Source organism: Planctomycetota bacterium (assembly GCA_018242585.1).
In the GTDB taxonomy this organism is placed as follows: Bacteria; Planctomycetota; Planctomycetia; order Pirellulales; family PNKZ01; genus JAFEBQ01.
In genome coordinates this window covers 57,672-115,342 of the sequence record JAFEBQ010000008.1, presented here as the reverse complement: position 1 = coordinate 115,342, position 57,671 = coordinate 57,672, and the positions used below count along the sequence as shown (strand labels likewise).

The following is a 57,671-nucleotide window of genomic DNA, read 5'->3' as shown; positions in this document are numbered from 1 at the left end:
CCCCGCCCCTCCCTGAAAGGGAGGAGTGTTTATCGCTCGCCGCACCTAACTGCGCGCCGATGGTGTGGCGAGATTGGTTTTTTGACCATCACCAGCCGTAGTAGAAGCGCGGTCCCAGGACCGGAGCGCGATAGACCATCACGCCAGGATAGTAGTACGGGGCGACGACGACCGGCCTGTACGTGACCACCGGCGCGTAAGCGACCACGGGGGCACAGTTGTAGCACGGGGCCACCACCACCGCGCGGTGACGCCAGCCAGCCATGGCCGTCGTACCGATGCTCAAAACCACCAACATTGCGGCCAACATCAACAGACGCTTCATCAAAGTTCCTCCTTCAGCGGGTTGGACGATCGCGCGGCCAACCCCATAATGGACCGGCGGCTGGATCGTCTGGCGACGGCCAGTAGCGGCCCTGCGCGGTTCGCAAAAGCCGGGGGTGAAAAGCCCTGGTGACCGTCAATGTCCAGCTAGCTTACCCGTGTTGACAGGTTTGGCAACCCTTTCCGCGAGAAACTAACCGATGCCCGATACGGTGATTCTGCTTTCGGTCCCCGGCTTGCGTGCCGGCGACTTGGCCGCGATGCCCAACTTGCGCGCGTTGACCGAGCGCGGCGACATGGCCTCGCTGGTCCCCAGCTTTCCGGCCGTCACCTGCCCGGTGCAAGCCAACATGACCACGGGAGTTACGCCCCGCGAGCATGGCGTGGTGGCCAACGGCTTCTACTATCGCGACAAGCGCGAAGTCGAAATGTGGACCGCCTGGAACCAGTGCATCGAGCGGCCGCAGATTTGGGATCAGCTTCACCAGCACAACCCGGCGATCCGATCGGCGGTCTGGTTTCCCCTGCACAGCAAGGGTGCCGGCACCGATTACATTTGCACGCCCGCGCCGATTCACAATCCGGACGGTAGCGAGTCGTTGTGGTGCTACACCAAGCCGACCGAGATGTACGGCACGCTGCGCGACCGGCTGGGACATTTTCCGCTGATGCACTTTTGGGGGCCGCTGGCCAATATCAAGTCGACGGCCTGGATCGTCGACTCGGCCGTCGTGGCGGCCGCCGAGTATCGGCCACAGTTCTTCTACATCTATTTGCCCCACCTGGACTACGCGGCGCAAAAGCTCGGCCCCGATAGCGAAGCCGCGCGACGCGCACTCGGCGAGCTTGACGAGACGATCGGCCGGCTGGTGGTGGGTGTGCGCGCGGCCTATGGCTCGCCCGAGCCATTGTGGCTGGTGGCAAGCGAGTACACGATCACGCCGGTCAATCATGTGACGTATCCGAATCGCGTGTTGCGTCAGGCGGGCTTGCTGGCCGTGCGCGAAGCCGAGGGGGGCAGCTCTGACAGCGGAGAGGTGATCGACTTCGCCGGCAGCCGGGCCTGGGCGCTGGTGGATCATCAGTTCTCGCACGTCTTTGTGCCGAACGCGGCCGACGTGGGGCGCGTGGTCGATCTGTTTCGCGGCCACGAGGGAGTTGCCGAGACACTGACCGGCGAAGATCTGGCGCGCTATGAACTAGACCATCCCCGCTCGGGCGAAGTGGTGCTGGTGTCGCAGCCCAATTCGTGGCAGGCGTATTACTACTGGCTCGACGACGCGCGAGCGCCGAAGTTTGCCCGCACGGTCGACATTCACCGCAAGCCGGGCTACGACCCGGTGGAGTTGCATTTCGACCCGGCTACGAAGAGCATTCCGCTCGACGCGAACTTGATCAAAGGTTCACACGGCGCGCCGGCGCTGGACGATGCGCAGCGCGGCATGCTGCTCACTTCAGAACGGGGCGTAGTCGCCGGCCGCAGCCTGGCCGACACCGACGTGTGCTACCTGGTGCTACGGCAATTCGGCATCTGACCGTTTTATCCCAGCAAGAGGGAATTGAACCGCAAAGACGCAAAGATCGCTAAGAAATGCGGGGAGTTAAACGCAGAGGACGCAGAGCGGCGCGGAGAAATAATGATTGAGTGATTACTCTCTGCGAAACTCTGCGTCCTCTGCGATTCAAACTGCCTTTTGTCTTCCCTTCGCGCCCTTTGCGTCTTGGCGGTGAACTCGTTCTTCTTGAGGAAGAACTCACTTGCCCGACGCGGCTACGGCGGCGAGCGCTTCGATGTTGCGGATGAATGTTGCCGTCGAGATCAACGGCTCGGTTTCCGAAACCTTCAGCGTCTTAGTTTTGGCTGGTTCCAGCCAGCGCCCCTGGCTGTCAATCGCGGTGACCGCGGCGCGAGCGATGCCCGCCAGGGACGGATTCACCTTGCTCGGCCTGCGGCGCAGTTGCGACATGACCGATGACTTGGGGGGGCCGTTCTTCAGCAGCTTCTCGTACAGCGGCCGGAGCCGTTCGACACGCGACGGAACGATGAACGCGTAGTGGGTCGGCATGTCGCTGTTGTCGTACGTCAGTTCGTATTCCTTGGTAAAGTACATCGGCCGGTTCGTGCCGAATTCATAGAACCGGGCCAGCCGCCCGTCGGGCAATCGCGACTTGTCCAGGTAGTCGAGCGCCCGGCCGATCGGCTTCAGGAACTTCTCCTCGCCCGACGCCTCGTACAACAGCATCAGGCTTTCGATCACCGATTGCGACTCACCGCCGGTGACTGACGGCGGCTCGAACTTGCGGGCCCAAGCTGGGTGCATTTCGGCGTCGTATTGCTGGGCCCAGGCGGGTTGCGGCTCGGGCAATTGGGCCAGAATCATAAAGTCGCCACAATGTTTGGCCGCGTCGGTGTACTTGCTCGACTGGTAGACGAGGCCCGCTTCGAGCATCACCTCGATCATGTCCCCCATCGCGTTGTCGTTGAACGTGTAGAAGCTGTTGTACTTCACATTCGGGAAGGTGCGCGACCATTCCTGGGGGAACGACGCGGCGACGACCGGAAACTTCTCTCGCTCGGGGGGCGCGCTAAATCGTTGCGGCCAGGCGCCGTTCGGATATTGGACTTCGACCAGCTTGTCCAGCGCGTACAGCGACGCCTCGTGAATCGCTTCGTCCTTGGATTCGAGCGCCTGGTCCACGCGCATCAGCAGCCTAACGGCCGATTGGGTGTTGTCATCGTCCAGCGTGGTGACGTTGGCGGCCTTGGCCGCGTCGCGCGGAGCGTGCGGTGGCTTGCGGTACGCGATCTTTTCACGGCTCGGTATGTCGAAGCTGATCGAGTAATCCCAACCGCCGCTCGTGAGCTGTCCTTTGACGAGCGCCGTGGCCGTTTGCCGGGCGCACTCCAGATAGTGCTTGTCGCGCGTCTGTTGATAGACGTTCAGGTAGGCCAGCCCGACGCTCGGCGTGCCGGGGGGCTGGATCCAGATCATGTCATTGGTCGCGGCCCGTTCCCCTTCGCGCTGTTTCAGGTCGGCGGTGTAGCGCCAGGCGTAACCTCCTTCGGTGGCAACCTTGGTCGTGAAGTAATCGACCGCGCGGCGCAGGGTCTCGCGCGCCTGCTCGGGGGTGACCACGTCTTCGGCGTGTGCGCTCCCCGCGAACAACATCAAGAACGTCACGCCACACAGTAAGAAGTATCGCATCGAATTTTCCGCCGAAAGGAACGCTGGGCCAGAACCAGTGTCCAAGTTAGCCCACCAACAAGCGGATTGCATCTGGGGATGCCCGTTGGGTGCCCTGTGGGCACCGTGATTTCCGCGTTGCCGGACGGGAACAATGGCACGCAGCGGTCGATTCGGCGTCGGGAAAATGTGGTGCTCGCAGAGCACCCTACCAGAGAATGCAAGTCGTTGGCCGTTCGCGATTAACGCCTTGCCGGGGATGCCATCACCAAGCCGCGTGCTAAACTTACCAATCTCACACACTCTCGCTCCGTCATGAGTTTGCCATGCAAGTTGTGATTACCGCCGTGGGGCCCGACAACCGGGGCCTGGCCGACCCGATCATTCACTACGTGACGGGTCAGGGGGCCAATATCGCCGAAATCCAGATGTACGATCACGACGACGATTGCTTGTTCGCCATGTTGTCGCGCATCGAGCTGGCCCCCGAGCGGTTCGACGATCTGCAAGGAGCCATGGCCGAGGTGGCTAAGACGACCGGCTTGTCGGTTCGGGTCTGGTCCCCCGAGCGGCGTGCCGCGCGGCCTCGGTTGGCCATCTGCACGACCTATCGCCCCGAGCCGGCCTTGGCGCTGCTGCGGGGGATTCGCGACGGGCAGATTCGGGCCGACGCAGCGGTCATGCTCGGCAACCGTCCGAACTGTCGCAACCTGGCCGAGCAGTTCGGTGTCGACTGGCATCAGGTTGGCGACGACACCGGCAAGGTTGACGACGAACGGCTGATGGCGATCTGTGACGAGTATGACGTCGACTACATCATTCTGGCTCGCTACATGCGGGTGCTCGCGCCGAGCGCGTGTTGGAAATACGCCGGCGGCCGGATCATCAACTTGCACCACGGCCTGTTGCCCAGCTTCCCGGGCATGCGCCCTTATCACGAGGCCTACGCCAGCCGGATGCTGACCTACGGCGCGACGTGCCACTTTATCGTTCCCGACCTCGACGCTGGGAATCAGATCATCTACCAGTCGACCTTCACCGTGCCGCACGGCATGGCGCTAGACGACATCATTCGGCTCGGCCAGGAAGACAACGAGCCGCGCTGCCTGGTCGAAGGGGTGCGTCGGGTGGTCGATCGCGAGGTGCAGTTGCACTTCCACCGGGTGGTCGCGCTGAAGAAGGGCTGAACCGCCCCTCGCTTGCGTGCGTAGCAACGGCGCGTCACCGCGCGGCCGAAATGCCTTGCGCCGTTAAGAACCCGCAACGATTCACGCCGGTTTGCGCCAGGGGCGAGTTTGCGCCCGTTCCGCTACAATGGAGTTCTGGACACCGCCAGCTATCGCTCGGCGGCGTCCCCGACGTGTCGGCGTGGCGTGCGATCGATTGATCGACGCGCCACCCGATGGCTACCCGCGTGAGTTTCAACGACCGGTCATGCCTGAACTGTTGAACCCTTGGTTGATGAGCGGCGCCGCACTGGCCGCAGTGCCGGTGATCTTCCACCTGCTCATGCGCCCGCGCCCCAAGGTGCTCGAGTTTCCGGCTCTGAGATTCGTCCGCGCCCGGCACAACGCCAACCGGCGGCAAATGCGCCTGCGCAACTTGCTGCTGTTGCTGCTGCGAATGGCGGTGATCGTGTTGATCGCCCTGGCCCTGGCGCGCCCCACGTCGCAGAATGTGCCGGGACTGTCGGGCAAGGGGGACGGCCCGGTGGCGGTGGCGCTCTTGATCGACACGCTGCCGCACATGGACTACCGCTACGAGAACAAGTCCCGGCTTGACGTGGCGCGCGAGACGGCTGACTGGCTGTTGGGACAGTTGCCCGAGGACAGCCAGGTGGCGGTCATCGACAGCGCCAGCACCGCTTCGGCGTTTCAGGTCGACCGCTCGTCGGCGGCACACTATGTCGAACGATTAAAGATCGACGAAGTCGGCCAGCCTCTCTGGAAGCAAATCGCGCCGGCCTGTCGGCTGCTCAAGACCAGCGAACTGCCCAAAGAGATTTACGTCCTCACCGATCTGGCGCGGTCGGCGTGGAAATCCTCGGCCGAAAGCGAGTTGGGCAAAGCCCTGAAGGATGCCGACGTCACGGGGTTGTACCTGATCGACGTCGGTGTCGAGAAGCCGCACAACTTTGGCCTGGGTCCGCTCAAGTTGTCGGCCGAGACGGTCTCGCGCGGCAGTAGCCTGTCGATCGGCACCGAGCTGTTGGCGGTCGGCCCCGGCGGACAGCGGACGGTCGAATCGTACCTGGTCGATCGCGCTGGCCAGTTGCAAAAGCGCGACGAGGCGTTGGTCGACGCCCAGGCCGACGGCTCGGTGGCGGTCTCGTTCTCGCTGTCAGGTTTGGACGAGGGAGTGAATCAGGGAATGGTTAAGGTATTGGGCGGTGACGGGCTGACGGCCGACGACTCGCGTTACTTCACCGTCGTGGTGCGCCCGGCGTGGCGGGTGTTGATCGTCGCGCCCGAGCCGCGCCATCGCCAGGCGAGCTACCTGGCCAAGGCAATCGCTCCCGAGGAGTATCGCCGCGCCGGCCGCGCGAAGTTCACTTGCGACATTCAAGGCTACGGCCAACTGAGCGGCGTGCCGTTGGATCAATACGCGGCTGTCTACTTGCTCGACCCGTCGCCGCTGCCCGACGCGGTCTGGCAGCAGCTTGGTTCGTTTGTGCAAGGTGGCGGCGGGCTGGCGGTGTGCGCCGGCCCGGGCGCGCAACCGCTGGCGTCGTTCAACAGCGCGGCCGCGCGCGAGGTGCTGCCGGCGGCGCTCGGCTTCCTGGCCCGGCATCCCAACGGCGACTTGTATCTGCCGGCCGACGAGAGCGATCACCCGGCGCTGGCCCGGTTCGTGCCGCTGCGCGGGAATATCGCCTGGGACAACTTTCCAATTTACCGGCATTGGACCCTGGGCGAGGCGGCCAGCGCGATGGCGGTCGTGGCCCGCTATTCCGATGGCTTGCCGGCGCTGGTCGAACGGCCGATCGGCCGCGGCCGCGTTTTGCTGTTGGACACGCCGATCAGCGAAGCCCCCGGCACGGCCGACGCCGAGCGCTGGAACATGTTGCCGACCGGCTTCGAACCCTGGCCGTTCGTGATGTTGGTCGACCAAATGACGCTGTATCTGGTGGGGAACTCGGAGCGTTCGTTCAATTACCAGGCGGGGCAGCCGGCCGTGATTCAGCTCGAACCCGATGAGCGCCGGCCGACGTACCTGTTGAGCCGGCCCGATCGCTCGGGCGAGGGAGAGCGCGTGGCGCCCGACGAGTCAACGCTGGTGATCCCGCGAACCGAGGATCCCGGCAACTATCGGATCGACGCCGGCGGCGAGAAAGATCGCGTCCATCTCGGGTTCAGCGCCAACTTGCCGGCCGACGCCACGCAACTGGCGCGAGTCGACAAAGATGAGTTGGCCCAGGTGTTTGGCGACTTCAAGTTCCAGTTGGCCCGCGATCGGATTCAAGTCGATCGGGTGGTGTCGAGCAACCGGGTCGGTCGCGAATGGTTTCCGTACATCATCCTGGCGCTGTGTCTGGCGATGGGGTTTGAATATCTGACCGCCAATCGGTTCTATCGCGAAGTGCCCGACAAGGCGGCCTGACGCCAGCAGTTTGTTTCAACGCAAAGTGACGTTCGATGGTCGAGTGGTTGCAAAGTTGGACGGCATCGCCGGTTGGCGGCTGGTGGGGGCTATTGGCCGCCGCGGCCGTGCTGGTGTTGTTGCTGTTCATCGGTCCCAGCAGCCGCAAGCTATCGACCAACCGCCGGCGGCTGCTGATCGTGTTGCGATTGGGGGCCATTGCCGTCGCCTTGTGGACGATGGCGCGGCCGGCGCGCGTACACACCACCAAGGTCAAGCACGCCTCAACGGTGGTGATTCTGGCCGATCGCTCGCGCAGCATGCAGGTCGACGACATGGCCGGCGGCCTAAGTCGCTGGACGGCCGAGCGCAACGCCCTGGACGGCGCGGCCGCCGAGATCGCTTCGTTCGACGAGACGGTGCAGGTCAAGGCGTACAGCTTTGACTCCGAGCTGCATCCCTTGACGGTCGACAAGGGAAAGATCGGTCTGGGAGAAAAGCCCGACGGTTCTCAGACGGCGATCGGGGCGGCGCTGCAAGAAGTATTGCGGCAACACGCCAGCCAGCGGTTGACAGGGGTGATTCTGATGAGCGACGGCGCTCAGCGCGCCGTGTCGCCGAACGATGTCGCGCCGCAAGGGTCGGCGCGCCGGCTGGGGGATCTGGGCTGCGGGCTGTACGTGGTGCCGTTGGGGCAGGATCGAGGCCCGGGGCAACGCCGCGACGTGGCGGTGCAGTCGCTCGTGGTTCCTTCGACGGTCTATGTGAAGAACGAGTTGCCTGTCACGGGCACGATCCGCATCGATGGCTACGCCAATCAGCCGGTCCCCTGCCAGTTGCTGTTCGAGACGGCGCTGAACACGATGTCGCCTGTCGGCGCGACGTCCCTCAATCGCCCCAGTGACGGTCAATCGTGGCCGGTCGATTTCGACTACGTGCCCGAGCGCGCCGGCGAGTTCAAGCTCACCTTACGCGTGCCCCAGCAGCCCGGCGAGTTGCTGACCACGAACAACGAGCTGAGCACGTTCGTCACGGTCCTTTCTGGCGGCGTCAACGTCTTGTACATCGAAGGGACAGCGCGGGTTGAGCAGAAATTCATCCGCCGCGTCCTCGACACCTCGCCGAACATCAAGACTGACTATCTGCGCATCGATGCGCAGCGTCCCGAGACGCGCCCCGCGGACTTGATCGACAAGTTCCAGCCGGGGCGCTACGACGTCTATATCCTGGGCGACATCGACAGCATGGCGTTCGAGCCCGGCGAGCTGCGCCGGCTGGGGACCGCCATCGAACGCGGCGCGGGGCTGATGATGCTCGGCGGTTTTCATAGCTTTGGCGCCGGTGGCTGGGGACGGACGCCGCTGGCCGACGCCTTGCCGGTGGTGATCGACCGCCTGGAACGCCAGAACTTCGACGAGCCGTTGCGCGAGGACTTGCACTGGAACAAGCCGCAAACGATGCAGCCGACGCGGATCGGCCGGACGCAAAGTTTGATGATGCTCGCCCCCACCAGCCAGAACGACGAAGCCTGGCGCAAGTTGCCGCCGCTCGAAGGAGCGAACCGGTTTCGGGGGATCAAGACCGGCGGCATTGTGCTGGCCGAATCTAGCGAAGGGAACCCGCTGTTGGTGGCCAAGGACTTTGGCGCGGGCCGGGTGTTGGCCTTTGCAGGGGATTCGACCTGGCATTGGGCCATGTCGGAGTCCAGCGCGGAGCATCGCCGCTTCTGGCGACAGTCGATTCTGTGGCTGGCCCGCAAGGAAGAAGCCGAAGGGCGTGTGCTGATCCGGCTGGATCAGCGCCGCTTTGCGCCGGGGAGCCGCGTGGAGTTCGTTGTCACTGCCTTGTCGAACGAAGGGCAGGAAGTTCCCGACGCGAGCTTTGTCGTCGATGTGCGCAAGCCGAACGAGCAGACCTCGCGCGCTCAACTGCGCCGTCAACAGGACCAGACGATCGGCACGTTCGCCGAGACGGATCAGGCCGGCGATTACGTGCTGCACGTGACCGCGCAGCGCGGCACGACGGTGCTTGGCACGGCCGAGGCGCGATTTCTCGTCTATCAGAACGATCTCGAGATGGACAACCCAGCGGCCGATACCGCACTGCTGCGCAGTCTGGCCAAGCTGACTCCCGGCCGGGTGGTAGCCCCCGAGCAGTTGCCCGAGTTGCTCCGTGACCTGCGCCAGACGATTGACGAGTCGCAGATGGAAAAGCAGACGAAGACCACTCAGTACGACAAGCCGTGGGTGATTTTGGCGTTTGTCGCCATGTTCAGCGCCGAGTGGTATCTACGAAAGCGGTGGGGGCTGGTGTGAGTCTTCGAGTATGGTGCGACAAATTGTCGTAGTTTGATTTAGCTTGCTGACAGAATGGCGTAGTTTAAGATGAAACCGGATATGACCTGTACGCGCGCCCGCAAATGGTATGTCGGCGTGCTGTCAGGGCTTAGCGTGGTCATGTCCGGGGCATCGGGCGCAGAGGTCATCTGGGCGGGGGCGTTCGCGGTCGACATGAGTCGGCGGGCGAACTTCTTCCAGGCTGCGCACGGTGTCTGGTTCTCAGTTTAGTATCCCACCCCAAGTGGCGCGACGTGCTTCGCGGGAGTCACCTCGCGTCAGGAACAGCTTCACGGAATTTTATCGCCTCATCCGTCGCCTAGGCGGTCGGGGCGCAACGCGATTTTCTTTTGGCGCGAGGCAACTCGTTGCCGCACCTCCCCATGCTTGAAACGCTTCACGTTTGGTTGCCAAACTTGCCCGGCCCGGCCGGCGGCATCCAACGGTTCTCGGCGTGCCTGTTGCGGGCGCTGGAGGGATGCGGCCAAGTGCGCCAGACGCGCGTGATCATCAAGAATGATCCCGTCGAAAGGGGCGCGGCCCAGCGCGGCTCGATCAGTTTTCATACGGCCGGTGGTTATCCCGTGGCCTTGCGCACCACGGCATTTGCAGGGTTGGCGTCTTGGCTGGCGCTGCGCGAGCGGCCCGACTTGATCATTTCGGTACACGCGAACTTCTCGCCGTTGGCGGCGCTGTTGAAACGCCGGCTAGGGATTCCTTATTGGATTGTCGCTCACGGGGTTGAAGTCTGGAAGTTGAACGGCGATCGCGTGGGGCCGGCGCTGCTGAACGCTGATCGGGTGTTGCCGGTCAGCAGCGTGACGCGCCAGCGGCTGCTGACCCAGTTGCCGTTTGAGCAATCGCGAATCACCGAGTTGCCCAACACGCTGGCGGCCGAGCAATTCCAACTCGGCCCCAAGCCCGAGTTTCTGCTCCGCCGGCATGGCTTGCGGCCGGACCAGCCGGTGTTGTTGACCATTGCCCGGCTGGTCGAGACCGAACGGTACAAGGGCAATGACCAGGTGCTTCGCGCGCTGCCCGCCATTCGCCAGGCGGTGCCCGGGGTGCGTTACATCATCGGCGGCCGCGGACCCGAGCGTGGGCGACTCGAGCGGCTGGCCGCCGAATTGAAGGTGACCGATTGCGTGACGTTCACCGGCTTCATTCCCGACACCGAACTGGCCGATTACTACCGGTTGGCCGATGTGTTTGCCATGCCCAGCAACGGCGAAGGCTTCGGCATTGTATTCCTCGAAGCAATGGCTTCCGGCAAGCCGGTGCTGGCCGGAAACCAGGACGGCTCGGTTGACGCCTTGAAGCAGGGCGAACTGGGCGTGTTGGTCGATCCGCACGATGTCTCGGCCATTGCGGAGGCGTCGGTCCAACTGCTCCAGAGAACTCACCCGCATCCGTTGGTCTATCGGCCCGACGCCCTGCGCCAGGCGATGCTCGACGCCTTCGGCCCCGAGCGGTTCCAACAGCGCGTGACCGAACTGTTGACGAGCTTTGAAGCGGCACGCTAACGCAATCGCGAAGAGCAAAGGCGCGTTTTCCTTCGGCAGCAGTGGGTCTTCGAGAGCGCACAACAATGGTTTCTTGTCGCTGACGCGACCTCGGTTGCTTTGCAACCGAGGCCACCCAGCGCTTAAGCATTGGCACACATTCGGGTGGCCCTGGTTGCCTCGCAACCAGGGTGGCGCAGCCACAAGAAACTCGATGGACACGGATCGAGCCCTTTGATGGGCAGCGCCTAGCCACGCCCTTCGGGCAGCAGCACCACGCAGGGTTTGTTCTCGGCGCGGCAGGCTTGGCGGTGACGCTTCAATTGTTCCAGGTCGGCGGGCTCGCCCAACAGCAAATAGTCGAGCCCCCAGGCGTCGAGAATCGGCTCGGCGTACTGCCGGGCGCTGTCGGTCGAGCCGGGCAGCAAGAAGCTGCGGTAGCCGATCATGGCGAACAGCGGAAGCTGCATGTCGTAATAGACGTTGCGCAGCGCATCGCCCGAGTCGAACATGCCGGTCGTCTGCATGATGACCACCGGCTCGCGGCCCCCCAGGTACAGCCCGGCCGCCAGCACCCAGGCTTCGCCTTCGCGGCAAACGCGCAGCAAGCGCAACCGGTCGTGCCCACTGAACGCCGCTTCCCAGGTGCCGAGCATCGAGTCGGGCAACCAGACCACGTCGGTGACGCCCAATTCAACCAGCGCGGCGGCAATATCGTGACCAGCGATCATGGCAAATGTGGCTTTGAGAGTTACGGTGCTAAGGATTCACGCTCGTGATCCACAAGAACGGCTTCCCCGAATCGTCGAGCCGCATCTCGTAGGTCAAACTGGCTTTGAACATCGCGCGGCGGAGCACGATCGCGTACATCGACTTGCCCGCCGGGAACGAGGCCTTCGCCCGGGTCGGGTCGAGTCGCTGCCGCTTCATGATTGCTCGATCGTAAATCACCGGCAGCTTCAACCGCTCGGTGACCACTTCGACAATTTCGGCGACGGGCGTGTCTTCGATTTCGACGTTGATGACCTCGACAATGCCGGGGACGATTTCCCCGTCCTTGTGGGCCGGTGTCCAGCCGACCGGCCAGCTTTCCTTGGTCGACGCCAGCGGCGTCAGCAAATACTCGGGCTTTCCTTGCGAGCCGGTTCGTGGCACGACGGCGTAGCCCGCGGTTCGCGCCAGGGCGGCAACCGTGGTGCCGATCGACACGCCCTTTAGCTCGTCGGCCACCGGGTCGGCTTCGGCCAGCGCGGCACGAGCCGCCGGATCGGCCAACAGCGGGTAAGCCAGCCGCGTGGCCAGTCGTTCCACGATCGCCTTGGTCGGCTGATCAGCGGTCGAGATATCGACCGGCCGGGACAAGTCTCCTTCGACCAGCGCCCGTAGTTGGGGCGTCAGCCCGAACGACTCGCGCGGCGCGCCGGCGGCGCGGTCGGCTCCTTCCTTTTTGAGTTGTTCGAGCCAGTTGCGAATGCCGTTGCGATCGCCGCTGCCGAAGCGCGCGCCGGGGACGATCAACTGGTTCCCGCCGGTCAACCGGCCGTGGACCACATAGATCGTGGCGTTGGCGGGCCCCCGGGTGACGATCTCGATCTTGTCGGTGGCCGCCGCGCCGCGGATTTGTAGATTGTCAACCTTCAACTCGGTGAGCAAGGTGAACCAGTTGCGCAGACCCGTGGCGGGGAAGCCAGGCTCGGTCCCCAGCACCATTTCGACGCGCGGCTCGGCGGCCACGGACGGCGCTGCCAGCGCGAAACAGGTCGCCAGTGCGAGCCAGCCGGCCACTGGGACGATTGAACTCAAGCAAGTGCGCATGGCTGCCGGCTCCTTCCGGGCCGCGAACTCCCTGGCGGTAGAGGCTAAAAAATCCGCAAGGTTTGCCACGTCTGACAAATTGGGGTCGCGCGTTGCGGCCGCGCCGGATTATGGCACAATAACCAGACTCATGCAAAAACCACGGGGGCCAGCCGCGATTCAGCGGCCGTGTGCTGCATCGCTTTGTCACGCACCTGGAGACACGAGACTATGTCGCGACCGGTAACGCTGTTCACGGGCCAATGGGCCGATATGAAGTTGGCCGACCTGGCTCGGAAAGCGGCCGAGTTCGGTTATCAGGGAATCGAACTGGCTTGCTGGGGCGACCACTTCGACGTGGGCCAGGCGCTGAAGGACAGCGGCTACTGCGCCGCCAAGCGCGATCTGCTGGAACGTCACGATCTGCAAGTGTTTGCCATCAGCAATCACCTGGTCGGTCAGGCCGTGTGCGACGTGATCGACGAGCGTCACAAGTCGATCCTGCCGCCGCACGTCTGGGGCGACGGCAAGCCGGCCGGCGTGAATCAGCGCGCCGCCGAGGAAATGAAGGCCACGGCCCGGGCGGCCCAGAAGCTGGGCATTGGCGTGGTCAACGGCTTTACCGGGTCGAGCATTTGGCACTTGCTCTATTCGTTCCCGCCGGTGCCGCAAAAGATGATCGACGACGGCTATAAGCAGTTCGCCGAGCGCTGGAACCCGATTCTCGACGTGTTCGCCGAGTGTGGCGTGAAGTTCGCGCTGGAAGTCCACCCGACCGAGATCGCGTTCGACTTGTACTCGGCCGAAGCGGCGCTCAAGGCGCTCGACTACCGCGAGGAGTTTGGCTTCAACTTCGATCCCAGCCACCTGATTTGGCAAGGGGTCGACCCGGTCGAGTTCATCCGCGCTTTCCCGGATCGCATTTATCACATGCACGTCAAGGACGCCATTGTCACGCTCAACGGGCGGACTGGCATCCTGGCCAGCCATATCAACTTTGGCGATCCGCGGCGCGGCTGGGACTTCCGCTCGCCGGGGCGCGGCGGCGTGAACTTCGAGGAGATCATTCGCGCCCTGAACCAGGTCAACTACCAGGGCCCGCTGTCGGTCGAATGGGAAGACTCGGGCATGGACCGCGAAGCCGGCGCCCGCGAAGCGGCCGAGTTCGTCAAGAAGTTGGACTTCGTGCCGAGTAAGTTGGCGTTCGACGCCGCGTTCGAGAAGAAATAGTCGCCCGCTTCGCGCGACCGGAAACTTATCGCGATTGGCCAGCATCCAAGCTCAGGGGGGCGCCCCTGGGCTTTTTTATGCGCGTTTCAAGGCGTTTTTTACCGCAAGGTATACTGAAACGGAACCATTCTCACGTGCAGCTTTAGGGTGCCATGCTCAAGTCAGCAGACTTGAGCATGCGAAGCTGGTACTGGCATGCTCGAGCCTTGGGGACTTGAGCATGGCACCCGATGACTTGATGGCAAGTGGAACCTTGGGTGAAGATGTTCAGCGTGACGCGGCTTGGCGCTATCGTATGGCTTGCATTGGCGCTGTTGTTGGCGTTGGATGTTCAGGCTGCGCCGATCGGGTCGTCGAAAGTCGCGGAGCAGCGCCAGGAACTTAGCGCCAGCTACCGGCAAGCGCTCGACAGGCTGGCCGAGTGGTGCGACGAACAAAGACTCAAGCCAGAGGCCAAGCGCGTCCGGCGCTGGGCGCTGCCGAGCGATCCGCTGAAGATCGTCATCCCATTGATCCCCGCGACGCGCGAGGCGTTGCCGGCCGACGCTACGGCGGCTCAGCGTGATTCCTTTGCGCGGTTCAGCGCGTTGCGGCAGCAACAGGCGAGCGAGCTATTCAAGCTGGCCCAAGCCGCCGCGGCCGAGCGACAGGCGACCACCGCGTATGAACTGGTTCATCTAGCCTTGCGCGAGGATCCCGATCACGCCGCGGCGCGGCGCATTCTGGGTTACGTCCGCGAAGGGGACGCCTGGCTCACGCCGTACGAGGTCGACAAAGCCGCCGGCAAGCAAGTCTGGGACGATCGCTTCGGCTGGCTGCTGCGCGATCGATTGCCGCGTTACGAGCGAGGCGAGCGTTTCAACCGTGGGCGTTGGGTCAGCGCCGAGGAAGACGCCCGACTGTCGCGCGACATTGCCAGCGGTTGGAACGTGGTCACCGAACATTTCGCGATTCGGACGAACTCCAGCCTGGCCGAAGGGGCCCGCGTCGCGCGGCGGCTCGAAGAGTTGTACCGCGGCTGGCGGCAATTGTTCGTGCTCTACTACGCGTCCGAAGCGGATGTGGCGCGCTGGCTCGCGGGTGGGCCGGTCAAGTTGGGCCCGCCGCGGCGCGCCGACGTGTCGCTCTATCGCACCCGGGACGAATACAATGCCGCGCTGGTCAAGGACGAGCCGAACATCTCGCGTTCGACGGGTTATTACCGCGCGGAAGCGCGGCGGAGCTTTTTCTACAGCGCCGCGCCGGACGAGCCGACCGACGACACGGCCATGATCCACGAGGCGACGCACCAGTTGTTTTCGGAATGGCGCCATTCGCGCGCCACGGTCGGCGAGGGGGCGAACTTTTGGATCGTCGAAGGGGTCGCTTGCTACCTGGAATCGCTGACCGAGCACGACGGCTACCTGACCGTCGGCGGGCGCGATTCACAGCGGCTGGTCGACGCCGAGCATCGGCTGCGCGGCAACCAGTTTTATGTGCCGCTGGCCGAACTGACGGCGATGGGGCGCGAGCCATTCCAGCGGCACGCGAACCTGCCGCAACTTTATAGCCAGTCGGCCGGCCTGACTCATTTCCTGATGCACTCTGGCGGCGGCCGCTACCGGGACGCGCTGGTCGATTACATGATTGCCATCTACACCGGCCGCGACACGACGATCACCCTGCGCGAAGCTACGGGCGTTGGCTACGAAGAACTCGACCGGCAATACCGAGCGTTCATCGAAGCGCTACCGCGGTAAAGCCCGAATGACGAAAGAAGGCCGACCACGACGACACGACGTCGGAAAGAATAGGGAATTGAACCGCAAAGGCGCAAAGATCGCAAAGGATGAGGATTGAAACGCAGAGGACACGGTGAAGCGCAGAGAGAGAGATTTCCACGGTTTCCCGCCTCCGCGAGCCCCCGCGCCCTCTGCGATTCAAATTTTCTTTTGCAGTTCTTTGCGTCCTTTGCGCCTTTGCGGTTCAAATCCCTGATCTCTCCGGCGTCGTGGTCGAATTGATTTCGTCATTCGTCATTTGCCAAGCCTGTGTCGGCCAGCCAATAATGGCGCACCGCTTCAATTGACCTTCTCGAGTTGGAGAGCCCCGCCTATGTCTTTCGCGCGTCGTGCGTCGTTGGTGTTTGTTCTCTGCGCCGTGGCCGGCGTGGCTGTCGGCATGTGGGCCCAGGAATACAAGAGCGGCAAAATCTGGCCCGAGCCCCGGTTGGTGACGCCGGGCGATGGGACCGCGCCTCCGTCGGACGCTATTGTGCTGTTCGGCGGCAAGGACTTGTCAGCCTGGGACGGCGGCGACAAGTGGCTGGTCGCTGACGGCGTCGCCACCGTGAAGGACACCAGTATCCGCACCAAGCAAGCCTTTGGCGATTGCCAGGTCCACCTCGAATGGGCGGCCCCGGCCGAAGTGAAAGGCGAAGGGCAAGGGCGCGGCAACAGCGGCATCTTCTTTATGGACAAGTACGAGATTCAGATTCTCGACTCGTACGGAAACACGACCTACTTCGATGGCCAGGCCGGCGCGCTGTACAAGCAGTGGCCGCCGCTGGTCAACGCCTGTCGCAAGCCGGGCGAGTGGCAGACCTATGACATTTTGTTCACCACGCCGCGGTTCGACCTGGACGGCAAGTTGCTGAAGCCGGGCGCTGTCACCGTGCTGCACAACGGCGTGGTGGTGCAGAACCATGCCGAAATTCTGGGTTCGACCGCCTGGCACAAGCCCCCCGAGTACGAACCGCACGACCCGACGGGACACATCTCGCTGCAGAACCACGGCAACCCGGTACGATACCGAAATATCTGGATTCGCGAACTGTAGTTTTGTCGACAAGTATTTTTTCACCGCAAAGACGCAAAGAACGCAAAGGAAATATCGAAAATTGAATCGCGGAGGGCGCAGAGTTACGCGGAGAAAGAGGATAGCGAACAATTCTTCTCTGCGCCTCTCAGCGTCCTCTGCAATTCAAATGTTCTCTTGTATTTACTCTGCGACCTTCGCGTCTTTGCGGTTCAATTGGTTTTTCTGCGGGTGCCACAAGGGCAGGGTTGATGGACGACGGGCCTTGGTTTTGCGCGATTGCCGGTGAAGAGATCGGGCCATTGGACGGCCACGGGCTGCGCGAACTCGTCCAGACCGGCGCGCTCGGTGCCGACGACCAAGTCCGGCATGGCCACGACGGCCCGTGGCGCTTGGCCAAAGACGTGCCCGGCTTGCTGGGGGGCTTTGTCAAAGCGGACGATGACGTGATCCTGGGCGAAACCACCTGGGCCAGTAGCGATCACTGGCAAGAGCGCGCCGCAGGCACGCGCATTGAGTTCCCCGGCAAACCTGGTTCGCCGAAAGGTGCGCCAATGCCTGCCGTCGCGCAACCCAACGCCCGCGCCGGGGCGGTCGATGCCCCGGTCGTATTGTACGCCGCCGCGCCCGAGGGACCGCCGGCCTGGCTCAAGCCGGTGCTGATGGTCGCGATGGTGCTAATTGGTCTGATCATCGTCGGTGTGGCCGGGTTGATGATCTATCTGAACCAAGGGCGTTAGCCTCGTCTGTATTGCGATTCTCTTGAGGTTCTAGCGCCTGGGTGGCACGCCCGTCCTTCGGGCGTGGGGAAGCAGGTACTATCTCCGCAATTCTTTGGGCAATTCCCCACGCCCTGCGCTGCGCTTGGGACGTGCCACCCAAGCTTTGCAGTTTTGGGAACAGTTCAGAGGCAAGTCTCCTAGCGTTACGCCATGCCGGATATACCGACCTGAGCCGTGCAGCGGCGATCGAATCTGGTTGCTGTAGACAACCTGGGCCAGTTCTCGTTTTCTACCAGCAGGCCCAGGGAGGACTGCGCCTATGTCTTAAGAAAAGCTGGGGACGATTTGGCCTGTAATCTTCCTTGCCCGGCGGGTGGGACGACTTACATTTTCTTAATTGGCAAGACTTTAGCGCACGAAACGGGTTCAATTGACGTAAGGCAGAGTACGCGCGGTCGGAGCAGAGCAAGCCTTTGAGGCGGAGGCACGTAATGGGCGGAAACACCCTGGATCGATTCGTTAGGGCTCGCAGCCTGGCAACCTGGGCTGCGGTGGTCGGGCTGCAGGTCGCGATCGTGGCGGTCTTCACGAACGTCGCCACGGCCGCCGATCCTCCCACCGCTGGGAAGAAGATGAGCGCCCGGCAAAAGCTGGCTGCGGCCGCCGCCAAGAACAACTCCGGCACGAAGAACAATGCGTCCGGCAAGAGCAACGTCGCCGCCAAGAACGACGCGCCTAAGAAGCTGCCGCCGACGTTGGCCACTGCCTCCGGCCCCAGGACCATCAAGAATTGGAGCGCGGTCTCCTCGAGCGGCATTCGGGACGAAGAGCTTGTCGCCTTCATCGACGAGCAAATCAGGGCTGGCTGGGCGGGAAGCGAACTGAAGCCCTCGGGCAAGGCCACCGACAACGAGTGGTGTCGGCGCGTCTACCTGGATGTTCTCGGCCGCGTTCCCACGGTCGAAGAGATTCGTCAGTTTTCGCTTGAAGCGCCGACAACTAAGAAGATCGCGCTGCTGAACCGGTTGCTCGAATCCGAAGAGTACAGCGAGGACTATGCGGCGAACTGGACGACCATTTGGACCAATCTGCTGATCGGTCGCCCGCCGGCCCGCCCCAATCGCCGCGATCCGACCAGCCGCGAAGGGATGCAGCAGTATCTGCGCCGCTCGTTCCTGGCTAACAAGCCGTGGGACACGATGGTCAGTGAGATGGTCTCGGCCACCGGCACCACGTCGCCGGGCTCGCCCGACTATAACGGCGCGACGAACTTTCTGATCGGCAAGCTGCAAGAGAACGACATCGAAGCGACGGCCAAGACGGCGAAGTTCTTCCTGGGCCTTCAGGTGCAATGCACCCAGTGCCACAACCATCCGTTCAACGATTGGAAGCAAGAACAGTTCTGGAGCCTGAACGCCTTTTTCCGCCAGACACGCTCGGCGGTCGAACGCAACGGGCGCGACATTCAATACGCCCGGCTCAAGAACGAGGACTTCAAGGGCGAGGGCTCCACGCCCCGCGACGCCGAAATCTATTTCGAGCTTCGCAACGGCACGCTGCAGGTCGCCTACCCGATGTTCATCGATGGCACGCGCTTGCCGACCAGCGGCTACATCAAGGACGTCGACCGGCGAACCGAGTTGGCCCGACTGATCGTTAAGAGTGACTACCTGGGCAAGGCGATCGTCAACCGGATGTGGGGGCACTTCCTCGGCTACGGCTTTACCAAGCCGGTCGATGATTTCGGCCCGCACAACCAGCCGTCGCATCCCGAGTTGCTCGAACGATTGGGTCACGAGTTTGCCGCCCAGGGGCATGACCTGAAGCGGTTGATTCGCTGGATTTGCCTGAGCGAAGCCTATGGCTTGTCGAGCAAGATGACGGCCGACAACAAGAAAGACGACCCGGCGCTCGGCGAACGGCCCCGGTTCAGCCACTTCTACCTGCGCCAGATGCAAGCCGAGCAGTTATACGATTCGCTGGTCGTGATCACCAACGAGCACAAGCGCCCTGGCACATACGAGGAAAAGCAGGATCGCAAGCAGAACGTGCTGCGGCAGTTCACCCTGACGTTTGGCAACGCCGACGGCGAAGACGCCACCACGTTCAACGGTACGATTCCACAGACGTTGATGATGATGAACGGCGACATGATCGAGCAAACGATCTCGATCGGCCGCGATTCTTTCCTGCGCCGACTGGCGGCTGGAGCCAGCGAGCACGAAGCGGTCGACTTGCTGTTTCTGGCCTCGCTGGGTCGCAAGCCGACCCAGGCCGACGCCGCCATGGCTCGGTCGCTATTGGGTACGAGGCGCGACAAGTTGGACGGCTATCAGGACCTGTTGTGGGCTCTGCTGAACTGCAACGAGTTTATTTTCATTCATTAACAGTGTTGAGCACATACAACCCTCGCCCCTTGTGGGAGAGGGTGGTTCGCGTAGCGAACCGGGTGAGGGGTCGAAGCGGCAACAAGCTTCGCCCGCTCGCCCCGACCCTCGCCCGCGCAGGACGAGGGAGAACTGAGGAGAAGGGAGCAATTCAATGACTGAGCTTCGCACGCCCGAGGGGATGTCGCGCCGGCACTTCATGTCGCACCTGTCGACGGCCACCATGTTGACCGCCCCGGTGGCCCATTGGTTCATCGACGCCCTGCGCGCCGGCGCGGCCGACATGCGCCGCCATCACAAGGCCGCCATCCTGCTGTTCATGGAAGGTGGTCCGGCCACGATCGACATCTGGGACTTGAAGCCCGGCCAGCCGACCGGCGGCCAGTTCAAGCCCATCAGCACGTCGGGCGGCGGACAGATTTCCGAGCATCTGCCGCTGCTGGCCAAGCAGATGCACCATCTGTCGATTGTCCGCTCGATGAGCACCCGCGAGGCCGATCACCAGCGGGGGCGCTATTACATGCACACCGGCTACGTGCCGAACCCGAACATCGAGCATCCCAGTTACGGCGCCGTCATCGCCCACGAGTTGGCTGGCCACGCCGGCTCGCTCGACGTGCCGCCGTTCATCTCGATTGGCGGCGCGAGCATTGGCCCCGGCTTTTTGGGAATGAGCTTCGCGCCGTTGGTGGTCGACAGCAACGGCGACGTGCGGAACTTGAAAACTTCGCTCGACACGGGCCGCCTGACCCAGCGGATGCAGGCCCTCGGCACGCTTGAACGCTCGTTCGCCGGCCAGGATCGTGGCGAGGCCGCCGTCGAGCACGGCAAAGTGCTGCAAAGCACGGTCAACCTGATGACGAGCCAGCAGCTTTCGGCCTTCAAGGTGAACAGCGAACCGGCGGCCGTGCTGGAACGCTACGGCGCTGGGGGAAGCGGGGGCGGCGGAGGTGGCGGCGGCAATCGTCGCAACGCCGCCTTTGGCAAGGGCTGTTTGATGGCGCGCCGGCTGGTCGAAGCGGGTGTCCCGTTCGTCGAAGTTGATTTCGGCGGCTGGGACGATCACCAAGACGTCTTCTCCAAGCTGAAGGACCGGTTGCCGGTGATGGACCAGGCGATGAGCGCCCTGGTCGAAGACCTGAACCAGCGTGGCATGTGGAAAGACACCGTCGTCATTTGGATGGGCGACTTCGGCCGCACGCCGCGCATCAACGGCCGCGGCGGTCGCGACCACTGGGCCCGTAGTTGGAGCGTCGTGGTCGGCGGCGGCGGCTTCCGCAGCGGCGAAGTGGTTGGCAAGACCAACGTCGATGGCACCGCGGTCGAGGGCGATCCTTACACGTCGCAAGACCTGATGGCCTCGGTCCTGAAGTCGCTGGGCATCTCGCTGGAAACGACCTTCACCAGCAAGAACAACCGCCCGATGAAAATCGCCAACAGCGGGCGCGTGATCAGAGAGTTGTTCGCGTAGAGCGAGCCTCGCATCGAACCCCTCTCCCTCCGGGAGAGGGTGGCGGCGCAAGCCGCCGGGTGAGGGTTCCGCGTCGATCTGGTCATGTGTACAGCCTGGGGAGTTGACCCTCATCCGGCCTTCGGCCACCTTCTCCCGGCGGGAGAAGGGTTGCTTCACGCCGTGGGATTTGGTTAGGCGTCGAGGGACTGATTCACGCGCGAAGCCTTCCACCGCTGGCGCATCAGCCACGTCGCCAACAGCGGCAAGGCGATCGATGCCGCGATCGCGGCCGGTAGTTGATGTTCCTCATAGGCCAGCCAGCCCAGCAGGGCGTAAGCCGACGCCAGCCCCAGGTTGCTCAGCAGCACCGCCGGCAGAAACGTCCGCCAGGCCAGGTGCATCGACCCCAACAACAGCACCGCCGCTTCGGACAGCACCGGCAAGCCGCGCGTCAGCACGATCACCAATGCGCCGCGCCGGTGGACCAGCTCTTCCATCCGCGCCAGATCGTCGGCCGAGGTCCAGCGCCGCACGATCTTGCGCCCCAGCCAACGGGCCAACAGAAAACTTCCCAGCGAGCCTAGGTTCATTCCCAGCCAGGCCGCCCCCGCGCCGGTCCAAAAGCCGAGCCTCGCTCCGGCCAGCGTGCAGACCACGCTCGACGGCACCGGCAGGAACACATCGGCCACCAGCGTGCCAATAAGCAGCCCGGCGAACGCCGGCGGCGAGACGGTCTCGGTCACCCAGTCGGTGATCTGGTCTTCAAAGGCGTGCCCCAGTCCGATGAGCGGGACGATGGGGATCAGCAGCACCACAACGATCGTCACGGTCCAGCGTAGCAGTGGGCCGTGAACAGTCATGCGCTGATTTCGCTTACTTGAGCTGAAACTGGTTGCGCTGGGCGATTCGCTCGGGTGTGTTCAAGGCCAGCCCGATCCATTCGTCGCGAATCTCGAATTGCGTCACGCGCAAGTCGGCCAGACCTGGTCGCTCGGCAAACGCCGCCGGCAGTATCGGCACCTGCTTGGCCGGCGAGAAGGCCTTGCTGAAGATCGTGCGCAAGGTGATCTGCGCCCGCGGCCCCAGCCCCTGGCCGACCAATTGTATCGTGCCTTCTCGTTCCAGGCGACCTTGGTCCCCGGACAAGTCGGGCTGATAGCGAACCTTGACCACGAAGTTGCGCCACGAATCCTTGTGCAGCTTGAGCCGGTCGATGGCCATGCTGAACTCGATGATCCCGTCGCGGCATTGAATCCGCACCGGGTCTTCCTGGGCGAAGGTGATTTGCAGCTCTTGGTGCTCGTCGGCCGAGACCACGTTGAATCGCTTGCCGAATCGCTTGGTGATGTCGGCGCGCAGCTCGGGCAGACTGTACGTCTTGCCTTCCCAGTGCAACTGGTCGCAGATGTTGTTCAACAGCGACTGGTGAATCTGCACGCTGGCCAGACTGTCCCCCGGCGCGCGGGGACGCGGACCATGACCGGCCAGTTGATGATCGCCCGACACTCGGACGCGCATCGCAATTCGGTCGGCGCTGGTCTGGGCGTCGATCAGTTCGGGGCTCAACTCCAATTGGTGCAGCGAATCGAGCATGCTGGCCCGCACCGCCCCGGTCAGCCGGTCGACGCGGGTTGCCAGTTCGGTGTCCATTTCATCGCACACGCGGCGGGCGATCTTGCGAGCCGATTCGCCGCGGACCTTGGCTTGCTGGCTATCGAATTGTGACTCAGCCAGGGTTTGCAGCAGCGGCCCGAATAGCGGCACCGCGTCGACGTCGGTCTCGGCCCCTTGAAACTGAGGATAGGTTTCGGCCGAGGTCTGCGTGGGCAAGGTCCGCATCCCGTCGTGGTCGATCTGCAGTTCCTTGGTGGCCTTGAACATCGAGTCGCTGTGGCTATGGACGCGGACCATGGTGGCCTTGGTCACCGTGTCGGCCGAAATCCGACCGTGAGCCTCGAAGTTCATTCGCACGCGTTGCAGGTCGGGCACCAGCCGGACTTTGACATCGGTCCAGGTCGTGCTGTGGCCGGTCGTGGGACGGCCCAGCACCACTTCGTTCAAACGCTGCTCTCGCGGCGCCTGGGGAATGATCATCCGGTTCAGCAGATCGGCCGAAATCGAAATTCGCAGATTGGCGTTGCGATAGTGCGTGGCCATGGCCGTGGCCAACTGTTGCTCGCTGGCGCCGCTGGCCCAGCACAACCGGTGATAGTCGTCGGCCACCACGCGAGCATCGCTGGGCAAGCCCGATCGCTCGAACTCCTCGAGATGGTTGAGCATCTGTTGGGTGTCGACGGGGCGATTGACCCAGTGACGCAGGCCGGCGTGCAGCGCGATCAACGGGTGCCGCTTGCCGTCGTTCGGCATGGTCCGCGACGAAACACCCAACCGATCGAGCCGACTGAGCACGGTCGCCGCCACGCGATGCCGGGCAGGTTCGTCGCGGTTCGGACGCTGGGTCAGCTCGCGCAGCCGGCCCAGCAGCAATTGATTGCGGACCTCGCTGCCGCCGATGGCGTCGTCGGGCAGCTTTTCGATCTCGTTGAGCGCGATCGCGAACTCTTCCAGACTTTCGGGGGCGGCCGCCGTTTCGATCTTGCTGGCCGCGGCCAGGTGCGGGATCTGTTGCCAGACGTCGAGCCGGCGCATCAGCGCCACGCCACCGCGGCGCAGCGCCACCGTGCCAGGCTGCTCGGGCATCTGGGGAAGAATCACGTTCAGTTGCCCGGCCAGCTCTTCCAACTCGTCGAGCAACTCGTTCACTTGCAGGGCGTGGGGATCGTTGGTGGCCACCAGGGCGTTGACGCGGCGGCGAACTTGCTCGGACCAGGCGCGGCACTCGGGGTAGGTGTCGAGCCGATCCAGGTGCTCGATTAGCTCGGTCGGCACGGGCCACCAGCCAGTGTGAATCGGCGCGGCCGTCAGCGCCGGCGCACCGGGACGCTGGGGGCTGGTCGTTTCTTTCTTGGCCGCTTCCGGCGCGGGCATGGCATTGGGCGTCCGGGCCGGCACCAGGGCGAGCTTCACTTCTCCCTGTGGTTCGACAGCGGGTGGCGACGGTTCGGTTGGCGCAATCGCTGGTGTTACTGTCTGGGCTGGGGTCGGCGGCTCGATCGGTGACAGCACGTCCTGCGACGCCAGGCTCACCACCGCCGGGGATGCCGCAACGGCCGGCGCAGTCGTGGCAGGCTCGATCATGCCGATCAGGAACGGATCGACGATCGGCGCGGCGTCGGCCGGCGGCGGAGCAATCATCGGCGCCGTGTTAATTGGCCCAGTGATCTTCGGCTCGGGCGCAAGTACGATTGCCTCGACGACGACCTGGCTGGTTTCGCGCGTCACCAGAGCTTCGGCGTTCGCCGGTCGTCCCCGCGCGGCAATCGCGGTCTTGACCGCCGCGGTAGATACTTTGGGCGCGAGGGCGCCGGTCGCGGACTCACGGCGCGTAAGGACACCGGGGTCGCGATTGGCCAAGGCGCTCAAGAAGAGCGCCCCCAATCCGACGATGGGTAACCAAGGTAGTGCTGGCGCGCGATCACGGCTCATAATTTGTTTCTCGACTGACCGTCGAGAAAAGATGCGGCCGGGAACGAGAGGTACTCGTGATCTATCGACCAGCCGGGCCGCCTGGGTAAAGAAGAACGGCTGCGAAAGAAGTAGCGCCGTCGACAAAAACGTGCTAGCACAGCACAGCGTTGCTAGCATGCCAACGCTAGCCGTTCGATGCGTCGACCAACACGGTGTCGTGGTGCTCGTAGGCCGGCACGCAGCAGCAGAGCAGCGCGAGCGTCTCGTCGCCGGTGTTGGATATCTGATGAATCATGCCCGGCGGAATGGCGATGGCATCGCCGGGCCCCACCGTGCGCAGCTCGTCGGCCAGGCGCATCTGCCCCTCGCCAGCGAGGATGTAATAGATCTCCTCGGTCACCGGGTGGTAGTGCAACGTGGTGGTCCCCCCTGGCGGCACCCGGGCTTCGGCCAGGCTCTGCTTGGCGATGCACGAGTTGCGATAGGCCAGCAATTCGCGGATTTCCGAGCCGTCCTTGGTGGTAAAGGCCGGCACGGCGTCGAGCTGGCGGATGTCCATGGAAGCCTCGCTTCACGGTCAATCAAGGGCTTTACGAAGTCGCTATTTCATTCGCGCGTTTTGGCTGGCCACAGGCCGACAATCGCTGGCGAATAGTCGCGTATGTTCCAGTGGTCGGCGTCGGGCAGCTTGGCGAAATCGAACTGCTTGTCCGCCTCGACCACCACCATCGATCCTGGCGGCGCGCGTTCGATCACGGTGTTCAGCAAGGTGAGCATCTCGGCTTCGCGTTCGACGTAGAACGCATACGGTGGCGACACGAATACCACCCAGGGCTGGGCAGGGTCGGTGATGTTGGGAATCGGCTCGGCTCGGCGGAACTGGATGAACGTGTTGGCTGGCAGCACCTGGCACTGTGCCAGCACGCCCAGCGCCTCGGCCGAGCGGCCGATCAAATCGGCCGTGGGAAAGTGCTGCTCGAAAAAGGTGGCGCGTGCCGCGCCGCGACTCAGGGCCTCGAAGCCCAAGGCGCCGGTGCCCGCGAACAAGTCCAAGGCGTGCCGACCCTTGACAGTTAGGCCGAGAAGGTTAAAAACCGCTTCGCGGACCCGATCTTTCATGGGGCGCGTCCGCAAATCTCCGCTATAACAGAGACGCTTCCCACGCAGTTCGCCGCCGATAATCCGCGGCGGGCTGTCGACGTTGGGGCTGTCGTCACCTTTCGCTGGCGAGCGGCGCGACGTGGGCGAGGTTGGACGCGATCGTTTCATGGGTGTTTTAGCTGACTGGCGATGGGCGTCGACCAGTGGGGTTGATAGAGAATCAGTTTCAATTCAATAGCAGCGGCCGACTTGCGAAGCGGCCATCTTAACATAACGAAGGAGCGAATAATGTTCCCCAGGATCACTGTTTTGCTGGCCAGCCTGATGTTCGTGGCGCTGGCTGCCCGGGCCGACGAGCCGGCGGCCAAGCCCGCGACACCTCCGGTCGTCGCTCCTGCTGCGGTTCCGGCAGCGCCCGCCGCCGTCCCTGCTGCGGCACCCGCGCCGAAGGAAAAATCGGCCCACGAGAAGCAACTCGAAGAGCTAATTGCCCAATGGCAAAAGCTGAAGCAGCAGCTTGGGCAACTGCAAATCGACTACAAGAGCACGCCGCCGGCTGATCGCGCGCCGATTCGCAAGAAGTTCGACGATACGGTTCGCCAGGCCGACGAGCTTGACACCAAGATTCTCGCGTCGGCCACCGAAGTGTTTCGCGAGACCAAGGGAGAAAACGTCGAGGCGGGCGATTACCTCACGTCGCTGGCGGTGCGTTACTTGAAGAACGACCGCTACGAGCGCGCCCTGACCGCGGCCCAGGCGATGATCGACGTCAAGTCGCCGAACCCGCGGCTGTACACCCTGGCGGGCACGGCGGCTTATCACCTGGCGGACTTTGATCTGGCCGAGCGTTATCTCAAGGTGTCGGAAGCGTCGGGCTTGCTCGACAGCTCGGATCGCGATTTGTTGGTCGACATTCCAGCCGCCAAGAAGCAATGGGAAGTCGAGCGCGGACTGCGCGACCTGGAAGCCAAGACCGACACGTTGCCGCGCGTCGAATTGATCACTAGCAAAGGTCGCGTGGTGATTGAGTTGTACGAGGATCAGGCGCCGCAGACCGTCGGTAACTTTATCGCGCTGGTCGACAAGGGCTTTTATAACGGCCTTTCGTTCCATCGGGTGATCGGCGGTTTTGTGGCGCAAGGCGGCGATCCCAAGGGGGACGGAACCGGTGGGCCGGGCTACCAGATTCTGTGCGAGACCGGCCGTCCCGACCGCCGGCCGCACTATCGCGGCACGCTCAGCATGGCCCACGCCGGCAAAGACACCGGCGGCTCGCAGTTCTTTATCACCTTCACGCGCACCAAGCCGCTCGATGGTCTGCACACCGCGTTTGGCCGTGTCGTCGAAGGGATGGACGTGGTGTCGCAACTGACGCGGCGCGAACCGAGCCCGCACACGCCCAACGCCAAACTGCCCGCGCCCGACAAGATCGTCAGCGCCAAGGTGCTGCGCAAACGGAGCCATCCTTACGAGCCAACCAAGACCTCCGATCCGTCGCGGCCGGCCGCCGAGACCAAAAAGCCCGAAGCAAGTAAGGCCCCCGAGGCGGCAAAGACGCCCGACACGCCCAAGGCTGCCGGTGACAAGCCGGCGGAGACGAAGCCGGCCGAAACCAAGCCGGCGGCCGTAGCGCCCAAGCAGCCCTAGTCTGGACCGTCACGGCGTTTGGCTTGGGCCGGAGTTGGCGCTTTCGCGAACGACACCCGCGCGATTGACGAGATCTTTGGGTCACCAGCCGCCAGCAATGCTAGCGGCCGCGGGGCTCGCGCCGCATCAAAGTGGCCTCATGCGGTGTTCGCCGTTTCGGCTATTCTGCGTGTCGATCGCAGAGACGCTCTGCGCCATGGCGGCACCGACTTGCGCGGCGCTTGCTTCCGAATGCCTGGGGTGACTAAAGATGCCAGCCGCTCGCTCGATCTTGCGATTCTTGACCCGTCGTTTGCGTGACATTCCGCTCACACGATCGCTGGCGGCGCGGCTGCGCGGACTGTATCGGCGCCAGGACGAGCTCGTCACGCTGACCGATGTCGATGGCAACCTAAAGATGAAGGTAGCCATCAACGATCATATTGGCGGCGATATCTTCTGGTATGGCGGCTACAACCGGCACATGCTGCCAGTGTTCGACCAACTTCTCAAGCCGGGCATGTTGGCGCTCGACGTGGGCGCCAACATCGGCGAAGTGTCCTTGGCTCTGGGCAAACGCGTGGGACGCAAGGGGCAGGTCTTTGCCTTCGAGCCCATGCACGAAATCCTGGGGTTGCTGCGCGAGAATCTGGCCCTCAATCCAGGCTTGCCGATCGAAGCGGTGCCCCTGGGCTTGGCGGCGCGGAGTGGCGTGGCCGCGATGTACGCCGACACGACGAGCGATACGGTCGGCGAAAAGAATCTGGGGACCGGCTCGTTGTTCAAGCATTGCGAAACCGAAGAGTCATCCCAGCAGGTTCAATTGACGACCATCGACGAGTTTGTCGCCCGGCGCGGACTGTCGCGCGTCGACATGATCAAGCTGGACATTGAAGGCGCCGAGCTTTCGGCGCTGCAGGGATCGCGACGGACGCTCGAAACGTACCGGCCCTGGCTGATCATTGAGGTGCAAGCCGGCACGTGCGAAATGGCTGGCTATCAGGCGCGCGAGATTCTCGAACTGCTCGAGCCGTTGGGCTATCGGTTCCAGAAGATCAAGCGCGGCGGCCGCCTTTCGACGTTGACGGCGGCTAGCCTGGGCCGGTTTCAGAACGTGCTCTGCGTGCCAGGCTCGCGCGCCAATCTCGGCCGGCTGGCCGCGTAGGCGTGCGGTGCTGAATGCGCCTCATGCAAGCCGACGGCAGGGTGTTCCGTGGGGCTCGTTGAAAGCTATCGAGGCGAAGTCTCGACCCGCTTGGCCGTAAGCGGCTGACGCATCAGGATGACCATCGGGTTGTCGCGCAGCGCCGCCGGGCGATCGTGCTCGTCGAGCGGATGAAAACCGGCCTGCTCCGCGGCACGCATCACGGCGTTCAACGCCGAAGGATTGAGCCGGCGCGGGGTAATCGCGATGCAGTTGGCGGCGGTGTGTTGGAGAATCTGACCAATGGTGTCGATGCTCTCCATCCGTGGAAGCTTTTCCGATCGCCAGCCCGAGTAATGCAGTGCAATGGTATCGCTTTCGCAGTTCAGAACATATTGCTTGCCAAGTGTCTGTTTCAGCCAACGCCCCAGTTCGGCCGAGCGATGCCGACCCAGATCGTCGCCATGCATGGCCGAGCAGAAGCCAAAGCAGAGGACCGTGGCGATCGTGCCAAAATAAGCCAGCCGCGCGCCGCGCAAGCTGCCGCCCAGGTAATCGGCCGCGCGTGCGAACGTGGCAGCCAGGCTCATCAGCGCCAAGGCCGCGAAGGGACTGGCTAGAATCACGATCAACAGCGAGTACCGGCTGCTGCTCTCGCCGGCCCGGTGCAGGTGGACGATCGCGCCGGCCGTGACCAGCAGCGCGGCCACGCACGGCGCCTGGTTATCGCGGCGCAGCCAGATGTGTCGCCATTTCCACAGCCCGGCGAACATCAGCAGCGAAAACGCCGCGTCGAGTCCCCGCCGCATGGTGTGAACGAAAATCCAGGACAATTTGCCGAACGACAGCGATTCCGGCGACCAGTCGAGCGGTTGGCTGGCTTTGACCAGGATGTTCGGTTGCGGAGCGAGGGGCGTTGCTGGTTCGGTGGCCGGCACGGTAGGGGTGGCCCCGTTAGCTGACGTCGGCGCGGCGGTGGCTTGGGCCGTGGGCTGGTCGGCCAGTTTGCCGTAAAGCAGATGATCGAACAAATGCGGCACGTAGGCCAGCCGCTGGAATTCGACCCACCGCGACTGCGAGTGTCCGGCCAGCACGGTGCTATTCAACAGCACGAACAGTGCGACCTGCACGGCGAACAGGGTTGCCATGCCGCGCAACATGGCCCGGCGCGCGGCCGGCGCATCCCACGCTCGATAGACGACCCACAGCAGCGCCGGCGCGAACAGGAACCAGCCTTCAAATCGCGTATGCTGCGCCAGGAACAGCGCCCCGGCCAACAACGCAAAGTTCCACGCGCGCCCGGTACACGCCGCGCGCCAAGCCAGATAGACGCTGGTCGTGGCGAACATCCAAAACGTGGAGTCGCGCATCAATTCGGGGGACCATTCAATCAGCTTGGGGTGCGTGGCGTACAACAGCACGGCCACGGCCGCCACGCGACGATCGAACTGCCAACGCAACCAGCAGTACAGCGGCAAGATCGCGGTCACCGCCGTGGCAATGCCCCACACCTTGCCGGCCAGGGACCATTCCAAGCCTGCACGATGCAGCCAGCTCAGCACCATCGGGTACACGTTCCAGCCCAGGGTCATCAAGGCCGGAGCACGATTCCCTTGCTCCCAGGCTTCGGCAAGCTGGATGTATAAGATGCCGTCGGCGCAAACGACGTCGATCTTGGTGGCCAGCGCCAAACGTAGCACCAGCGCGAGAGTCGCGAGCAACGCGACCCAGCCGATTTCCGCGCGCGACCAGGAGGGGGCCGGCGCTGATGCCTCACCTAGCAAGTACGGTAACTCGCGCGCAGGCGTGAGCCGTTCCAGGTTCAATGTCGAGGCGATCTTCAGCACCATAAGCAGCTCCGCCGCGTTCCATCACGGCGGTCCTCTTCCCCCGCTGAACGCATCGATTGGCAACCGACGGTTGCGTCCCGCTTGCCGGGCGCCCTCTCGTGGGGGGAGACTAAGGGGGCGTATTTAAGCGAACCGGCTGGCACGAGTCAATTCCGCCTTGCTGCTAGCAGGTTTACAACCAGCTGAGGATTTGACTTGCTAGCAAGCAAACGGGCGGCTTCGACAGGTGGTCTACAGCTTATCCCCAAGGGCCAGCTAGCATCCCGGGCCACCAACGAGGGATGGCGGGGTGTCAGAAAGCCTTTTTCGATAGGAATTTACGCTATTTGCCGCGGGCTTTACGCCGCAAGCTGCCTAGAGTCTGCATTATGAAATCTCCAATTCCGTTTGACGTGGTACAAAGTTACTAATACCATGTCATGCTTTAGTCGAATATTAGTCAGACTTCCTATTTGAAATCCTCATTCCGGACATGGCTATCCAACTGCGAGCTTTGAAGATCTTTTGCGATGTCGTGCGGCAGCGCAGCTTTTCGCGCGCGGCCGACGAAAACGACATCTCGCAATCCGGCGCCAGTCAGGTCGTCCACCAGCTTGAACAAAGCTTGGGGGTCAAGCTGATTGATCGATCGAAGCGCCCGTTCGTGCTCACTCCGGAAGGAGAAGAGTATTACGAAGGGTGTCGTGGGGTCGTCGAGCGATATTTCGCGCTCGAAGACCGCGTGCGCACCTTGCACCAGGACGTGGTGGGGCGCGTGCGCGTGGCGTCGATCTATTCGGTCGGCCTGCACCACATGAACCGGTACTTGCAGGAATTTCTCACGCAGCATCCCAAGGCGAATGTCCGGCTCGAATACCTGCACCCGAATCGCGTCTATCAAAGCATTGAAGACGACGTCGCCGACCTGGGATTGATCAGCTATCCGAAGCCTTCACGCACGTTGCAGGCGATTCAATGGCGCGAAGAGCCGATGGTGCTCGTCGTCGCCCCAGGGCATCGACTCGCCGGGGCCAAGCACGTCAGCCTGGGGCAACTCGACCGCGAACGAATGATCGGCTTTGACCGCGACTTGACCATTCGCAATGAAATCGACCGGGTGTTGAACCAGCATCGCGTCGAAGTCCAGGTCGTGATGGAATTCGACAACATCGAGACCATCAAGCGGGCCATCGAAATCGACGCTGGCATTGGGCTATTGCCCGAACCGACCGTGCAGCGCGAAGTCCAGGCTGGCACCTTGGTGGCGGTGCCGTTGGACACGGACGAACTGGTGCGGCCGTTGGGGATCATCCATCGCCGCGGCAAGGAATTGTCGAGCACGGCCGAGCGGTTTATCGAGTTGCTGCTGCGCGAAGGGGGGCACGTCGGCGGCGAAATCGACGCCGGCTCGGCCGCGGGCGACTCGCCCAATGGTAAACCTGCCGCCGAGTCGCCGGTTCCCGCAGGGGCCAGTCACCATGACCAGGCTGACGCGGCCCAGGCGGCCAGTCAGCCAGGCCGGCGCGGCGGCAAACACCGCTTCGAACCGGCCGGTTCTTCGAGTTAGTTCAGGCTGACGCCGACGACTCGGGTGGTCTCGGCGCCATGAATTGGCACACTTTTTAGCAAGGCGTTCGGCCTGACCCACTCACGATCGTGCGGACCCCCACACGGATGCCGACGACTCGGGCCACGAACAGTTTTAAGAATGACGACGGTGCGATGATGAGCGAGATTTTCAAGAAGCACACTGGCGGCGACGGCAGCCTGTACGACCCGGCCATGGAGAAGGACGCCTGCGGTGTCGGCTTCATCGTCGACATGCACGGCCGCAAAAGCCACTCGATCGTGCGCTCGGGGTTGCAGATTCTGGAGAACCTGGTGCATCGCGGCGCATGCGGTTGCGACCCGCTGACCGGCGATGGCTCGGGCATCCTGACCCAGATTCCGCACGAGTTTTACGCGGCAATCGCCAAGGACGCCGGCTTTACGTTGCCTGCGCCGGGCGAATATGGAACGGGCTTGTTGTTCTTGCCGCGCGAGGAAGAAGAACGCCGCTACGTGATGCGCCGGTTCGAAGAGCTGACCGCCGAAGAAGGACAGCAGTTCCTCGGTTGGCGCGAGCCGCCGATCAATAATGACCATATCGGCTACGTGGGCAAGGAAGTCGAGCCGATGATCATGCAGGCGTTCGTGGCGCGCGGCGCCAAGACGCCGTCCCACTTGTTCGATTGGAAGCTGTTCGTCATTCGCGAGCGGCTCGAACTGGACGTCGACCGCGGCATGTTGCGGCAGAAGAAGTTCTTCTACGTTCCCAGCCTGTCGTCGAAGGTCATCATTTACAAAGGCCTGATGCTGGCCGACAAGGTTGACAAGTTCTTTCCCGACCTGTTGGACGATCGATACCAGACGGCCCTGGCGCTGGTGCATCAGCGTTACAGCACGAACACCTTCCCGACCTGGGATCTGGCCCATCCGTTCCGCTTCCTGGCCCACAACGGCGAAATCAACACGCTGCGCGGCAATCGCAATTGGATGCACGCGCGGCAGCACATGCTGGCCAGCGATGTCTATGGGCCCGACCTGGCCAAGATCGGCGAGATTTGCACGCCCCATTCGAGCGACTCGGCCACGCTGGACAACGTGCTTGAATTGCTGGTTCTCACCGGCCGCTCGCTGCCGCATGCCGTCAGCATGCTCATCCCCGAACCGTGGGACGGGCACGAGACGATGTCGGACGAGAAGAAGGCCTACTACGAATACAACGCCTGCTTGATGGAGCCCTGGGACGGGCCGGCTTCGATCGCCTTTACCGACGGCACGGTCATCGGCGCCACGCTCGACCGCAACGGCCTGCGTCCCAGCCGCTATTGGGAAACGACCGACGGTCTGGTGATCATGGCGTCGGAAGCTGGCGTGCTCGAGATTCCGGCCAGCCAGATCAAGAGCAAGGGCCGCCTGCGCCCCGGGCGCATGTTCCTGGTCGACACGACCAAGGGGCGGATCGTCCGAGACGACGAGATCAAGAACGAGTTGGCGGTGCGGCACCCGTATCGCCAGTGGCTCAATGAACACCAGTTGAAGCTGTCCGACCTGCCCGAGCCGCCGGCCGTGGCGACCAATGGTCACGCGAACGGTCACGAGCGCGCCGGCGCGCACGACCATAGCGCGCACGACAACGGCCACGTGTACGCCCTGCCGACGGCCGACGAACTGTTACCGCTGCAGCGCGCGTTCGGTTACACGCTGGAAGACTTGCGCGTGATCCTCGTTCCCATGGCCAGCGACGGCGCCGAGCCGATCGGCTCGATGGGGAACGATACGCCGCTGGCGGTGCTGAGCGATCGGCCGCAGCCGTTGTACAGCTACTTCAAGCAATTGTTCGCCCAGGTCACCAATCCGCCGCTGGATGCGATTCGCGAAGAGATCGTGACCTCGCTGATCACCACGATTGGCTCGGAGGGGAACCTGCTCGACGAGTCGGCCCAGCAATGCCGGCTGTTGCGGTTGGACACGCCGATCATCACCAATGCCGAGCTGCGCAAGATCAAGACGCTCGACCGCCCAGGCTTCAAGTCGCGGACGTTGTCGACCCTGTTCCGCCGCGGCGAAGGGGCCGACGGCATGCGCCGCCGATTGGACGCCCTGCGGGCCGAAGCCTCGCAGGCGATCGCCGACGGCGTGACGTTGCTTATTCTGTCCGATCGCGGCGTCGACGAGCATTGGGTGCCGATTCCGGCGCTACTGGCCACCAGCGGCGTGCATCATCATCTGATTCGTGAAGCCTCGCGTACGCACTGTGGCCTGATTGTCGAAAGTGGCGAGCCGCGCGAAGTACACCATTTCGCCTTGCTGACCGGTTACGGCGCCGGCGCGGTGAATCCTTACCTGGCGTTCTGCACCTTGGCCGAGATGAAGGCCCAGAACTATTTCGACGACAAGCTCACGGTCGAGAAACTCGAGAAGAACTACATCAAGGCCGTCAACAAGGGCTTGCTGAAGATCATGTCCAAGATGGGCATCTCGACCCAGCAAAGCTACCGCGGCGCGCAGATCTTCGAAGCAGTTGGCTTGAACCAGGCCTTGGTCGACGAATATTTCACCTGGACCGCCACGCGCATCGAAGGCATTGGCGTCGAGACCGTGGCGGCCGAGGCGCTGCGCTGGCACGAATGGGCCTGGCCGCGCAATCGGATCCCCAGTGTGCTCGACTTGGACGTCGGTGGACAGTATGCCTGGCGCCGCAAGGGCGAAGCCCACATCATGAACCCCGAGGTCGTGGCCAAGCTGCAACACTCGACCCGCTTGAACAGCCGCGAGGAGTTCAAGAAGTTCTGCGAGCTGATCGACAAGCAAGAGCGTCAGTTGCTGACCCTGCGCGGGCTGTTGGACTTCAAGAAGTCGGCCCATCCGGTGCCGTTGGATGAAGTCGAACCGGCCAAGGAGATCGTCAAGCGATTCGCCACCGGGGCGATGTCATACGGCTCGATCTCGAAGGAAGCCCACGAGACGCTGGCCGTTGCCATGAATCGGCTGGGTGGCAAGAGCAACACCGGCGAAGGTGGCGAGGACGAAGCCCGTTACATTCCGCTCACCAACGGTGACAGCAAGAACAGCGCCATCAAGCAAGTGGCCAGCGGTCGCTTTGGCGTGACCAGCGAATACCTGGTCAGCGCTCAGGAGCTGCAGATCAAGATGGCCCAAGGGGCCAAGCCGGGCGAAGGTGGCCAGTTGCCGGGCGCCAAGGTCGACAAGGAAATCGCGCGCGTGCGTCACAGTACGCCGGGCGTGGGCCTGATCTCGCCGCCGCCCCACCACGACATTTACTCGATCGAAGACCTGGCCCAATTGATCCACGATTTGAAGAACTCGAATCGTCACGCGCGAATCAGCGTCAAGCTGGTGTCGGAATACGGCGTGGGCACCGTCGCGGCTGGCGTGTCGAAGGGCAAAGCCGACGTGGTGCTGATCTCGGGCTACGAAGGTGGCACCGGGGCTAGCCCGCAAACCTCGATCAAGCACGCGGGCATTCCCTGGGAACTGGGCGTGGCCGAGACGCACCAGGTGCTCGTGCGCAACGACCTGCGCAGCCGGATCGTCGTGCAGACCGACGGTTTGTTGCGCACGCCGCGCGATGTGGCCGTGGCCGCGCTCCTGGGGGCCGAAGAGTGGGGCATCGCCACCGGCGCGCTGGTGACGATTGGTTGCATCATGATGCGCAAGTGTCATCTGAACACCTGCCCGGTCGGTATCGCTACGCAGGATCCAGCGCTGCGGGCCAAGTTCGCCGGCAAGCCCGAGCACGTGGTCAACTACTTCTTCCTGGTCGCCGAGGGGCTGCGCGAGATCATGGCGCAGCTCGGCTTCCGCACGATCAATGAAATGGTCGGCCGCGTCGATATGCTCGAAAGCCGCAAGGCCATCGACCATTACAAGGCCCGTGGGCTCGATCTGACCAAGCTGTTGTACAAGCCCGAGGCGCTGCCTTATGTCAAAACGTACTGCTGCCAGCCGCAAGATCACGGCATCGACGAATCGCTCGACATCAAGGTACTGTTGCCCAAGTGCGCGGAGGCGCTCGAGGACGCGCGGCCGGTGACGCTCGACTTGCCGATTCGCAATGTGAATCGCACGGTCGGCACCATTTTGTCTAGCGAAGTCACCAAGCGGTACGGCGCTCGTGGACTGCCCGAGGACACCATTCAGCTCAACTTCCGCGGTACCGCGGGACAGAGCATCATGGCCTTTGGCGTTCATGGCGTGACCTGCCGCGTGGAAGGGGACGTGAACGACTACCTGGGCAAAGGTCTGTCCGGGGGCAAGGTCATCATCTACCCGGATCGCGATGCCAAGTTCTTGGCCGAGGACAACATCATCGCCGGCAATGTGGTGCTGTACGGCGCGACAGATGGCGAAGTCTACATCCGCGGCGTGGCCGGCGAGCGGTTCTGCGTTCGCAACAGCGGCGCCGAGGCGGTGGTCGAAGGTGTCGGCGACCACGGCTGTGAATACATGACTGGTGGCGTGGCGGTGATTCTGGGTGAGACAGGTCGCAACTTCGCGGCCGGCATGAGCGGTGGCATCGCCTACGTGCTGAACGAGTCGGGCAAGTTCCCGACCTTGGTCAATCGCGAAATGGTCGAACTCGAAGACCTCAGCCAGCCGGAAGATCGCCAACGCGTGCTGAAGCTCATCGGCCGGCACGTGGAATACACCAAGAGCGCGCGCGGCCAGTACGTGCTCGACAACTGGGAACAACTGAAAGACAAGTTTGTCAAAGTGATGCCGGTCGATTACAAGCGCGCTTTGGCGGAAATGAAAAAGGAGCAAGCGGCCAAGGCCGCTGCGCTCGAAGGAGCCGTCCATGGGTGATGTTCGTGGCTTTATGAAATTTACTCGCGCTCACCACGGCAACCAGCCGCCGGCCGAGCGCGTGTTGCACTACCAGGAGTTCATGCAGGTTCTGCCCGAGGCCGAGCTGCGCAAGCAAGGCGCCCGGTGCATGGACTGTGGCGTGCCGTTTTGTCACACCGGTTGCCCGTTGGGGAACATCATCCCCGACTTCAACGATCTGGTGTTCCGTGGCCAGTGGCGGACGGCGCTCGAACGACTGCACGCGACGAACAACTTTCCCGAGTTCACCGGCCGCGTTTGTCCCGCCCCGTGCGAGGCGGCCTGCGTGCTGGGTATCAATGAAGACCCGGTCGCGATCAAGGAAATCGAAATGTCGATTGCCGATCGCGGCTTTGACGAGGGCTGGATCCAGCCCGAGCCGCCAGCGACGCGAACCGGCAAGCGAGTCGCCATCGTCGGCAGCGGCCCGGCAGGGCTGGCCGCGGCGCAACAACTGAACCGCGCCGGACACCAGGTCACGGTGTTCGAGCGCTCGGATCGGCCGGGTGGGTTGCTGATGTACGGCATTCCCGATTTCAAACTCGACAAAGGGCGCGTCTGGCGCCGCATCAAGCAGATGGAAGCCGAAGGGGTCGAGTTCCGTTGCAACTCGAACGTCGGCGTGAACGTCGCGGCCAGCGACCTGAAAAACAATTACGACGCGCTGCTGTTGTGCGGCGGCTCGACCGCGCCGCGCGATCTGCCGATTCCGGGCCGCAACCTGAAGGGCGTCCACTTCGCGATGGAGTTCCTGCCGCAACAGAACAAGCGGAACCAAGGGGACGAAATCGACGCCAACGTGGCGCTCAGCGCCGCGGGCAAAGACGTAATCATCATCGGCGGTGGCGACACCGGCAGCGACTGTACCGGCACGTCGAACCGGCAACGGGCGAAGAGCGTCACCCAGTTCGAGTTGCTGCCCCAGCCCCCCGATTTGGGTCACTTCCCCCGCGCGGCCGATCGGCCGGTCAACTCGCCGTGGCCGTACTGGACGATGATGTTGCGGACCAGCTCGTCGCACGAAGAAGGGTGCGACCGGCACTTCAGCGTGTTGACCAAGGAGTTCAAGGCCGACGCCCACGGCAACGTGGCCGAGTTGGTGACCGCGATCATCGAATGGTACACCGACGAGTCAGGCAAGCAGCAGTTCCGTGAGGTGCCAGGCTCGGTCAAGTCGTGGCCTTGCCAACTGGTGCTGCTGGCGATGGGCTTTGTCGGTCCCGAGAAGCGCGGGGCGATTGCCGATTTGGGCCTGGAACTCGACCCGCGCGGCAACATCAAGTGCAACTCACACTACATGACCAACGTCGATGGCGTGTTCGCCGCCGGCGATATGCGTCGTGGACAATCGCTGGTGGTGTGGGCCATTCACGAAGGTCGCGAGGCCGCGCGAGCGGTCGACAAGTACCTGATGGGGGTCACGCACCTGCCCAGCGCCGCGGCCGGCGAGTTTGCCTGGCGCTAGAGTGGCGTCATCGCATCTGCCAAGCCGGCGACTCAGTCGCCGATCCAAGGCGGCGAAGCCGCCGGCTTGGAAGCGTGGCAGAACTTTGCTCTAGAAGATCGCTCGATTGGATGCCCCGTAAGGATTCGTCACGCCATGCCACGTTCGGCTTCGAAGTGTACGCGGCGCGCTTGTTCGCGTTCGAGAGCAGCAGTGTCAAATGCGCCTGCCGCGCCGGCGCGCGAGGCGGTCGGGTTCGTCTTTCCCAGCGAGTTGGGCTGGTTCGCCTTGGAAATGGTTGGCGACGCCGTGCGCCGCGCCTCGTTCGGCTATGCGAGTTGGCGCGAAGCGATCGTGTACTTGAACATTGATCCGTCGGGGGACGAGCCGCGCGGCAAGACGGCACGCTTGATCAAACGCTTGCAGGCCTACGCCACGGGCAAGCGTGATGACTTTCTCGACGTCGAACTGGCCGAGCCGCGCAGCACGCCGTTTGCCCAAGCCGTGATCGAACAGTGTCGCCGCATCGCGCCGGGACAGGTGCTGAGCTATGGGGATTTGGCCCAGGCCGCTGGCTCGGCCGGCGCGGCACGCGCGGTCGGCAGCGTGATGTCGAGCAACCGCATTGCGATCATCGTGCCGTGCCATCGAGTGGTGGCCAGCGGCGGCAAGTTGGGGGGCTATTCCATGGCCGACGGCGTGGCCGTGAAAAGCCGGCTGTTGGCGCTGGAAAACGCTGGCAAACCAGGGCGAAAGCGGAGCTAAAAACCGGCCTGGAATTGATTGGCGAATCCAGAGAGAATAGAAGCGGAAGGTCAATGGACCTTGCGTTGTGGTGGCGACCCCCTTGTGATTGGCAAAGAGTGGGTCGCCGAGGATGCCGAGTCTCGTATGACGATGATGAACAACGATTCGTGGCAGCTGGAGCGCCGGGCCGACGGGGCCGTCGTGGTGCGTGTGCCGTCGCGCTCGCGCGATGGCCAGAAGCTGCCCGACGCCGTGTTCGCGTTCCGTCACGGCGATCCTCAATACCGCTTCTGGGACGCGCAAATGCGCGAGCGTGAATCCCTCGGCAAGCCGTAGAGTGCGGGCTGGGTACGTGTCGATGATTTCCCGGCGCTGAGCTAATAGTTACAATCGCGAGCGATGCTGCATCAGCCCTTCTCCTTCCGGGAGAAGGTGGCCGAAGGCCGGATGAGGGTCTTCGCATTTGTGGAGCGATCATGCCAGGTCGCAAGCCGTTATCGGCAGAACAGCAATCGCGCGCTCGTCGGCTACGTCGCGAAGCGACAATACCCGAACGATTGTTGTGGAGCCATTTGCGCCGCGGCCAACTCGGCGGCTTGAAGTTCCGTCGCCAGTTCGCCATCGGCCCGTACTTCATCGACTTTTATTGCCACGAATCGCGACTTGCCATCGAGTTGGATGGCGATAGCCACGTTGGTCGTGCCGAGTACGACCAGCAGCGCACCGTGGCGGTTGAAGCAAAAGGTATTCGTGAGCTGCGCATCGCGAATGACGACGTGCTTCAAGAGCTTGATTCTGTCTTGGAAGGAATTCTGCTCGCTTGTGGTCGAAGGCCTGACGAGCTACCAAGACCCTCATCCGGCGGCTAGCGCCGCCACCTTCTCCCGGGAGGAGAAGGGTGAGCGCAGCGTCGCGCGAGGGTTCATCTACTCGCGCTCCTGACAGAGCCCAGGCTGTGAACGCTTGCGATCCCGCGAGTTCACAATCGCAAGCAGCGCACCATCAACCCTTCTCCCTCCGGGAGAAGGTGGCCGAAGGCAATACTGTTCGGCACAAAATCTGCTTGAAGCGAGCGCACACTCACTTGAAATGGTAATCCGATGGCGGTGTTGTGAATGCAAGTAAATGGGGAGGTTTGGCGAAGTGAAACGAAGCGTAGACAACCTTTGTCTTGTCTTGCCCAGTCTTTTCGCTCGCTGTTCCTAGTGCCTCTACAAAAATCGTACCGAACAGTATTGGGCCGATAGGCCGGATGAGGGTCACGCCTGCGCCGGCAAAAACTTTCGCGCCAAGTCTGGCGACTTCCTCCGCTCTTACCCCACGGCTTTCTTGACCAGCGCGGTGATTTTGGTTTCGGCGGCGGAGGTCCACTGGACCAGGGCGAAGGCGGTGGGCCACATCGTGCCGTCGTCGAGCTTCGCTTCGTGCATGAAGCCGAGCGTCGCGTAGCGGGTCTTGAACTTCTGGGCGCTCTGGAAGAAGCAGACGACCTTGCCGTCCTTGGCCCAGGCGGGCATCCCGTACCAAAGCCGCGGCGCCAGGGCCGGCGCGGCGGCTTTGACCAGCGCGTGCAACCGCTCGCCGAGCACGCGATCCGCCGTCGGCATCGCCGCGATCGTGGTCAGCACGGCGCTTTCGCCATCAGCTTTGTCAGCCGCCGGGCGAGGGCGTGCGGCTGGCTTCTTCTTCGCAGCCTGCTTGGTGGCGCTCTTGGCGGATTTCTGCGTGCGTTTCATGGCGAGTGGCACGATGGCTATTGTTGCTGCGCGGGGCGGGTGGCTAGGGGGCCGACCGGGGGCGCTTCGTACGCGCTGAATACTGCCCAGATGGGGAAGTGGTCCGACACGGCCAGCGCGTCGTTGAACGTCAGGTTGTATTCCTGCATCAGGTTCAACACGCCGGCTTGCCCTTGGTACTCGCGCGTGGCCACGCCGTCGAACAGCATGTTGTCGTACTGCTGGTTCTGTCGCGTGTTGGTCGGCCGGCCCGTGATCACGTGAGTGATGTTCGGCAGTGTGCCGAGTCGGCCCAGGTGGTATTCGTCGGCGTTCAAGTCGCCGAGCAGAATGATGTCGTCTTCGCCGCTGCCATTGCGCTGCACGCCGACGTACACGTCGGCCAAGGCGTCGAGTTCGTTGTTGACATCGTCGGGCGTGGTGTGAATGTCGACCAGCGAGAACGTGAAGGCCTGCGCCGCCGGCGGCCCGCGCACGCGGAAGTTCGCCACCATCGGTTCACGCTGAATTCGATCGTTTGGGTCTGGCACCGTATAGACCGAGCCCGTGGTCAGCTCGATCCGCGCCGTGTTGTAGATCACGGCATACTGCTCTTTGCTGTTCGTGCGCCCCAGTCGCGGGCCGACCACGGCATCGTAGGCGGCACCGGTGGCGTTGATCTGTTGCAAGAAGCGCGGGATGACGTCGTCTTCCTTGGATCGCACTTCTTGAATCGCGATCACGTCGAACCGCCGCGCCACCTTGGCCAACGTGTCCATCACGGCCGGCTTGGCCAGCTTCGACTCGCCGAACACTTGAATGTTGAACGACGCGATCGTGATCGTGTCGGGCGTCGTGGTCGACGAAACGGCCGACGCGGCGACCGGTCCAGGCACGACCGCTGGCGTGGCGGTGACCGAATTATTGCCAACGGTAGAGGTCGTCGCGCCGTTGGGTGATGTGCCATAGGGCGAACTGCTGGCGATTGGCGTCGTCGTAACCAGCGGCGGCATCACGGGGCTCGTTGTGCCCGGCACGCTTGCCGTGGGTTGGGCCGGGACCGTCGTGGTCGAATACGTCGAGGCGGCGCCAGGAACGTAGGGTGACACGGTCGTCGGCGCGACTTCGCCCGGTGGCGGCGGCAAGGTGATCGGCTGGTTGATCACCTGCATGTCGGCCGGCGGCACGCCGCTCCAGACAGGGTCGTTGCCCGAGTTGGTCGTGCCACTCGCGAAAGGCGTCACCGTGCCGGGGCCATTCGTCGTAGGGGTAGTCGGTGAGCCGGGCACGTTGGCATAGACGGGCGTCGCAGGTGTCGTCGACCAGTTGTTGGCCGGCAACGTCGCGCCGGGGGCGAACGGCGTGCTGTTGTTCGACGGGCTTACCTGAGTCGCGGAACCGGCGGTGCTCGCCGATGCGTTCATATACGGCGAGTTACCCGTATCGGTCGAGCGATAGTCGGGCTGGCCGTGGTGCGCGTACGGCGAACCATACGTGTTCGTCGCCGTGCTCGTCGTGGCGGGCCAGGTGTTGGACGGATAGGTATTCGACGAATAAGAGTTGGCAGGCCAGGTGGTCGTCGCGGTGGCGGCGGTCGGCGTGGCCGTCGTTGGCGAGTAGGTGACGGTGCGCGGCGATGCAGGATCGTTGCTCAGCGCCGCGTACGGCGCGGCGTAGGTTTGCTCGACGGTTGTCTTGTCGCCGATCGTCGCGTCGTGCGACTTCGCGGCCGGGTCGCGCGGCGTCGTGTTATTGCGCGTGCTTGAGAAATCGAAGCGGGCCGCCGGGCTCGCGGTCGGCGCTGGCTGATGGGCCGTTTGCTCCAACAGATGCCGGCGAACATTCAGCAGCACGATGAGGCTGACTACTGAGCAAAGTCCAATGCTCAGCCAGAAGCGCGCGTTGATCGACATGCGTTTCCCCTCCTTGGGAAGCGGCACCTAAACAATTGCGGGGCCGAAAGATACCGCACCGGGGCCACCCGACCAAGAGCAGTAACCAGGGTCGGGCGTGCTAGCGACGAGGCTTTGATTGGCCAGCACGGGCTTTCGGACGCTAAGATGACAGCATGCCAAGCACTCCCGTCATCAATCCAACGCGCGCCGGGTTTCTGGGAGCCATCGTGGGCCTGTTACTGGCGTGCTACGTGCTGGCCGACGACGGTCAGCGGCTGGGGCGGAGAGAGACGCCGTGGATTTGTGGGCCGGTGTTGCTGCCGGCGGGGCTGTTGGGAGCGAACATTGCCAGCGGTCTGTTCAAGCCGGCGATCTTGATGGGGTTGCCGCTGCTTTACGGCTGCTATGGCGGCTTGGCCGCCGCAGTTCGGGTCACGATTGCCGTCCCGATGATCGTCCTGGTACATCTGGTCGCGGTGACGATAACTCAATCGCTGATTCAGGTTGCGGCCGGGCCGCCACCCGCTTGACGACCCGGCGCGACTCCCTTACGATGCAGGGCTTCCGCAAACCAACAGTCCTTATTCTGTCCGTTCCCTGGTGATTTCATGGCCGTTCCCAAGCGCCGTCAATCGAACGCCCGCACCGGCAGCCGGCGTGCTCACGATTTCAAGGTTCCCAAGCAGTTACATTACTGCTCCAAGTGCAGCACGGCCGTGCCGACCCACGTCGTTTGCCCGAACTGCGGCCACTACATGGGCCGTCCCGTGGTCGAAACGGCCGAGTAAGGAAGCGGTGACCCCTTGAGTCGCACCGCTTTTCTGTTCCCAGGGCAAGGGGCTCAGGCCGTCGGCATGGGGGCCGAGTTGTCGGCGTCGTTGCCGGCCGCGCGCGAGTTGTTTGACCGCGCGAATCAAGTGCTGGGCTATGACCTGGCCAAGATCTGTTTCGAGGGCCCGGTCGAGCAACTCGATTCGACCGTCCATAGCCAGCCCGCTTTGTTCGTCACCAGTCTGGCGGCGCTCGAACTGTTAAGGCGCGACAAGGCCGATGTCGTTGCGGCCGTCGAAGCCACCGCGGGTCTCAGCCTGGGCGAATATTCGGCGCTGGTCTTTGCCGACGCGATTGATTTCGACGCGGGCTTGCGACTGGTGCAAGAGCGCGGCCGCGCCATGCAAGACGCCGCCGACGCCATTCCCAGTGGCATGGTCAGCATCCTGGGACTGGACCTGGACAAGGTGCAGGGTCTGTGCGACGAAGCGCGTCAGGAGGATGTATTGCAGGTGGCGAATCTGCTTTGCCCCGGCAATATCGTCGTCTCGGGATCGAAAGCCGCCTGTACACGCATGGCCGAGTTGGCCAACGCCGCCGGCGCCATGAAAACCATTTCGCTGGCCGTGGCCGGCGCGTTTCACACGCCGATCATGCAGCCAGCCGTCGAGCGCTTGACCGCGGCGGTGGCCGCAACCAAGATCGAGGCGCCGCGGATTCCGGTCATCTCGAACGTCGATGGCAAGCCGCACACCGATCCCGCCGAGATTCGGCAGTTGCTGGTCCGGCAAGTGGTCAGCCCCGTGCAGTGGGAAGCGTCGCTGCGCTATCTGCTGGGGCAGGGCTATACAACATTCTACGAGGTGGGGCCGGGGCGCGTGTTGCGAGGGCTGCTCAAGCGGATCGACCGCTCGACCAAGTGCGAAGGCGTGCTGGAATAGGGACGCGCCCGCAAGGGCAGCGTATTTCCTGCTTCGACCCAGGGGTAGCTATCCCTGGGCTTTCTTAGACCAACAACGATATTCAACGGGTGAAACATGGCGGAAGTTCCAGCGGATCAAATCAGTGTCGATCTCTCGGGCCAGGTGGCGCTGGTCACGGGGGCGTCGCGCGGCATCGGCCGTGGCATTGCCGTGGCCTTGGCCCGTTGTGGCGCGCGCGTGGCCTGTGTGGCCCGCGACGTCAACAAGCTGAAAGAGACCGTCGACGAAATCACCGCCGCTGGTGGCCAGGCCGAGCCGTTCGTCTGTGACGTCAGCAGCTCGGACAGCGTCAACCAGTTGGTTGATTCGATTGCCGAGAAGTGGGGCCGGTTGGACATCCTGGTGAACAATGCCGGCATTACTCGCGACACGTTGATCCCGCGGATGAGCGACGAGCAGTGGGACGAGGTGATCGCCACGAACCTGCGCGGGGCGTTCCTGTTCACGCGGGCCGCCACGCGGCCGATGATGCAGCAGCGCTACGGGCGGATCATCAACATCTCGAGCGTCTCGGGCCTGATGGGGAACCCGGGCCAGTGCAACTATTCGGCGTCGAAGGCGGGTCTGATCGGCTTTACTCAGACCGTCGCCCGTGAGTTGGCCGGGCGCAAGGTTACCGTGAATGCGGTGGCTCCGGGCTTCATCGAAAGCGAGATGACCGCGGCCCTGGGGGACTCGATCATGACCGAGGTCAAGACGCGCATTCCGGCCAAGCGGATCGGCACCATCGCCGACGTGGCTGCGGGCGTGACGTTCTTGGCCAGTCGAGCCGCCAGCTATATCACCGGCCAGGTGTTGACGATCGACGGGGGTATGACAGCTTAACGCGGCAGGTAACAAGTGGTTAGGAGGCGCATGTTGCGAGGCGAAACGCGACCGCCAGAACTGGCGTGCCAAAGTCTCGGCCAAGTGCCGGAAAATCCTGTGGAAAAGCCGCTAGCCCCGTATTTACACACCCGGCAAAACCCGGTATATCTTGACGCTTCAAGCAAGAACCCTTTAGTTTCGTAAGAGTTAGGTCGTTACAGGCAGTCGGTGTGCGGTGCGCGTTTCGGAACGAGCCGCGCGCACGAGTCGGGATCGCAACAAGCTTTGCTAGATACCCGATCTTTTCACGAGCCCTGTCTAACTACAGTCGCTGTCTAAACACGAACGCTGTTTAAATACGAACACTGTCCTTTCAACTACCAGGAGGCCGTCACGGTGGCCACGGTCAAAGAACGCGTAATCAACATCGTCGCCGAGCAGTTGGGTGTGAACAAGGAACAGGTCACGCCCGAGACGTCGTTTGTCAACGATCTGGGCGCCGATAGCCTCGACACGGTCGAACTGGTGATGGAGCTGGAAGAAGAGTTCGACATCAACATTCCGGACGACTCGGCCGAGAAGATTCAAACGGTCGGCCAGGCGATTGACTTCATCGAAAAGGCCCAAGCAGCTAACGGATCGAAATGAAACGGCGCGTCGTCGTCACCGGCCTAGGCGCGGTCACGTCGCTGAGCTGTCGAGTGGAAGACCTCTGGCAGCGCATTCTGCGCGGCGAAAGCGGCATCCGGCCTATCACCATCTTCGATATTACCGGCCATCGGGTTCGTTTTGCCGGTGAAGTCCCGAATTGGACGACCGACGGGTATGTCAGCCCGAAGGACGCCAAGCGGGTCGATCGCTTTACGCAATTTGCGATGGTCGCTGGCATCGACGCCGTCAAGGATTCAGGCCTCGACTTCACGAAGGAAGAGCCGTTTCGCTGTGGCGTGATCTTGGGCTCGGGCATTGGCGGACTGAACGAAATCGAATGCCAGCACGGCCGCCTGCTAGAAAAAGGGCCGGACAAGGTCTCGGCCTTCACCATTCCCAAGCTGATGGTCAACGCGGCCAGCGGTCACGTTTCGATCCAGTATGGCTTGCGCGGCCCGAACGCCGCCGTGGCCACGGCCTGTGCCAGCGCGACGAACGCGATGGGTGACGCCTACAAGGCCATTCAGTACGACGACGCCGACATCATGGTCACCGGCGGCACCGAAGCGGCGCTCACGCCAATGGGCATTGCCGGGTTCGCCAACATGCGGGCCCTCAGCGAGCGCAACGACGACCCACAACGGGCCAGCCGGCCGTTCGACGCCGACCGCGATGGCTTTGTGTTGAGTGAGGGGGCCGGGCTGCTGGTGTTCGAAGAATTGGAACACGCCAAGCGCCGCGGCGCGAAGATCTATGCCGAGGTGCTGGGCTACGGCGCTAGCGCCGACGCCGGGCATATCACCCAGCCCGACGAGCATGGCATCGGCGCGGCCAAGGCGATGACCCTGGCGCTGCGCGACGCGCGGATGAGCCCCGAGGAAATCGGCTACATCAACGCCCACGGCACGAGCACGCCGCTGGGTGACGCGGCCGAGACGGCGGCCATCAAGACGGTGTTCGGCGGCTGGGCGCACCAGGTCAGCATCTCGAGCACCAAGAGCCAGCTCGGTCACTTGCTGGGCGCGAGCGGCGGCGTGGAGTTGATCTTCTCGGCTCTGGCGCTGCGCGACGAGGTGATTCCCCCAACCATCAATCTCGACACGCCCGATCCGAAGTGCGACCTCGATTACACTCCCAAGCAGCCAAAGCCGCGTAAGTTCAACGTGGCCATGTCAAACAGCTTTGGCTTCGGCGGCCATAACGGTTCGATCATCATCGGGACGTTGCGATAGGAAGTTGCTAGCGGCTAGTTGCTAGTGAGGGGCGGAGGGCGTCATCGTCACATCTAAGTCGCAACTGTCCGTGGTCAGTTGCCCTCCTGCTACTATTCGTTCAATGTTGTCACGCGGGAAAAGCTCGAAGAGAAGTTGAACTATATGCACATGAACCCGGTGCGCGCTGGGTTGGTTGCTGAGGCGGTGGCATGGCGTTGGAGTTCCGCCCGCTGGTATGCCGAACAAGTGGACGTAGGCGTCACGCTGACCTAGCCTGACCTGTAAAGAATCGAAACAGAATGGCCCGGCCGCTTGTCGGTCGGATTGCGTAGCAACAAGAAGAAGCTTTGCCGCAAGCGGCTTTCCAGGTCATTCTACGCACGTTGAAAGCCTTTCATTTTTCTTGTCGCTTGCGCGACCCAGCCGACGAGCGGCTGGGCCACCCAATTGAAAACAGGTCGCGCTACTTGACGCCATTCAACCGCAAGTGCGCACTCGGTTCGGTGGCCTTGGCGTTCGGCGGCGCGACGAGTTGCGGGGCGGGCAGGTGGCGCAGGAGCAAGTCGGTTTCGCGCGTGGCCGACACTTGCAGTTGGCTGACCGGCACCAGGGTTTGCAGCAGTGCCGCGATCGACTGCGTTTCCTTCGGGGCCTGCCAAAGATTGACCAGCGGGCCTTGCTCCAACCGCCCGGTCAAGACGCCTCCTGGGCTGTCTCCGGCGGCGCGGCCCACCAACTTCACGCCTGACGCGTCAACCGCGAAGTCGAACGCCAAACGCTCGAACGGCAGCATCTTGCCGCTGATCACCGGCGCCGGCTCGTGCCCCAAGTGCAGGGCCGCGATGCCCGCGTGAACCAGGCCGCGGCTCACCACGCCCGGCCCAGCTTGTACCGTGCCGACCGCTTCGATCAGCCGGCTGTTTTCCCAGCGGGCGCGCTCGATCACCACGTCGGCCGACGCGGAAAGGCTGTGCGGAAAATGTTGCGAAACGAGCGCGTCGAGGTCGAGTTGCGAAAGGCGGCCGGACAGCTCGCCGTGCCAACCGTCGGCCGCTTCGTCGAGCCACAGCCAGCCGTGAAAGCGACAACGCGTGCCCAGCCAACCGCTGGCGTCGATCAACGGCGCGAACACCGTGGCGGGCAGCGGCGTGCTGCCGGTTCGCAGACTGAATCGCGAGGTCGGCCGACCGCCCGACAATCGCCGCGCCACGTGCAACGCGATGGGCTCGGGCATCTGTTCGCCGGCCAGCCGGAAGCTCAGTTCCGCTTCGTTGCCATTGGCCGCCGGGTGCAGCAGTCCCGACACATCGGTGAAGGTCTGTTCAGTCTGGGCGTTGCGCCACGTGACGTGGCCAGCGAGTAACCGAACCGCCGGCGCGCTGGCGGGCGGCTGACGCAGGCGGCGCTCCAAAAGTTGCCACAACTGGCTGGCGTGAGCGGCGTCGATTTCGATCGGGCCCGTGCGGACGACGTGCTGCGCGCCGGTATCAATGACCTCCAGCGTCGGACAGCGAAGTACCAACGCGCCGGTCTCGACGTCGTGCAGCTCCAGGCCGTGATACAGCGTCGCCCCGGGGCGCGGATAGCTGACATCGACCAAGGTCACGGGCATGCCGAGCAGCGTGGCCAGCGTTTGTTGCTCGGCCGTAACGGTGCCCGGCAGGCGTCGGCCGATGCCCCACGCCAGCACCAGCACGGTGGGGACCAGGCAGAACACGACGAACGCCGCGCGATACAACTGGCGTCGCGATAGTTCGTGCAGCCGCATGTCAGTTCATCCGTGAAATACAGGTCAGCCAAGCGCATCCTGCGCCGGCATACGACTATTTCCGCCGGGCCATGTCTAGGAACAGTTGATAGCGGGCCTTCATTTCGACCAGGCTGTCGCCGCCGAACTTGTCGATCAGCGCCGCGGCAATCTCGAACGCCACCACGTTTTCCAAGATCACCCCGGCCGCCGGCACGGCACAGACGTCGCTCCGCTCGTAATTGGCCGACTCGGGGGCTTTGGTTTTCAGGTTGATCGATTCGAGCGCCTTGCGCAAGGTGCTGATTGGCTTCTTGGCGGCGCGAATCACCAGCGGCTGGCCGTTGGTCATGCCCGCTTCGAGCCCGCCGGCGTTGTTCGTCGGCCGCACGTAGCCCAGGTTGGGCGACGCGGCCTGCGAGGCATCGTAATGAATTGGATCATGCACCTGTGAGCCAGGCCGTCGGGCGGCCTCGAAGCCCAGGCCGATCTCGACACCTTTGATCGCCTGGACGGCCATCACGGCTTGGGCCAGCCGGCCATCGAGCTTCCGGTCCCACTGGGCATGCGTGCCCAGCCCAAACGGCAGCCCTTCGACGCGCACTTCCAGGATGCCACCGAGCGTGTCGCCGTCTTTGCCCGTCTGGTCGATCAGGGCTTTGACTTCATCATCGCGCGCTGGGTCGAGCGCGTAGATTTCGCTACTGTCGCGCCAGGCTTTCTGTTCGGCCAGCGTGCCAGCGCGCGGCTCGACGTGAATGCCGCCGAGTTCCAACGTGTAACCAAAGCACGAGATGCCGAACTGCGCCAGCAACTGCTTGGCCAGCGCACCGGCCGCCACGCGAACGGTCGTTTCGCGGGCGCTGGCCCGTTCGAGCACCGGGCGGATCGAGCCCAGGTATTTGATCGAGCCAGTCAGATCGCCGTGACCCGGTCGCGGGCGTTCCAAGTCGCCCAGCCGTTCGAGCTTGTAGTCCCGATTGACGACCATCAAGGCGATGGGGCTGCCCAAGGTTTCGTTGTGCCAGACGCCGCTCAGCACGTCGACTTCGTCGGTTTCGATGCGTTGCCGGCCGCCGCGGCCATAACCGCCTTGTCGGCGGCGAAGTTCCGTGTTGATTTCGGCGGTGTCGAGTGGCACGCCGGCCGGAAAGCCATCGACCAAGGCCACCAGAGCCTTGCCGTGCGACTCGCCCGCCGTCCAGTAACGCAACATGTTGAGCTAGCCTGAGATAGGAACCGTAGGTGCGCACCGGGTGCGCGAACCGATCGATTTTACCCAGCCAGCCCCAACGGGCCTAGGGCAGTAGATGGAGGGGGAAGTTGCTAGTTGCGGGTTGCTAGTTGCTAGATAAAGGCGGGAAGTACAACTGCGGGCATGCTATTGGGAGATGTGAACGCACGACGCTTGCGGCTTACCTGCCTTCCCACTAGCAACTAGGAACTAGCAACCAGCAACTGCTACTCAAACTTCCTGCCCGTCAGTCGTTCAAACGCTTCGACGTATTTCTTCCGTGTGCCGGCGGTGACTGCTTCGGGAAGTTCTGGCGGCGGGCTTTGCTTGTCCCAACCGCTCTGTTCAAGCCAGTCGCGGACGAACTGCTTGTCGAACGAGGGCTGGCTGTGCCCCGGGCGGTATTCGCTGGCGGGCCAAAATCGCGAGCTGTCGGGCGTCAGCGCCTCGTCGATCAGGATCACTCGGCCGTCGATTTGCCCCCATTCGAACTTGGTGTCGGCGATGATGATGCCGCGCTGCCGAGCATAGGCCGAGCCGCGGGCATAGACCTCCAGACTCCGTCGTCGCAGCTCCTCGCTCAGTTCCAGTCCGACGTATTCGACCATCGTGTCGAACGCAATGTTTTCGTCGTGCCCCGTCTCGGCCTTGGTGGCGGGGGTGAAGATTGGTCCCGGCAGTTGGCTGCTTTCTTCCAGTCCCTCGGGCAGCGGAATCTGGCAGACGGTTCGCCGGGCGCGATATTCCTTGAGCCCCGAGCCGGCCAGATAGCCACGCACCACGCACTCGACCGGCACCACCTGGGTCTTGCGCACCAGAATCGTGCGGCCGCGGAGCGGCGCTCGGTCGATCCCCCCAGGTAGGTGCATCTGGTCGACGTCGGCGGTAATCAGGTGGTGGGGCTCGCCGAGCAGCTCGAACCAGAACACGCTCAACTGGGTCAGAATTCGCCCTTTGTCGGGGATGCCATTGGGCAAAATATAGTCGAACGCGCTGATTCGGTCGGTGGCCACGATCAGCAGCCGGTCCCCCAGATCGTAAACATCGCGCACCTTGCCGCGGCGGACGGGCCAGTGGGACAAATTGGTTTCAACAACGGCTTGGGTCATGGCGGCTGTCCATGGCCGCGCCGGGTGGCGTGGCCGGAAAATGGTGGTTGGCACGCGAATCATGGAAAACAGAGCCGGTAGTATACCTGCGCCGTCCGAGCGCAACAGGCGCGGCTGGGCGCTTCCGCGCCGAGGCCGTGAGCCGCCGCTGGCGCAGCGGGCAACCCCATATTCAGCCGGTGCAGCTTGCCGCTCGGGCGGGGGTGGTTTAGACTCGCGCTCGGCTTAGATTTGCGATCCAATCGTCCGGTTCTTCGGTGATGACGCCCGTCGCCTGGCAGGTCGATGGGCCGCTGGCGCTAGGGGCGTCGGCGTAGCGGCGACTTGGACGCCTCGAAGCGGTACAGGCGGCGCAGGGTGCGTCGGCCTGGTAGTGTCGACATCTCCGGGCGAAGGTTGGTTCCATGCCGCCGGCTGTGATGCGCCTGCAAGTTGATTCAGCGACGCCGCTGACGGCGCAGCAAGCCGAGCGCACCTACCTGACCGGCTTCGACCAGATACCCTGGCCCAGCCGGACCCAGTTGGCCAATGGTTTGTTGATCATTGACCGGGGGACCAGCGAGTCGGGGCGAGTCCACATTCCGATCTGCCTGAACGGGCGCGGCGAGTTGACGTTGTCGACCGCCACGCTGATGCAGCGCGAGAAGCCCTATTCGCTCGAAGTCGAGCTGGCTCGCGGACGCCTGAACTCGGTGCGTAACCAGTTGGCTGAGTGGCAGGTGTTGGGGCTGGTGGTGCCGCCGACCGTTGATACGGTTCTGGCCGAAGCGCTCCGCCACTTTTCGCAGGCGGTGGTCAACCCCGAGCAGCCCGTCCAGGCGGCGGCCGCGGCGCGCTTGGCGCTGGAGAAGGGGATGGAGGCTGGGGATCTGTTGATGGACGCCTATGTCGAACAGGTGCTGACTCAGCGCCTGAGGCAAGCGCCCAAGATTCCCGCCTGGCTCGGCGTGCAGATCGGTCACCGCATCCTCAGCCCCACGGCGCTCGATCAGATTTATTCGTCGTTCAATTCGTTGACCATGTCGATGTTGTGGAGCGAGATCGAGCGCATCGAAGGCCAGTATGACTGGAGTGTACCGGATCAGCAGGTCGCCTGGTGCGAGGAGCACAACGTCCGCGCCGTCAGCGGGCCGCTGTTGCGGCTCGACGCGCGCGGGCTGCCCGATTGGCTGCTGTTGTGGGAAGGGGACTTCGACGCGCTGCTGGGGATGATGAGCGAACACGTCAAGCGCGTGGTCACACGGTATCGGGGGCGCGTCTCGATGTGGCAGTGTGCCGCGCGCGTGAACGGCGGCAAGGTCTTGTCGCTGCACGAAGAGCAGATGCTGCAACTGGCCGTGCGCGCCATCGAGATCACGCGGCAGATCGATCCGGTCACACCGGTCATCGTCCGCTTTGACCAGCCGTGGGGCGAATACCTGCGGGAAGGTGAGTTCGAGCTCTCGCCGCTGCACTTTGCCGACACGCTAGTTCGTTGCGGCTTGCAGATGAGCGGTGTGGGGCTGGAACTGGGTTGGGGTTTTCATCCCCATGGCACGGCGCCGCGCGACCGGCTGGAACTGAGTCGCGAACTGGACATTTGGAGCTGCCTGGGCTTGCCGTTGCACGTGACGATCTCCTCGCCGTCGAGCGATCAGCCTGACCCCAAGGCGCGGAACAGCTCGCTCCCCTTGCCGGTCGATCATTTCTGGACTCCCGAGCAACAGGCCAACTGGATCAAGCAGGTGATGCCCCTGCTGCTGGCCAAGCCGTTCATCCAGTCCATCACCTGGAGCCAGTTGAGCGACGCCGAGTTTCACGAGTACAGCCATGCCGGGCTGTTCGACAGCGCCGGCGTGGCCAAGCCGGTCTTCACGGTCCTGGGGCAGTACAAGAAGCGATTTCTTTGATGTCCGTGGTCAGTCGCCCGTTGTCAGTGGCCAGTTGTGGAATGCTCCGCGTCTCAGGCGACGCAAGGTTTTGAGTGCCACGGACCACTGACCACGGACAACTGGCCCCAGCATATTCCGTGGAGAACGACCCTCATGAAAGCTTGCAAACTTTGGGCTGCCGTCGTATTGAGCGTTGGCATCGGTTCGGCGGCGTTCGCCGCCGACGCTCCTGAGTCGATCGCTGGCTTGGGGCCGGTCGGGCCGGTGACGAAGTTATTCGGTGACTTTCAATTCACCGAAGGGCCGGCCGCCGATCGCGCCGGCAACGTCTACTTTACCGACATCCCGGCGCAGCGCATTCACAAGATCGATGCCCAGGGAAAGCTGTCGACCTTCCGCGAGGAATCGAGCAAGACGAACGGCCTGATGGTCAACGGTCGCAACGAGCTGCTCGGCTGTGAAATGCTGGGGCGAATCGTGGCGATGCCGCTCGATGGCAAGCCGCTGCGGGTGCTGGCCAGCGAGTATCAAGGCCAGCCGTTCAACGCGCCGAACGATCTGGTGGTCGATCGCGCGGGAGGCGTCTACTTCACCGACCCGCACTTTGGCCGCACCGGCGAACTGCCGCAGAAAGTAACTGCGGTTTACTACGTCGACCCGGCCGGCAAGGTATCGCGGCTGGTCGATGACCTAAAGGCGCCGAACGGCGTGATCTTGTCGCCCGATGAGAAGACTCTATACGTCGTGCCGAGCGGTCAAGCTGAGATGATGGCCTATCCAGTCACCGAGCCGGGCAAACTCGGGCCGGGGCGCGTACACTGCACGTTGAAGCAGCCCGCCGGTCAGTCGGGCAAGGGGGGAGATGGACTAACGGTTGACGAACGCGGCAATCTGTACATCACCTCGGGTCTCGGCTTGCAGGTCTTCAGCCCGACGGGCGAGGCGCTGGGCATCATCGCCATCCCCGAAGTGCCGGCCAACGTGACCTTCGCCGGGCCCGAGGGGAAGACGCTATACGTCACAGCCCGCAAGTCGATCTACACGGTGCCGATGGCCGTGCGTGGGCATGTCTTTCCCGGCGGGTGAGGATTCGCCACGGAGGCACCGCGACACGGAGGTTGGCACGGAGCGGGGAGAGGGCAGGGGACGGAAAAGCACGAAACGCCCTCTCGGCAACGCCGTCGTTCCCTAGCCCCTAGCCCCTAGCCCCTCTTTTAGCAGCCCGCGCAGCATTACTTCCACGATCGCGTGCTGTTGTTCTTCGCGCGGCACCGAGCGGCCGATGAAGTGGTTGGTGAACATCGTGCCGTAGAGCAGGCTGCCGATCGTGTCCATGATCCGCTCGACGGGCAGATCGTCGCGCACGCGCCCTTCGGCGATCATCCGCAGCCAGTGATCGCGCCAACGGCCGCGATGCTCGTCGCGGTGTTCAAAGTAGGTCGAGCGCTTGCGGTCCTTGAAGATCGCTCGTTCCTGGATCAAAAGCTCGACGTAGTGGGGATGCTCTTCAAAGAAGACCAGGTACGCGCCGATACTCTTGACGATTTGCTTGAACGGGTCGGTCGCGCTCTCATAAGCGGCGCGGAGCGCGGCCTGCATCTGATGCATCCCCAGGTCGACCGCCGCGAAGAACAACTCTTGCTTACCCGGGAAGTACAAGTAGAGCGTCCCCTTGGCCACGCCACAGGCCGCCGCCACCCGGTCCATTTCACAATCGGCGTAACCGGCCTCGGCGAAGAGCTTGGCGGCGGTTTCAATAATGAACTGTCGTCGGGCTTCGCGCCGCTGGGTCGTCTCGGTGGTTTCCAGACCGCGTTTGGTTGCCATAGGACTTAACCTGCCCCCAAGAAGTCGGGCTTTGGGTGCCAGACCGTTCTGGGTGAAACATCACAAATTGCCCCAATCAATATCCCTAGTCTTGCATTTGACTGACCGGTCAGTCAATACTTATCCCTAGCCAGACGATGGCTGACGAACCCCGCCGGCGATTTGGTGTCCAAGTCACTGACGACCCAAGCCAGGACGGCAAGACTTGCCAGCCGTGGCGTAAGCCAGGCGGACGCGATTGCCCGAGTTCGATTCCCACCGTGGCCCCCACCCGCATGCATGTTGCTCGACTGCCGTACGTTGGTCCAACCACGCCATTGCTCGCCCCGCATCGTCACTTTGGATCGCTCATGTCGCCTTGCCTGCTTCGGAAACTGGTTGGTCTGTGCCTGCTTGTGGCGGCTGTGGCCGGCTGCCAGCGCAAGGTCCAGAAAATCGTCGAGCCGAAAACGCCCGAGGTGATCGTCGCCGCGCCGACCGAGCAGGTCGTGACCGAGTACGAAAAGTTCACCGGCCGGACCAAGGCGGTTTCCACGGTCGAGATCCACTCTCGGGTCACTGGCTATCTGGACGCGGTGAAATTTCGCGACGGGACCGACGTGCTGGCCGGCGCGCCGCTGTTCGAAATCGACCCGCGCACTTTCCAGGCGACCGTCGACGGCGCGTTGGCCTCCGTTGAGCAAAACAAGGCCCGACTCGAACGGTTGGAGCGCCACGAAGAGCGCGTGACCAAGCTCTGGCAGAATCGCACTATCACCGATCAAGAATACGACCAGGCGCGCTTCGATCGCGCCGAGGCCGCTGCGTCACTGGCGGCAGCAAATGCGACGCTCAAACTCGCCCAGCAGAATCTAGGCTTCTGTATCATCACATCGCCGCTTACTGGTCGCATCAGTAGCCGGTTGGTTGACCCGGGCGATCTGGTCAAGGCCGACGAGACGCCGCTGGTGGTGATCGTCTCGACCCATCCGATTTACGCCTATTTCGACATCGACGAACGAACCGCCTTGCGGCTGCGGCGGTTGATCCTGGACGGCAAGCTCCCGGTCTCCGCGGACGGCAAAACCCACGTCAATCTGGCGTTGGCCGACGAGGACGACTTCTCGCTCGAAGGCACGATTGACTTTTTTGACAACCAGATCGAGGCCGGCACGGGCACCTTACGCGTGCGGGCCGTAATCGAGAACAAAGACCTGCTGCTGGCGCCGGGCATGTTTCTGCGCTTGCGGATTCCCGTGACCACGCCACAGCAAGCGCTGCTGGTTCACGAAGAATCGCTGGGGACCGATCAAGGACAGCGGTTTCTGTACGTGGTCAACGAAAAAGACGAGATTTCCTATCGCCGCGTGCAGACCGGGTTTCTGACGGCGGGCATGCGCGTGATTCAGGAAGGCCTCGAGCCGGGCGAGCGCGTGGTCGTGACCGGGTTGCAGCGCGTCCGCCCCGGCGTGAAGGTCGTTCCCAAATGGCTCGACGAGAAGAAAGCCGGCCTGGCCTCGAAAGTCGCCGCCCCCGACACGATCGCGCCCGCCGAGAACACCTCGGAAGCAAAATCGGAAGAGGGGCTAGGGACGAGGGATTAGGGGCTAGGGAGATGAATGCCGCAACTGCTTTGCCGTTGAGTTTCTTTCCTCACTAGCAACCCGCAACTAGCAACTTCTTCGGCGCACCCCATGTTCTCGCGGTTCTTTATCGATCGGCCGATCTTCGCGGCGGTGCTGTCGATCGTCATCACGTTGACCGGTGGAATCGCGTTTTTCTCGTTGTCGATCGCTCAGTATCCACCGGTCGCGCCGCCGACGGTGCAAGTCGACTGCAACTATCCCGGCGCCACGGCCCAGGTCGTCGCCCAAACCGTGGCCGCGCCCATCGAGCAGCAGGTCAACGGCGTCGAGGACATGTTGTACATGAACTCCCAGAGCACCAGCGACGGCTCGTACACGCTGACCATCACGTTCAAGCTGGGCGTCGATTTGGACCTGGCCCAGGTGCTGGTGCAAAACCGGGTCAGCCTGGCCATGCCCAATTTGCCCGACGTGGTTCGCGCCACCGGCGTGATCACCAAGAAGCGCTCACCCGATATTCTCCTGACCGTCAGCCTGAATTCCCCGATTGGCCGCTACGACCAGTTGTACCTGAGCAACTACGCGGTGCTGCGGATCAAGGACGAACTGGCTCGTTTGCCCGGCATCAGCGAAGTGCTGGTGTTTGGCCAGCGCGATTACAGCGCTCGCATCTGGCTCGATCCCGACAAGCTGGCGGTTCGCAATCTGACCGCGGCCGATGTCACGCACGCGCTGCGCGAACAGAACATGCAGGTCGCCGCGGGCCAGATCGGCCAGCCGCCGACCGACGTGGGGCAAAAACGGCAGGTGCCCCTCGACACGATTGGCCGCCTGAGCGAAGTCGAGCAGTTCGAGGACGTGATCGTCCGCGCCACGCACCAAGGACAACTGGTTCGCATCCGCGACATTGGCCGCGTGGTGCTCGGTGCGCGGAGCGAAGACGTCAACAACCGCTTCGATGGCAAACCGACCGTCGGCATTGCGATTTTTCAGTTGCCCGACGCCAACGCGCTGCACACGGCCGATCTGGTGAAGAGCAAGATTCAGGAGTTGTCAGCGGATTTTCCCGAAGGTCTGGTCGCCGAGATCGGCTACGACACGACGCCCTTTATTCGTGAGAGCGTCCAAGAAGTCTTCAAGGCCCTCCGCGACGCGGTGATCC

Annotated in this window: 42 protein-coding genes and 2 pseudogenes (1 of these 44 only partly in view); 29 read left to right on the top strand and 15 right to left on the bottom strand. The window is 63.2% G+C overall.

Translation table 11 applies throughout. The features are described from left to right. Window positions 1-88: 88 nt before the first annotated feature. A complete protein-coding gene (locus JSS27_04320) occupies window positions 89-325 on the bottom strand; it encodes a hypothetical protein (protein ID MBS0208159.1) in 237 nt (78 codons plus the stop codon). A gap of 199 nt (window positions 326-524) precedes the next feature. Here JSS27_04320 and JSS27_04315 point away from each other — a divergent pair, with 199 nt between their 5' ends. After that, complete coding sequence (locus tag JSS27_04315) at window positions 525-1,859, top strand: alkaline phosphatase family protein (GenBank protein ID MBS0208158.1); 1,335 nt, start codon at window positions 525-527, stop codon at window positions 1,857-1,859. Window positions 1,860-2,078: 219 nt separating this feature from the next. Here the strand turns inward: JSS27_04315 and JSS27_04310 are convergent, their stop codons facing one another. Continuing rightward, a complete protein-coding gene (locus tag JSS27_04310) occupies window positions 2,079-3,530 on the bottom strand; it encodes a hypothetical protein (protein MBS0208157.1) in 1,452 nt (483 codons plus the stop codon). A 305-nt stretch (window positions 3,531-3,835) separates the two neighbouring features. Between JSS27_04310 and JSS27_04305 the strand changes: the two genes are divergently transcribed. The 4 genes from JSS27_04305 (at window position 3,836) to JSS27_04290 (ending at window position 10,947) form a co-directional block, all read left to right on the top strand. Next, entirely contained in the window at window positions 3,836-4,696 is an 861-nt protein-coding gene (locus tag JSS27_04305) for a formyltetrahydrofolate deformylase (GenBank protein MBS0208156.1), read from the top strand. A 247-nt stretch (window positions 4,697-4,943) separates the two neighbouring features. Then, a complete protein-coding gene (locus JSS27_04300; GenBank protein MBS0208155.1) occupies window positions 4,944-7,109 on the top strand; it encodes a BatA domain-containing protein in 2,166 nt (721 codons plus the stop codon). Between the two features lie 35 nt (window positions 7,110-7,144). Next, window positions 7,145-9,403, top strand: coding sequence for a hypothetical protein (locus JSS27_04295; protein ID MBS0208154.1), 2,259 nt, complete (start codon window positions 7,145-7,147; stop codon window positions 9,401-9,403). Window positions 9,404-9,807: 404 nt separating this feature from the next. Beyond that, the gene (locus JSS27_04290; protein ID MBS0208153.1) at window positions 9,808-10,947 is read left to right on the top strand and encodes a glycosyltransferase; all 1,140 of its coding nucleotides are present in this window, start codon (window positions 9,808-9,810) and stop codon (window positions 10,945-10,947) included. A 227-nt stretch (window positions 10,948-11,174) separates the two neighbouring features. On the opposite strand, the gene JSS27_04285 is transcribed toward JSS27_04290, so the two are convergent. After that, window positions 11,175-11,657, bottom strand: coding sequence for a hypothetical protein (locus tag JSS27_04285; protein MBS0208152.1), 483 nt, complete (start codon window positions 11,655-11,657; stop codon window positions 11,175-11,177). Between the two features lie 28 nt (window positions 11,658-11,685). After that, a complete protein-coding gene (locus JSS27_04280; protein ID MBS0208151.1) occupies window positions 11,686-12,741 on the bottom strand; it encodes a hypothetical protein in 1,056 nt (351 codons plus the stop codon). A gap of 210 nt (window positions 12,742-12,951) precedes the next feature. Between JSS27_04280 and JSS27_04275 the strand changes: the two genes are divergently transcribed. The 6 genes from JSS27_04275 to JSS27_04250 all read left to right on the top strand — a co-directional run bounded on the left by JSS27_04275 (window position 12,952) and on the right by JSS27_04250 (window position 21,326). Then, entirely contained in the window at window positions 12,952-13,950 is a 999-nt protein-coding gene (locus JSS27_04275; protein ID MBS0208150.1) for a sugar phosphate isomerase/epimerase, read from the top strand. Window positions 13,951-14,207: 257 nt separating this feature from the next. Further along, on the top strand, window positions 14,208-15,689 hold the full coding sequence (locus JSS27_04270; GenBank protein ID MBS0208149.1) for a hypothetical protein: 1,482 nt from the start codon (window positions 14,208-14,210) through the stop codon (window positions 15,687-15,689). Window positions 15,690-16,044: 355 nt separating this feature from the next. Further along, window positions 16,045-16,767, top strand: a complete 723-nt coding sequence (locus JSS27_04265; GenBank protein MBS0208148.1) for a DUF1080 domain-containing protein — start codon at window positions 16,045-16,047, stop codon at window positions 16,765-16,767. 230 nt (window positions 16,768-16,997) lie between these two features. After that, the gene (locus tag JSS27_04260; GenBank protein ID MBS0208147.1) at window positions 16,998-17,486 is read left to right on the top strand and encodes a DUF4339 domain-containing protein; all 489 of its coding nucleotides are present in this window, start codon (window positions 16,998-17,000) and stop codon (window positions 17,484-17,486) included. A 473-nt stretch (window positions 17,487-17,959) separates the two neighbouring features. Further along, on the top strand, window positions 17,960-19,855 hold the full coding sequence (locus tag JSS27_04255; GenBank protein MBS0208146.1) for a DUF1549 domain-containing protein: 1,896 nt from the start codon (window positions 17,960-17,962) through the stop codon (window positions 19,853-19,855). 181 nt (window positions 19,856-20,036) lie between these two features. Further along, window positions 20,037-21,326 (top strand): DUF1501 domain-containing protein, encoded by a 1,290-nt coding sequence (locus JSS27_04250; protein ID MBS0208145.1) that lies wholly within the window; start codon window positions 20,037-20,039, stop codon window positions 21,324-21,326. A 173-nt stretch (window positions 21,327-21,499) separates the two neighbouring features. Here JSS27_04250 and JSS27_04245 read toward each other — a convergent pair whose 3' ends face one another. The 4 genes from JSS27_04245 to JSS27_04230 form a co-directional block, all read right to left on the bottom strand. Then, window positions 21,500-22,168: a VTT domain-containing protein gene (locus JSS27_04245; protein ID MBS0208144.1), complete on the bottom strand. Its 669-nt coding sequence runs from the start codon at window positions 22,166-22,168 to the stop codon at window positions 21,500-21,502. 13 nt (window positions 22,169-22,181) lie between these two features. Then, window positions 22,182-24,854, bottom strand: a complete 2,673-nt coding sequence (locus tag JSS27_04240) for a hypothetical protein (GenBank protein MBS0208143.1) — start codon at window positions 24,852-24,854, stop codon at window positions 22,182-22,184. A gap of 166 nt (window positions 24,855-25,020) precedes the next feature. Further along, complete coding sequence (locus JSS27_04235; protein ID MBS0208142.1) at window positions 25,021-25,395, bottom strand: cupin domain-containing protein; 375 nt, start codon at window positions 25,393-25,395, stop codon at window positions 25,021-25,023. Between the two features lie 47 nt (window positions 25,396-25,442). Beyond that, complete coding sequence (locus JSS27_04230; protein MBS0208141.1) at window positions 25,443-26,105, bottom strand: RsmD family RNA methyltransferase; 663 nt, start codon at window positions 26,103-26,105, stop codon at window positions 25,443-25,445. Between the two features lie 591 nt (window positions 26,106-26,696). Here JSS27_04230 and JSS27_04225 point away from each other — a divergent pair. Together JSS27_04225 and JSS27_04220 are read left to right on the top strand one after the other, a co-directional pair. After that, a pseudogene (locus JSS27_04225) lies at window positions 26,697-27,299 on the top strand (peptidylprolyl isomerase). A gap of 535 nt (window positions 27,300-27,834) precedes the next feature. Next, window positions 27,835-28,728 (top strand): FkbM family methyltransferase, encoded by an 894-nt coding sequence (locus JSS27_04220; GenBank protein ID MBS0208140.1) that lies wholly within the window; start codon window positions 27,835-27,837, stop codon window positions 28,726-28,728. 65 nt (window positions 28,729-28,793) lie between these two features. On the opposite strand, the gene JSS27_04215 is transcribed toward JSS27_04220, so the two are convergent. After that, a complete protein-coding gene (locus JSS27_04215) occupies window positions 28,794-30,557 on the bottom strand; it encodes a glycosyltransferase family 39 protein (protein MBS0208139.1) in 1,764 nt (587 codons plus the stop codon). A gap of 478 nt (window positions 30,558-31,035) precedes the next feature. Here JSS27_04215 and JSS27_04210 point away from each other — a divergent pair, with 478 nt between their 5' ends. The 6 genes from JSS27_04210 (at window position 31,036) to JSS27_04185 (ending at window position 39,989) form a co-directional block, all read left to right on the top strand. After that, window positions 31,036-32,103, top strand: a complete 1,068-nt coding sequence (locus tag JSS27_04210; GenBank protein ID MBS0208138.1) for a LysR family transcriptional regulator — start codon at window positions 31,036-31,038, stop codon at window positions 32,101-32,103. Between the two features lie 158 nt (window positions 32,104-32,261). Continuing rightward, window positions 32,262-36,908 (top strand): glutamate synthase large subunit, encoded by a 4,647-nt coding sequence (gltB, locus tag JSS27_04205; GenBank protein ID MBS0208137.1) that lies wholly within the window; start codon window positions 32,262-32,264, stop codon window positions 36,906-36,908. Beyond that, the gene (locus JSS27_04200) at window positions 36,901-38,394 is read left to right on the top strand and encodes a glutamate synthase subunit beta (GenBank protein MBS0208136.1); all 1,494 of its coding nucleotides are present in this window, start codon (window positions 36,901-36,903) and stop codon (window positions 38,392-38,394) included. Before gltB ends, JSS27_04200 begins: the two co-directional genes overlap by 8 nt. A gap of 192 nt (window positions 38,395-38,586) precedes the next feature. Then, window positions 38,587-39,138: a methylated-DNA--[protein]-cysteine S-methyltransferase gene (locus JSS27_04195; protein ID MBS0208135.1), complete on the top strand. Its 552-nt coding sequence runs from the start codon at window positions 38,587-38,589 to the stop codon at window positions 39,136-39,138. 126 nt (window positions 39,139-39,264) lie between these two features. Further along, window positions 39,265-39,456: a hypothetical protein gene (locus JSS27_04190; protein MBS0208134.1), complete on the top strand. Its 192-nt coding sequence runs from the start codon at window positions 39,265-39,267 to the stop codon at window positions 39,454-39,456. A gap of 140 nt (window positions 39,457-39,596) precedes the next feature. Next, window positions 39,597-39,989: an endonuclease domain-containing protein gene (locus JSS27_04185; protein ID MBS0208133.1), complete on the top strand. Its 393-nt coding sequence runs from the start codon at window positions 39,597-39,599 to the stop codon at window positions 39,987-39,989. 444 nt (window positions 39,990-40,433) lie between these two features. On the opposite strand, the gene JSS27_04180 is transcribed toward JSS27_04185, so the two are convergent. Together JSS27_04180 and JSS27_04175 are read right to left on the bottom strand one after the other, a co-directional pair. After that, window positions 40,434-40,856 carry a DUF1801 domain-containing protein gene (locus JSS27_04180; protein MBS0208132.1) on the bottom strand — a complete coding sequence of 141 codons (423 nt, stop codon included), beginning with the start codon at window positions 40,854-40,856 and terminating at the stop codon, window positions 40,434-40,436. 17 nt (window positions 40,857-40,873) lie between these two features. Then, window positions 40,874-42,748 carry an endonuclease/exonuclease/phosphatase family protein gene (locus JSS27_04175; GenBank protein MBS0208131.1) on the bottom strand — a complete coding sequence of 625 codons (1,875 nt, stop codon included), beginning with the start codon at window positions 42,746-42,748 and terminating at the stop codon, window positions 40,874-40,876. Window positions 42,749-42,903: 155 nt separating this feature from the next. On the opposite strand from JSS27_04175, the gene JSS27_04170 reads away from it, so the two are divergent. The 6 genes from JSS27_04170 to fabF all read left to right on the top strand — a co-directional run bounded on the left by JSS27_04170 (window position 42,904) and on the right by fabF (window position 47,174). Next, window positions 42,904-43,260 carry a hypothetical protein gene (locus JSS27_04170; protein MBS0208130.1) on the top strand — a complete coding sequence of 119 codons (357 nt, stop codon included), beginning with the start codon at window positions 42,904-42,906 and terminating at the stop codon, window positions 43,258-43,260. 78 nt (window positions 43,261-43,338) lie between these two features. Beyond that, window positions 43,339-43,518 carry a 50S ribosomal protein L32 gene (gene rpmF / locus JSS27_04165; GenBank protein MBS0208129.1) on the top strand — a complete coding sequence of 60 codons (180 nt, stop codon included), beginning with the start codon at window positions 43,339-43,341 and terminating at the stop codon, window positions 43,516-43,518. Window positions 43,519-43,533: 15 nt separating this feature from the next. Beyond that, window positions 43,534-44,442: an ACP S-malonyltransferase gene (gene fabD / locus JSS27_04160; GenBank protein ID MBS0208128.1), complete on the top strand. Its 909-nt coding sequence runs from the start codon at window positions 43,534-43,536 to the stop codon at window positions 44,440-44,442. Between the two features lie 96 nt (window positions 44,443-44,538). After that, window positions 44,539-45,309, top strand: coding sequence for a 3-oxoacyl-[acyl-carrier-protein] reductase (gene fabG, locus JSS27_04155; GenBank protein MBS0208127.1), 771 nt, complete (start codon window positions 44,539-44,541; stop codon window positions 45,307-45,309). A 378-nt stretch (window positions 45,310-45,687) separates the two neighbouring features. After that, on the top strand, window positions 45,688-45,939 hold the full coding sequence (locus JSS27_04150; protein MBS0208126.1) for an acyl carrier protein: 252 nt from the start codon (window positions 45,688-45,690) through the stop codon (window positions 45,937-45,939). Beyond that, complete coding sequence (gene fabF, locus JSS27_04145) at window positions 45,936-47,174, top strand: beta-ketoacyl-ACP synthase II (protein ID MBS0208125.1); 1,239 nt, start codon at window positions 45,936-45,938, stop codon at window positions 47,172-47,174. The genes JSS27_04150 and fabF overlap by 4 nt, the downstream gene beginning before the upstream one ends. 445 nt (window positions 47,175-47,619) lie before the next feature. Here the strand turns inward: fabF and JSS27_04140 are convergent, their stop codons facing one another. From JSS27_04140 to JSS27_04130, 3 genes are all read right to left on the bottom strand, one after another. Then, complete coding sequence (locus JSS27_04140) at window positions 47,620-48,924, bottom strand: hypothetical protein (GenBank protein MBS0208124.1); 1,305 nt, start codon at window positions 48,922-48,924, stop codon at window positions 47,620-47,622. Between the two features lie 55 nt (window positions 48,925-48,979). Continuing rightward, window positions 48,980-50,119, bottom strand: coding sequence for a chorismate synthase (gene aroC / locus JSS27_04135; GenBank protein MBS0208123.1), 1,140 nt, complete (start codon window positions 50,117-50,119; stop codon window positions 48,980-48,982). A gap of 245 nt (window positions 50,120-50,364) precedes the next feature. Then, window positions 50,365-51,246, bottom strand: coding sequence for a phosphoribosylaminoimidazolesuccinocarboxamide synthase (locus JSS27_04130; GenBank protein MBS0208122.1), 882 nt, complete (start codon window positions 51,244-51,246; stop codon window positions 50,365-50,367). A gap of 404 nt (window positions 51,247-51,650) precedes the next feature. Between JSS27_04130 and JSS27_04125 the strand changes: the two genes are divergently transcribed. Next, entirely contained in the window at window positions 51,651-53,135 is a 1,485-nt protein-coding gene (locus JSS27_04125; protein ID MBS0208121.1) for an endo-1,4-beta-xylanase, read from the top strand. Between the two features lie 135 nt (window positions 53,136-53,270). Beyond that, window positions 53,271-54,203 carry an SMP-30/gluconolactonase/LRE family protein gene (locus JSS27_04120; protein ID MBS0208120.1) on the top strand — a complete coding sequence of 311 codons (933 nt, stop codon included), beginning with the start codon at window positions 53,271-53,273 and terminating at the stop codon, window positions 54,201-54,203. Window positions 54,204-54,305: 102 nt separating this feature from the next. Here the strand turns inward: JSS27_04120 and JSS27_04115 are convergent, their stop codons facing one another. Then, window positions 54,306-54,944, bottom strand: a complete 639-nt coding sequence (locus JSS27_04115; GenBank protein MBS0208119.1) for a TetR/AcrR family transcriptional regulator — start codon at window positions 54,942-54,944, stop codon at window positions 54,306-54,308. A gap of 362 nt (window positions 54,945-55,306) precedes the next feature. Here JSS27_04115 and JSS27_04110 point away from each other — a divergent pair, with 362 nt between their 5' ends. Both JSS27_04110 and JSS27_04105 read left to right on the top strand, forming a co-directional pair. Further along, window positions 55,307-56,527 (top strand): efflux RND transporter periplasmic adaptor subunit, encoded by a 1,221-nt coding sequence (locus JSS27_04110; GenBank protein ID MBS0208118.1) that lies wholly within the window; start codon window positions 55,307-55,309, stop codon window positions 56,525-56,527. A gap of 90 nt (window positions 56,528-56,617) precedes the next feature. Continuing rightward, window positions 56,618-57,671, top strand: a pseudogene (locus JSS27_04105) (multidrug efflux RND transporter permease subunit) (it continues 2,640 nt past the right edge of the window).

What these genes read in the sequence shown, in the direction of transcription:
- JSS27_04320 (MBS0208159.1), bottom strand. Translation starts at nt 325, where the DNA reads ATGAAGCGTCTGTTGATGTTGGCCGCAATGTTGGTGGTTTTGAGCATC.
- JSS27_04315 (MBS0208158.1), top strand. Translation starts at nt 525, where the DNA reads ATGCCCGATACGGTGATTCTGCTTTCGGTCCCCGGCTTGCGTGCCGGC.
- JSS27_04310 (MBS0208157.1), bottom strand. Translation starts at nt 3,530, where the DNA reads ATGCGATACTTCTTACTGTGTGGCGTGACGTTCTTGATGTTGTTCGCG.
- JSS27_04305 (MBS0208156.1), top strand. Translation starts at nt 3,836, where the DNA reads ATGCAAGTTGTGATTACCGCCGTGGGGCCCGACAACCGGGGCCTGGCC.
- JSS27_04300 (MBS0208155.1), top strand. Translation starts at nt 4,944, where the DNA reads ATGCCTGAACTGTTGAACCCTTGGTTGATGAGCGGCGCCGCACTGGCC.
- JSS27_04295 (MBS0208154.1), top strand. Translation starts at nt 7,145, where the DNA reads ATGGTCGAGTGGTTGCAAAGTTGGACGGCATCGCCGGTTGGCGGCTGG.
- JSS27_04290 (MBS0208153.1), top strand. Translation starts at nt 9,808, where the DNA reads ATGCTTGAAACGCTTCACGTTTGGTTGCCAAACTTGCCCGGCCCGGCC.
- JSS27_04285 (MBS0208152.1), bottom strand. Translation starts at nt 11,657, where the DNA reads ATGATCGCTGGTCACGATATTGCCGCCGCGCTGGTTGAATTGGGCGTC.
- JSS27_04280 (MBS0208151.1), bottom strand. Translation starts at nt 12,741, where the DNA reads ATGCGCACTTGCTTGAGTTCAATCGTCCCAGTGGCCGGCTGGCTCGCA.
- JSS27_04275 (MBS0208150.1), top strand. Translation starts at nt 12,952, where the DNA reads ATGTCGCGACCGGTAACGCTGTTCACGGGCCAATGGGCCGATATGAAG.
- JSS27_04265 (MBS0208148.1), top strand. Translation starts at nt 16,045, where the DNA reads ATGTCTTTCGCGCGTCGTGCGTCGTTGGTGTTTGTTCTCTGCGCCGTG.
- JSS27_04260 (MBS0208147.1), top strand. Translation starts at nt 16,998, where the DNA reads ATGGACGACGGGCCTTGGTTTTGCGCGATTGCCGGTGAAGAGATCGGG.
- JSS27_04255 (MBS0208146.1), top strand. Translation starts at nt 17,960, where the DNA reads ATGGGCGGAAACACCCTGGATCGATTCGTTAGGGCTCGCAGCCTGGCA.
- JSS27_04250 (MBS0208145.1), top strand. Translation starts at nt 20,037, where the DNA reads ATGTCGCGCCGGCACTTCATGTCGCACCTGTCGACGGCCACCATGTTG.
- JSS27_04245 (MBS0208144.1), bottom strand. Translation starts at nt 22,168, where the DNA reads ATGACTGTTCACGGCCCACTGCTACGCTGGACCGTGACGATCGTTGTG.
- JSS27_04240 (MBS0208143.1), bottom strand. Translation starts at nt 24,854, where the DNA reads ATGAGCCGTGATCGCGCGCCAGCACTACCTTGGTTACCCATCGTCGGA.
- JSS27_04235 (MBS0208142.1), bottom strand. Translation starts at nt 25,395, where the DNA reads ATGGACATCCGCCAGCTCGACGCCGTGCCGGCCTTTACCACCAAGGAC.
- JSS27_04230 (MBS0208141.1), bottom strand. Translation starts at nt 26,105, where the DNA reads ATGAAACGATCGCGTCCAACCTCGCCCACGTCGCGCCGCTCGCCAGCG.
- JSS27_04220 (MBS0208140.1), top strand. Translation starts at nt 27,835, where the DNA reads ATGCCAGCCGCTCGCTCGATCTTGCGATTCTTGACCCGTCGTTTGCGT.
- JSS27_04215 (MBS0208139.1), bottom strand. Translation starts at nt 30,557, where the DNA reads ATGGTGCTGAAGATCGCCTCGACATTGAACCTGGAACGGCTCACGCCT.
- gltB (MBS0208137.1), top strand. Translation starts at nt 32,262, where the DNA reads ATGAGCGAGATTTTCAAGAAGCACACTGGCGGCGACGGCAGCCTGTAC.
- JSS27_04200 (MBS0208136.1), top strand. Translation starts at nt 36,901, where the DNA reads ATGGGTGATGTTCGTGGCTTTATGAAATTTACTCGCGCTCACCACGGC.
- JSS27_04190 (MBS0208134.1), top strand. Translation starts at nt 39,265, where the DNA reads ATGACGATGATGAACAACGATTCGTGGCAGCTGGAGCGCCGGGCCGAC.
- JSS27_04185 (MBS0208133.1), top strand. Translation starts at nt 39,597, where the DNA reads ATGCCAGGTCGCAAGCCGTTATCGGCAGAACAGCAATCGCGCGCTCGT.
- JSS27_04180 (MBS0208132.1), bottom strand. Translation starts at nt 40,856, where the DNA reads ATGAAACGCACGCAGAAATCCGCCAAGAGCGCCACCAAGCAGGCTGCG.
- JSS27_04175 (MBS0208131.1), bottom strand. Translation starts at nt 42,748, where the DNA reads ATGTCGATCAACGCGCGCTTCTGGCTGAGCATTGGACTTTGCTCAGTA.
- JSS27_04170 (MBS0208130.1), top strand. Translation starts at nt 42,904, where the DNA reads ATGCCAAGCACTCCCGTCATCAATCCAACGCGCGCCGGGTTTCTGGGA.
- rpmF (MBS0208129.1), top strand. Translation starts at nt 43,339, where the DNA reads ATGGCCGTTCCCAAGCGCCGTCAATCGAACGCCCGCACCGGCAGCCGG.
- fabG (MBS0208127.1), top strand. Translation starts at nt 44,539, where the DNA reads ATGGCGGAAGTTCCAGCGGATCAAATCAGTGTCGATCTCTCGGGCCAG.
- fabF (MBS0208125.1), top strand. Translation starts at nt 45,936, where the DNA reads ATGAAACGGCGCGTCGTCGTCACCGGCCTAGGCGCGGTCACGTCGCTG.
- JSS27_04140 (MBS0208124.1), bottom strand. Translation starts at nt 48,924, where the DNA reads ATGCGGCTGCACGAACTATCGCGACGCCAGTTGTATCGCGCGGCGTTC.
- aroC (MBS0208123.1), bottom strand. Translation starts at nt 50,119, where the DNA reads ATGTTGCGTTACTGGACGGCGGGCGAGTCGCACGGCAAGGCTCTGGTG.
- JSS27_04130 (MBS0208122.1), bottom strand. Translation starts at nt 51,246, where the DNA reads ATGACCCAAGCCGTTGTTGAAACCAATTTGTCCCACTGGCCCGTCCGC.
- JSS27_04125 (MBS0208121.1), top strand. Translation starts at nt 51,651, where the DNA reads ATGCCGCCGGCTGTGATGCGCCTGCAAGTTGATTCAGCGACGCCGCTG.
- JSS27_04120 (MBS0208120.1), top strand. Translation starts at nt 53,271, where the DNA reads ATGAAAGCTTGCAAACTTTGGGCTGCCGTCGTATTGAGCGTTGGCATC.
- JSS27_04115 (MBS0208119.1), bottom strand. Translation starts at nt 54,944, where the DNA reads ATGGCAACCAAACGCGGTCTGGAAACCACCGAGACGACCCAGCGGCGC.